We start from the raw sequence: 57,537 nt of genomic DNA, 5'->3' as shown, positions 1-57,537 counted from the left end.
TGGGGCTCACCGACCTCGCCGAGTCCGGCGAGACGGTCGACGGCCGGCCCGTCGCCGCCGTCGTCGACGAGGCGGACGCGGGCGTCACCGAGTTCGAGTGGGAGACGGGCGGGCCCCGCCAGCGACGCCGCCTGTCGCTTTCCGTCACGCGGACGACGATCGCGGACGAGGAGTGGCTGCTCGTCGGGCTGACCGACGTGACCGACCGGGTGACCGCCGAAGAACGGCTCCGGTCGCAGCGGCGCGTCGTCGACACGATGGCCTCGACGGTGCCGGCCGCGCTGTTCCAGTGTCGCGCTGACGGAACGGTCGCACGCTGGAACGCCCGCCTCGCCGACGACACCGGCCGCGACGGCGAGTCGCTGTCGGGGACCGACGTGACGGCGCTCTTCGACGACGAGACGCGCGACGCCGTCTCGGAGGCGCTCACCCGCGTGTACCGCGATCAGGTGCCCGCCGAGTGCGAGGCGACGCTGGTCACCCGGTCCGGCGAGCGCACCCCGTATCGCCTCGTCGTCGGACCGATCGTCGACGGCGGCGAGGTCGTGGGCGCGATCGGTGTCGGCGAGGACCTCACGGAGGCGTCGATCCGCGAGGAGCGGCTCGCCGTGCTGACGCGGGTGTTGCGCCACAACTTCCGGAACGATCTCAACGTGGTGACCGGGTTCACGGAGCGGGCGAGAGAGGCCGTCGACGACCCGGAGCTTGCGGCCGAGTTAGAGCGCGTCGTCCGCACCGCCGAGCGCCTGCTCCGCGTCGGCGAGACCTCGCGGCGCGTCGAGCGACTGCTCGCCGACCGACCGACTCCCGGCCGCGTCGACCTCGCCGAGGCGGTCGAGGAGGCGCTCTTCTCGCTCCCGGAGGACCTGTACGACGAGGCCGAAATCGAGGTCGACGTGCCCGACGGGATCACGGTGTCGGCAATCGGGTACCTCGCCGAGGCGATCGCAGAGCTCGTCGAGAACGCGATCCGGCACAGCGAGACGGAGACCCCGCACGTCGAGATCACGGCCGCCGAGCTGCCGAGCGAGTCGTGGACGTCGCTGGTCGTCACCGACGACGGGCCGGGAATTCCGCCGGCCGAGCGGTCGGTCCTCACCGGCGAGGAGACCCCGTTGGAACACGCGAGCGGGCTCGGCCTCTGGTACGTCAACTGGATCGTCACGGCGGGCGGCGGCTCGTTCGACATCAGCTCAGCGTCGACCGGCGGCACGCGGATCGAGATGGAGTTTCGAACCCCGGACGACGGGTGAGGCGGCCCGCCGCCCCGCGTCAGTCGACGAGTCGAATCTCGTCGCCGACGGCGACCGCGTCGGCAGCGCCGGCGGGGAGCTCGACCACCGTGTCGGCGCGGCCGCGGCCCAAGCCGACGAACGGGGCGAGCCGCTTCGTCCGCGTCACCTCGCCGTCGACGAGCCACAGCGCGTCGATCGCGAACGGGACGAACAGCATGTGGAGCCACTGGGTGTCCGGGGCGTCGAAGGGGAAGACGAGCGCGTAGTCGTCGGGGATCGACCGCCGGAACATCAGGCCGCGGCCCTGTTCGAGCGCCGACCGCGCCACGTCGACGTCGCTGGCGAGCGTCGTCGACGTGACGGCGGGCTCGCGGGCTGACGACGCGCCGTCGGCCGGTTCGTCGGCGGACGGAGCGCGTCGGTGGATGAGTCGCACGCTGGGAGCGTGGCAGCCGTCGGATAAATAGTCTCCCGATCGGCCGGCGGCGGGTCGGCCGCGGGATCGGGTCGTCGCGTTGCTGTGTTGCTTCGTTGCCGCGTTGCGCGCGAGCCGAGTTAACTCGCGTCGCCGTACGTCTCTTCGAGGTACTCGACGATGTCGTCGCTCTCGGCCATCCCCTCGATCCCGTTCGCCTCGTCGACGAGGACGGGGACGCCTGTCTGCCCGCTGATCGCTTCGACCTCGGTGCGCTCGCCGTGCGAGCGTGGGACCATCACCGACTCGTAGTCGAGGTCCAGGTCGCCGAGCACGGTCTTGACCTTCGCGCAGTACGGACAGCCTTCCAGTTCGTAGAGCGTCAGATCCGTCATCGGTGTGGAGTACGGGACAGACGGGTAAAGAAGTGCGGTGGGCCATGCGCGCGTCGCGCACGGGCGCTGTCTCTGGTTTATAAGCTCGTTCCGTCTTGGGTTAAAAGCCGATCCGCTCTGATTTCAATGACGTTCCGCCCCAGTTTAAACGGCGTTCCGGCGTCGCCCCCGATCAGAGGATGACGCCGCGCGTCTGCAGGACGTAGTAGACGACGAGCAGCGCCGCGATGACGTACTGACCGAGTGCGACGTCGTCGTACTCGCCGATGGCGAGTTTGATGAGAGGGTAGGCGATGATACCGGCGGCCAATCCGTCGGCGATGGAGTAGGCGAACGGCATCACGGTGACCGTCAGGCCCGCGGAGACCGCCCACGCCGGGTTCGACCAGTCGACCTCGACGAGGCCCTGCAGCATCATCACGCCGACGACGATCAGCGCGATGAAGGAGGCGTACTCGGGGATGGCGGCGACAACGGGGATCACCGCGAGCGAGGCGACGAACAGCAGCGCGACGACGAGCGCGGTCAGGCCTGTGCGCCCGCCCTCCTCGACGCCGGTCGACGACTCGATGTACGTCGTCACCGTGGAAGTGCCGAGCACCGCGCCGGCGGTCGTCCCCACCGCGTCGGCCATCAGCGGCTTGTCCATGTCGGGGAGGTCACCGTCCTCGTCGAGGAAGTCACCGAACTGCGAGACGCCGATGAGCGTGCCGGCGGTGTCGAAGAAGTCGACGAAGAAGAACGTGAACACGACTAAGACGAACGTGGTTGGCTCGATCTGTCCCAGTCCGTCGACGAACGCCCCGGCGAGCGGGGTGATGTCGTACTGCGCGCTCGGGAGCGTTTCGGGCGTGATGACGCCGCGCTGGAAGACGCCCGCGAGGGTGAGCCCCCAGCCGGCGACGGCGGTCGTCAGGATGCCGATCACGATCGAGCCCGTGATCCCGCGGGCCCACAGCGCGAACGTGAACACGAGACCGAGCAGGCCGAGGATCGCCCACGGGTTCGCGAAGACGCCGCCGAGCGTGACGAGCGTCGCGTCGTCGGGGACGACGATCTGGAGCTCTTGGAGGCCGATGAAAAGCAGGAACAGACCGATACCGGCGCCGACCGAGCGCTTCACCGGCTCGGGGAACAGTTGGATGACGTACTCGCGCGCGCCGACCGCGGTCAGGAGCATGAACAGGACCCCCTCAACGAACACCGCGGCGAGGGCCGTCTGCCACGGGATGCCGAGCCCGAGGACGACGGTGAACGCGAAGAAGGCGTTGAGCCCCAGTCCGGGCGCGAGCCCGAACGGTCGGTTGGCGTACAGCGCCATCACGGCCGTTCCGATGGCCGCGGAGAGGATGGTCGCGATGGCGATCATCTGGAACACCTCGCCCTGTCCGTACCCCTCGATCTGGATCGCGGCCGAGAGGATCGCGGGATTCACCACGATGATGTAGCTCATCGCGAGGAACGTGGTGAGCCCCGCGACCAGTTCCGTACGGACGTCGGAGCCGTGCTCGTCTACGTCGAACTGCGCCGACAGCGTGTCTGTGAGCCCCATTGAACAGGTGTGGCTACCCCGTGATCGGGTAATAAGCGTTGCTGAACGCGGGCGAGAAGTATACAAATTTGTGTATATAATTTCGATTTAAAACGTTAGTAGAGAGAAATAAATGCGCGAACGTGCGTATTTGAGCCCGCCGACCCCCGCCGCATGGCGCGGCAGCGCCTACTCGAAGGTCGTCAGCGCGCCCACGGGAGCGTCGGTTATCTCGCGCGCACGCTCCATCCCCTCGTCGCCGACGGCGATGAGCGTGAACACGCCGGTGACGTCGGCGTCGGCTTGGAGGGCGATGTCCAGGAGGAGTTCTTGGGTCTCGCCCGACCGGATCAGATCGTCGACGACCAGGACGGTGTCGCCGGCGTCGACCGCGCTCGCGGGGAGGTAGTAGGTGAGTTCGATACCGGAGGCGAGCCGCTGGCGCGACTCGATGAACTCCTCGACCGCCGTCTCCTTCGACTTCTTGGCGTACGCGAGCCGCGCGTCGAAGAAGGAGGCCATCGCCGCACCGACGGTGATCCCGTCCGTGGCGGCCGTGAGCACCACGTCCGGCGACTCGAACGCGAACGTCTCGGCGGCGACGGGCGCGACCAAATCGAGGAACGACTGGTCGAAGACGACCCCGGAGTTGTCGACGTACCCCTCGTCGTCGAACTCGACGCGGGCGAGGAGTTCGTCGGCGAGCGCGTCGCGGCCGACCGCCTCGACGACCTCGCTGGCGCGGTCGGTGCCGGGGAGGACGTGCCCGTTGACGTATCGATTTAAGTCGCCGGCGGGCAGTCCGGTCACGTCGGACAGCTCCTCGTAGGTGCGCGTCTCTTTTAACATCCGCAGCACGGCGACCGCCTGCAGTTGGAGGGCCGCCTTCTCTGCTCGGTTCATGCCGATGATCGTGATCGCACAAGTATGAATACGTCGAAGTCGTCGGCGAGATCGATACCCACGAACGTGACTGGGGCGCGAGCGCCGACGGCGGCCGCGAGCGGGCGGTCGCGCTGCGTGCGTCTCCCCCTACTCGCTCGGCGCCGCGAAGAAGAGTTCCGGGTCGTCGACGGCGACGTCGACGTGGTCGCGGTCGTCGAGGGGACGAAGGCGAACGACCAGTTCCCCCGCGTCGGTCGCGGCCGTCTCTATCGCCTCGCGGTCCGCGTCGCGCACGAACGTTGGAATGCAGACGGCGAGTTCGGGCGCTGTACACTCCGCGACGACGAGTCGGTAACTGGCGGTCTCGCCCGACGCCGCGTACACCTGGACCGAGTCGACCGTCACCCCGTCGAGGAGAGCGTTCGCCTCGTCGAACTCCGCGCCGGGGAGCAAGACGTGGAGCCGCGCCGCGTCGGGAACCGGGTTCACGTCACCGGGGTGGAGCGCGATCGCATCCCAGCCGCGGTCGCGGTACGCCGCCGCGGTCGCTTCGGTGTCGTCGAACACGCGCTGCCACTGCTCGCCGAGACCGGACCTGCTCATACGGGGACAGCGACGCCGCGCGGGATTAAACCTTCCTCGGCGCGGACGCGAGGGGCGGCGATTCGTGTCACCCATCGGGGAACCACCACAGTTCTTATGTCTCGTGGTGGTATCTGTGAGGATATGTCACAGGACGACGAAAATATGAACCGACGAACGTACCTCACGTACGTCGGCGGCACCGCAGCCGCCGTCGGCGTAGCCGGCTGCACCGGAAACGGCGGCGACGGGAGCGACGGAAGCGATGGCAGCGACGGGAGCGACGGAAGCGATGGCAGCGACGGGAGCGACGGCAGCGACGGAGAGGAACTCCCCGAGCCGGAGACGCGCGAGGAACACCTCCAGCGGGCGAACCTCCGGCTCAACCAGCGCGCCCCGTGGGTCTACCTCAACCGCCAGTACAGCGTGTACGGCATCGCGAGCCGCCTCGAATGGGACGCCCGCCGTGACGAGCGGATCGAGGCGCAGGCCATCTCGGTGGCGGAGGGCGACCCGTCCGTCACGATCACGCAGTCGTCGATGGACTCCGGGCTCGACCCCCACGACCACCGCGAGACGCCGACCGACAACATCGTGATCCAGTCGTACGACGGCGTCCTCGGCCGCAACGCCGACGGCGACGTCATCGACGCGCTCGCGACCGACTACGAGCGACTGGAGGAGGGCCGCGTCCGGTTCGAGATCCGCGACGGCGTCACCTTCCACAACGGCGACACCCTCCAGCCGTCGGACGTCTCGTACAGCATCAACCGCGTCGTCGACGAGAACGTCGGCGGGATCGCGAGCCCGCAGCGGGACCAACTCGCCGGCGTGACGGGCGCCGAGGTCGTCGACGGCGGCGTCGAAGTGATCTCGGACGGGATCAATCCGACCGTCTTCTCGCAGTTCGCCTCGTACTGTAAGGTCGTGCAGGAAGACTGGATCGAGTCGCGGGAGTCCTCGGCGATCAACTCCGACATGAACGGGACCGGCCCGTTCCGGGTCGTCGAGTACGAACAGGACGTGCAGGTGGTGTACGAGGCGTACGAGGACTACTGGGGCGGCACGCCGGAGGTCGAAGAGCTGACGATCCAGGCGGCGAGCGAGTCGAGTACGCGCGTCTCGGAACTTCTCGCCGGCGAGACCGACCTCATCGTCAACGTTCCGCCACAGGAGGTGAGTCGCGTCCGCGACGAGGACACCACGGCGGTCACGGCGGTGCCGAGTACCAGGGTCGTGTTCAACGCCATGCGGTACGACGTGGAGCCGTTCTCCAGTCCCGAGTTCCGACAGGCGATGAACTACGCCATCGACTTAGACAGCATCATCGAGAACATCCTACAGGGGTTCGCCGACGCGACCGGCCAGCCGACCCTCGAAGGGTTCGTCGGAGACAACGAAGACGTCAGCCCGTACCCGCAAGACGTCGAGGAGGCGGAACGGCTGGTCGAGGAGTCCGGCCACGCGGGCGCCGAGATCACCCTCGAAACGCCCGTCGGGCGCTACCTGCGCGACGTACAGATCGCCCAGGCGGTCGCCAGCCAGATCAACGAGCTCTCGAACGTCTCCTGTGACGTCGAGCAGCGCGACTTCGCCTCGCTCGCGGGCGAGGTGACGAGCGGCGAACTGGAGAACTTCCCGCACTTCTACCTGCTCGGCTGGGGGAACACGACCTTCGACGCCAGCCAGACGATCATTCCCCTCCTCACGTCCGACGGGGCGCTCTCCAGCTACCGGGAAGACGAGGAGGTCGACGAACTCATGGCCGAGTCCCAGAACCTGCCGGGCGGAAGCTAAGGCCCGATGGCGCTGGGACGGTTCCTCCTGAAACGCGGGATCCAAGGCGTGCTCGTCGTGTGGGGCGTCGTGACCGCGGTGTTCCTGCTGCGGTTCATCACGCCGGGGAACCCGGTGACGTTCGTCGCCCCGCTGGACGCGAGCGCCGAGCTTCGCGCACAGATAGCCGCGGAGTTGGGCCTCGATCAGCCGCTGTACGTCCAGTACGCCGAGTACATCCTCGGTCTCCTCCAAGGGAACATGGGATTCTCGTACCTCCGGGGGACGGAGGCGAGTACCGTCGTCTTCGCTCGGGTGCCGGCCACGGTCGAACTGGCGGTCGCGGCGACCGTCGTCGCCGTCGTCATCGCGATTCCGCTCGGCGTCATCAGCGCGACGCGTCGGCGCGAGCCGGCCGACTATGGAGCGACGCTGTTCTCGCTGGTCGGCATCTCGACGCCGAACTTCTGGCTCGGGATCATGCTCATCCTGGTGTTGTCGGTGCAGTTCGACCTGTTCCCGACGAGCCGCAGACCGATCGGCTTCGTCGAGACGTTCGGGTTCCTCGTGACCTTCGAGAACGGAATCTCGGTCCCGATGGACGTCGGCGCCTTCCTCGACGGCCTCCGAACGTGGCTGTGGCACATCGCGTTGCCGGCGGTGACGCTCGGGACGTATTTCACCGCCCTCATCACCCGACTCACTCGGAGCGGGATGATAGAGGAGCTCGGACAGCCGTACGTCCGGGCGGCGCGCGCGAAGGGGCTCCCGGAGTCGCTGATCCAGTACAAACACGCGCTACAGAACACGCTCATCCCGATCGTGACGGTTCTGGGGCTCCAGCTGGGGACGCTGATCGGCGGCGCGGTGATCACCGAGTCCGTGTTCTCGTGGCCGGGGCTCGGGACGCTCGTCATCAACTCGATCAACGTCCGCGACTGGCCGCTGATACAGGGGTCGCTGATCGTGATCGGGACGGGGTTCGTGTTGATCAACATCTTCGTCGACGCGCTGTACGCGTATCTCAACCCGCGGGTGGCGCGCTGATGGCGGACCGCCGTCGCTCGCGCCGTGAGACACACGGACTGTCCGGCGCGGTGTGGACAGCCGGGGTGGTCGACCGATGATCGCCCCCCGAACGCGCCGGAACCTCCGGAGCGAACTCTCTCGAAGCCTGCTCGCCAAACTCGGCATCGCAATCGTCGTCGTCATCATCGTGACCGCGCTCTTCGCGCCCCTGTTGGCGCCACACGACCCGGAAGACCAGAACCTCGATAACGCGAACATCCCGCCGATCGGATTCACGGCGACGGAGAACCAAACGAGTACCGAGATGGTCGACGGCGAGGTGCAGATCGTCGAAGAGCAGGTCGCCGTCAACACCACGGCGGAACACCCGCTCGGGACCGACTCGCTCGGCCGCGACGTGCTCTCGCGAACGATGTTCGGGGCGCGCACGTCCCTGCTGGTCGGGCTGTTCGGCACCGCGATCGCCGTCGTCCTCGGCGTCACCGTCGGGATCACGGCCGGCTACTACGGCGGGCGGATCGACGACGCGCTGATGCGGTTTGCCGACGTCATGTTGGCGTTCCCGTCGCTCGTCCTCGCGATCGCGCTCATCGGGCTGTGGGGGCAGGCGTCGCTGCGGATCCCCGACCCGCTGGTCGCCACCGGTATCGCGCCCGAGACGATGCCGGGGGACATCGTGTTGCCGGGGACCGTGATCGTCGTCGTCGCGCTCGTCAACTGGGTGTGGTTCGCCCGCGTCGCGCGGGGCGAGGCGCTCTCGGTCCGCGATCAGGAGTACGTCAAGGCCGCGCGCTCGATGGGCGGCAGCGACCTCCACATCATCCTCAGACACGTGTTGCCGAACAGCCTGACGCCGATCTTAGTGCTCGCGACGATACAGATCGCCGCGATCATCCTCCTCGAGTCGGCGCTGTCGTTCCTCGGCTTCTCCGGGGCACAGCTCTCGTGGGGCTTCGACATCGCGCAGGGGCGGCAGTACCTCTCCTCGTCGTGGTGGATCGCGACCGTCCCCGGCCTCGCCATCGTCGCCGCCGTCGTCGGCATTAATCTGATCGGCGACTGGCTGCGCGACGCCCTCGATCCGGACATCGAGGGGCAGGGGGGTGCGCCGTGACCGACCTGCTTCGCGTCCGCGACCTCTCGACGCGCTTTTTCACCGAGGAGGGGCAGATAAACGCGGTCGAGGGCGTCTCGTTCACCGTCGAGGCCGGCTCCGTCCTCGGCGTCGTCGGCGAGTCCGGCAGCGGGAAGTCCGTCACCGGGCTCTCGCTCATCGATCTGGTCGAGTCGCCGGGGGCGATCACGGGCGGCGAGATCTGGTACAACAACCCCGACCTCGCAGAGCGGGTCGGGGGCGACCAGCCTGAGGCGGTCGACGGCGACTTCGTCGACCTCCGCCGGCTCTCCGAGGCGGAGCGGCGGTCGCTCCGCGGGTCCGCCTTCAGCATGATCTTCCAAGACCCGATGAGCAGTTTCAACCCCGCGCTCACGGTCGGCGAGCAGATCGCCGAGGCGGCGGAGGTACAGCGGCGGGCGAGCGCGAACCCGCGCTCGACGCGAGCGCGGACCCAGGGGTACGGGCTGGGACGCCTGCTCCTCGACAGCGTCCTCCCCGACCGCTCGTACACCACCGAGGCGAGCTGGGACCGCGCGGTCGAGCTGCTCGAACGCGTCGGCATCCCGGACCCCGCCGAGCGCGCGGAGGAGTATCCACACCAGTTCTCCGGCGGGATGTTACAGCGGGCGATGATCGCACAGGCGCTCGCGGGCGATCCGGACCTGCTCGTCGCCGACGAGCCGACGACGGCGCTGGACGTGACCATCCAGGCGCAGATCCTCGACCTGCTGGCCGACCTCCAGGAGACGCTGGATATGAGCGTCGTCCTCATCACCCACAACTTGGGCGTCATCGCCCGCGTCGCCGACCGGGTGAGCGTGATGTACGCCGGCGAGGTGGTCGAGCGCGGGACGCTCGAAGACGTGTTCGACGACCCGGTCCACCCGTACACGAAGGGGTTGTTGGGGTCGGTGCCGGATATCGACCGGCCGGGCGACCGGCTCGAACCCATCGCGGGCAACGTGCCGGACCTCGTCGACGCGAACATGCCCGACCGGTGTTACTTCGCCGACCGCTGTCCGAAGGCCATGACGGACTGTCTCACCCGGCCGCCGGAGTACGAGGTGGGCGACGGCCACCGGGCTCGCTGCGTTCTCGCCGGGCGCGACTACAGCGAGGTCGACGCGGTCCCCGAGGGGCGCCTCGCGAGGCCGGCAGACGCCGCGAGGGGCGCGAGCGACGACCCCACCCCGACCACGGAGGAAAGCGATGACTGACCCGCTCGTCACCGTCGACGGTCTCGAGAAGTACTACTACGAGAACGACACGCTGTTAGACCGGCTGACCGGCGCGGAGCCGGAGGCGGTGCGGGCGGTCGACGGCGTCTCCTTCGAGGTCCGCGAAGGCGAGACGCTCGGCGTCGTCGGCGAGTCCGGGTGCGGGAAATCGACGCTCGCGGAGACGCTGATGCGGCTCCGCGAGCCGACGGGCGGGTCGGTGACGTTCGACGGCGACCCCGTGTTCGACCTCTCCGGCGCCGACATGGACGCGTTCAGGCGACGGGCGCAGGTGATGTTCCAGGACCCGTTCTCCAGTCTCGACCCGCGGATGACCGCCGGCGAGATAATCACGGAGCCGCTCGCGATCCACGGCGTGGGGACCGGGGACGAGCGCCGGCAGCGCGCCGAGTCGCTGCTCGAAGAGGTCGGGCTCTCCGCGGACCAGATCGACCGCTACCCCCACGAGTTCTCCGGCGGTCAGCGCCAGCGCATCGGGTTCGCCCGCGCGCTCGCCATCGATCCAGAGTTCATCGTCCTCGACGAGCCGGTCTCCGCGCTCGACGTGAGCGTGCAGGCGCAGGTGTTGAACCTGCTCGCGGACATGCAGGCGGAACGCGACCTGACGTACCTGTTCATCGCACACGACCTGTCCGTGGTCCGGCACATCTCCGACCGCGTCGCCGTCATGTACCTCGGGAAGGTCGTCGAAGTCGGACCCACGGAGGAGATATTCGAGGACCCGGATCACCCGTACACGAAGGCGCTCTTAGACTCCGTGCCGCGGGCGGAGACCGGCGAGCAGGACCGCACTATCGAGACGATACGCGGCGACGTGCCCTCGCCGCGGAACCCGCCCTCCGGGTGTTCGTTCCGGACCCGGTGCCCGGAGCTGATCCAGCCGCCGGGGCTTTCGATACCGCAGGAGACGTTCCGCGAAATCGGCGAACTGCGCACGCGGATCGAGAACGGCGACATCGACGTCGCCCTCCGGTGGGAACAGGTCGGCGACCCGACCCGCGAGGACCGGGCGGCGTTCGCCGACTCGATTTATACCGAAGCGTTCGACACGGCGCTGCCCGACGCGGACGAGGAGACGGTCCGCGAGGCGATTCGGGCGCTCGCCGAGGGAGAGCGCGAGACCGCGGCGGCGACGCTGCGGGAGCGCTACCAGTCGCCGTGCGAGGCGGTCGAGCCCGCGTTGCCGGCGGGCGACCACCCCGCGGCGTGCCTGCTGGGCGAACAGCCGGACGACGTGGAGGCGGCGCGCGAAGAATGGGAAGCCGACCGCGACGCGCCGGGCGTGGATTTATAAGCGAAGCGTCGGTTCCGACGCGTTAGACGACGGTCCCGACGACCGGCGCAACGATCATCATCCCGGCACCGAAGCCGCCGACGCGCGCCATCGCGCGCCGAGAACGGCGTTCGGTCCAGCCGGACCCGACGTCGAGATGCTCCTGTGCGGCCTCGATCGCTTCTCCGGACGCGACGGACCCGGCCCACCCGAGGAGCGCGAAGCCGAACCAGAAGCCGCCGAACGCGAACGCCAGCTCCGCGGCCGCGAGCGGGACGTACCCCGCGCCGGCGACGAGCCCGCCGACGAGGAGCGGCGTTGCGAGCGCACCGACGACGGCGCCGCCGCCGACGAGCCGCCCGCGCTCACGGACGGCCAGCGCCAGCGACACGGGTTAGTCGACCGCTTCCCGCATCCGGGGGTCGAGTGCGTCTCGCATCCCGTCCCCGAGCAGGTTGAACCCGAGGACGGTCAACGCGAGGAACAGGCCGGGGAAGAACGACCACCACCAGACGCCGGTGAGGAGGCCCTGATTCACGCCGTTCGAGAGCATGAGTCCCCACGAGGGCGTCCCGGCCGACGCGCCGAATCCGAGGAACGACAGCGCCGCCAGGTCGATGATCGCGAGCCCGAAGTTCAGCGTCGATTGGACGGTGATCGGCGCGAGACAGTTCGGCAGCACGTGCCGAACCAGCACTCGCGGGTCGGTGGCGCCGAGCGCGACCGTCGCGTCGATGTACTCGTTTTCTAACACCGTGAGCGCCGCTCCGCGGACGACGCGGGCGAACCGGGGCGTGTACACGAGCGTCAGCGCCGCGACCGCGCGCCACAGGCCGAGTTCGTCCGGGAAGATGGACACGAGCGCGAGCGCCAAGAGCAGCGAGGGGAACGCCAACAGCACGTCCATCGTCCGCATGATCACGTTGTCGGTGATGTCACCGTAGTAGGCGGCGATAATGCCGAGACCGACCCCTAACACGGTCGAGGCGCCGACGGTCACCGTTCCGAACAGCATCGCGTACCACGCGCCGTATCCGACGCGCGGGAGCAGGTCGCGGGCCTGCCCGTCGGTCCCGAACGGGTACCCCAGGCTCGGCGCGGCGCGGTTCGGGTTCGTCCCGAGCTGCGACCGAGAGATGACCTCGAGATCGAGCGTCAGGCGGGCGTACACCGCGATCACGATCATCGCGACGATGATCGCGATCCCGGTCAGCGCGAGGCGGTTCGACAGTAGCTGAGAGAGGAACGGCGAGGCGCGAACGCGGTCGACGATCCCGCGGCTCGTCGTCTCTCCCTCGCCGTCTCTGAGTGTTTCCGTGCTCATTGTTGGATCCTCGGATCGAGGTACGAGTAGGTGATGTCGACGACGAGGTTCACGAGGGTAAACAGGAACGCGAACGTGAGGACAGTCCCCTGCACGATCGGGTAGTCACCGACCTCGATCGCCTCGACGAGGAGCGTCCCGATCCCGCCGATCGCGAACACGGTCTCGGTCAGCACGGCGCCGCCGAGCAGCCCGCCGAACTGGATCCCGATGATCGTAACGACGGGGATCAACGCGTTGCGGAACCCGTGTTTCAGGACGGTTATTTTCGCCCCTTGCCCCTTCGCGCGGGCGGTTCGCATGTAGTCTTGCCTGACGACCTCCAGCATCGACGAGCGCATCATCCGCGAGATGAGCGCCATCGAGTAGACGCCGATGACGATCGACGGCAGGAACATGTGTCTGACCGCCGACCGGAACATCTCCCAGTTGCCGGCGATCAGCGTGTCGATAGTCACCATCCCGGTCACGCTGATCTCGGCGACGTTGTACACCGACGAGATCCGGCCGCTGGTCGGAAGGACGCCGAGGACCTGCGCGAAGAGCAGGATCAGCAGCGGCCCGCTCCAGAAGATCGGGACGCTGATGCCGGCGAGCGCGCCGACACGGGTGGCGTGGTCGGTGAAGGTGTCCTGTTTGACCGCGCTCAGAACGCCGAGCGGGATACCGAACAGGATACCGAACAGCTGCCCGTACAGCGCCAGTTCGAGCGTGACGGGGAGCGTGTTCGAGAGCACTTCCCGGACGGTCGTGTTCCGGTTGATGATGTACGACTCCCCGAAGTCGAACCGAACGACGTTCCCGAGGAAGTCGACGTACTGGACCCATATCGGGTCGTTGAGTCCGAGGTCGGACCGGATGCGCTCGACGAACTCCTGGCTCGCGCGCTCCCCGGCGATGGTGAGCGCCGGGTCTCCCGGCGAGAGGTGGAGCACGGAGAACACCAGCGTCGCCACTCCGATCAGGACCGGGACGAGTAACAGCAGCCGTTTGAGGACGAATCGCTTTGGAAACATCGAGGGTGACTGAAGTGACCGACTACTCCAGCGAGACCAGGTTCAGGTACGGACCGCTGATGGCGGAGACCTGGAACCCGTTGACCCGGCTAGCGACACCCCGAAGCTCTTCGGCGTAGTCCAGGTACACCCACGGCGCCTCGTCGTGAGCGACCTGCATCGCTTCGTTGTACAGCTCCGCGCGCTCGCTTTCCGCGGTCGTCTGCTGGCCCTCTTCGACGAGGTCCATGTACTCCTGGTTCGCCCACGCCGAGCGGTTGCTCGTGTTGTACCCCTCGGTGTCGAAGCTGACCCAGTCCTGTCCCTCGGTGAGTTCGCTGTCGTCGACCTGCGGGTGAAGCAGCACGTACGCGAAGTTGTCCGGGTCGGCGTTGTCGGTGTACCAGCCGAGGAAACACGCGTCGTGACGACCCTGCGCGGTGTACTCGAGGAACGGCGAGAACGACTGCTGGTTGATTTCGACTTCGATGCCGACCTCGCCGAGGTTGGACGCGACCGTCTCGGCCGTCTGGATCGGCGAGGGGTTGTAGCCGCGGGGGTTCTGGAACGTCGCCAGCTCGAAGGAGAAGCCGTCGCCGTAGCCCGCCTCCTCAAGCAGGCTCTGTGCCTTCTCAAGATCGTACGGGTACGGGTCGATGTCGTCGTTGTGTCCCATTACGTTCGGCGGGAGCGGCTGGCTGGCCTGCGTCGCGAACCCGGAGTAGATCTGGTTGACGATCGCTTCCGTGTTGATCGCGTGGCTGACGGCCTGGCGGACGCGACGATCCTGGAACGGCTCGACCGCCGCGATGTTGAACGCCATGTAGCCGATGTTGATCCCCTCGGTGCGGACGAGCTCGACGCCGTCGGCGCCATCGACCTGCTGGGACGACTGCGCGCCGATCCCGTCGATGATGTCGAGTTCGCCGCTCGCGAGCGACTGCGCGCGCGTGGAGTTTTCGCCGACCGTGACGAACACGGCCTCGTCGATCTCCGGGCCCTCGCCCCAGTAGTCGTCGTACGCGGAGAGACGGACCTGCTCGTTGGTGTCGTCGAGCGTGTCGAGCTGGAACGGGCCGGTCCCGACCGCGTTCTCGGAGAGGTCGGTACCGTACTCCTCGATGGCGGCCTCGGAGTGGACCGCGGCCGCGAACATCGCCAGGTTGCGCAGGAACGGCGCGTACGTCTGCGTGAGCTGGATCGTCAGTTCGTAGTCGCCCTCCGTCTGGATCTCGTCGATCCAGCTGCCGAGCGTGAAGGGACCGTACGCGGAGACGTAGTCGTCGCCGCCGTAGTACTCGTACTCCGAGTCGACGAAGCGGCGGTACGTCGCCACGAAGTCCTGCGCGGTGAACTCCTCGCCGTTGTGGAAGGTGACGCCCTCCTTCAGCGTGAGCGTCGCCGTCTGGCCGTCGAGCGAGTAGTCGGAGGCGAGCCCGTCCGTGAGCGTCGACGCGCCCGGCTCGAAGTTGATCAGCGTGTCGTAGATCTGCTCGGTCACCTTCGCGACCTCACCGCTCGTACTGTTCTGGAAGTCCAGCGTCGGCGAGTGGCTCCCCCGGCCGTACCGGAGCAGGGTGGTCTCGCCGCCGTCGGAGCCGTCAGATCCGTCCGAACCGTCCGAGCCATCGGACCCGTCCGAACCGTCAGACCCGTCCGAACCGTCGCCGCCGTTACCGGAACAGCCGGCGAGGCCGACCGTCACTGCGGCGCCACCGGCGGCGCCAAGGAATTTTCTCCGCGAAACGTTTGTGTCTCGGGATGACATGGGTGTATCCTATAGAGTATATAGTATAAACCTACCGAACGGACAGTCGAGACTGTTCTGATAACTGTAATGTCGAATAACGCGAACGCGATCTGCGGATGTCGGCTTCGACGGGGCCACGAAGTCGCTTCGGCCGCCGCTTTTTATGGGCTGTGCGTCGGATACGGTGTGATCAAAGGGGCCCTGCCGATCGGATCCATACGGGTTTGTGACACGTTCTCGCGGCACCCGTGGGCCCCACATATCAGAGCGTCGGAACTTACTCCACGAGGTGACACGCGGCCGGGTGGTCGTCGTCGGGCAGCGTGGGCTCTTCGCGCTCGCAGACGCTCGTGAACGTCTCGGCGAGGACGCTCGCGGCCTCCTCCCACTCGCCGTCGAGGACGAGTCGGATGGCGCGGTCGACGACCTCGCCGGCGCGCCCGTCCGGGTTTCGGTCGAACTGCGCGTCACGGACGGCCTCGACCGCGGCGCGGGAGGCCCCGTCGCCGCCGGCCGCAGCGGTCGCCGCGCCACCGTCGGCCGCGACCTGCCCGGCGTCCGTCCCGTCGAGGATGGTCTCGACGTCGATCCCTTCGCGCTCGACGCGCTGGCGGAAGTCCATGACCTCCCGGTACGTCTCCTGTTCGATGTCGAGGTCGTCCGGCGGGATGACCTTCGGGCACCTGGTGCGGAAGTGACACCCCGAGGGCGGGTCGATCGGCGAGGGGACGTCGCCTTCGAGGATGATTCGGTCGTCGGTGCTCGCGGTCGGGTCCGGTTCGGGAATCGCCGAGAGCAACGCCTGCGTGTACGGGTGTCGCGGGTCCGCGAAGAGTTCGTCCGTGGTCGCCACCTCGACGATTTCGCCGAGGTACATGACGGCGACGCGGTCGGAGATGTGCCGGACCACGGACAGGTCGTGCGCGATGAACAGGTACGTCAGGTCGAACCGGTCTTGCAGGTCCTCCATCAGGTTGAGGATCTGCGCCTGCACGCTCACGTCGAGCGCGGAAACCGGCTCGTCGGCGACGATGAACTCCGGATCGACCGCGAGCGCCCGCGCGATGCCGACGCGCTGGCGCTGGCCGCCGGACATCTCGTGCGGGTAGCGGTCGTACTGTCCGACTTCGAGGCCGACCGCCTCCAGCAGTTGGCGGACGCGGCGCCGGCGCCTGAGCCGGTCGGTGTCGCCCGCGGAGACCGTCACGGAGACCCGCTCTACGTCGCCCGCGTCGGTGCGTTCGACGGTCCCCTCGACGCCGAGGTGTTCGCGCACGTCCACGTCGACCTCGCCGTCAGCGACCGTCACGTCGACGTGGGCCGTCGCCACGCCGCTTCCCGATCCGACGACCGCGTCGATCTCGTCGCCGACGGTCACGTCGACGCGACTGCGGTCGATCCCCGAGACGGTAACCTCTGCCTCGGTCGTCACCGCCGGGTCGCTCTCGGGCAGGTCGTGGATCGACAGCGGCTCCCGGATCGTCTGGCCGACCGTCTGGCGGGGGTCGAGCGACGAGAGCGGGTCCTGGAAGATCATCTGGAGGTTCTTCCGCTGTTCGCGCAGCGCCGACCCGTCGAGGTCGGTGAGGTCGGTCCCGGCGAAGACGACCCGACCGTCCGTCGGCTCGGTGAGGTGCAACAGCGCTCGGCCGGCGGTCGACTTGCCACACCCGGACTCGCCGACGAGCCCCAGCGTCTCGCCGCGGTTGATCGTGAAGTCGATGCCGTCGACGGCTTTCACGCTGCGGTCGTCGGCCCCGAGGACGCGGTCGAGGACGCCGTCGGTCTGGTCGTAGTACTTCTGTAAGCCGTCGATCTCGACGAGCGGCTCGCCGATGGACCGGTCGCGGCCGGGCGCGACGGTGTCGTCGCCGTACTCGTCTTTGTCGAACGACTCCATGATGCATTTCGAGCGGTGGTCGACGTCTTGAGGGCCGTGTTGGAGGTACGGGATCTCGCCGCTCGTACACTCGTCGGTCGCCCACGGACACCGCGCCGCGAAGTGGCAGCCGGCGGGCATATCGATGAGGTCGGGGACGTTCCCCTCGATCGGAGTGAGGCGGTCCTTCTCCTCGCTCGGGAGCGACTCCAAGAGCGTGTACGTGTACGGGTGCGACGGGTTCCCGAATATCTCCTCGACCGGCCCCTCTTCGACGATCTCGCCGGCGTACATCACCGCGACGCGGTCGCACGTCTCGGCCACCACGCCGAGGTCGTGGGTGATCATCAGCACCGACATCCCCAAGTCGCTCTGGAGGTCGTCGATCAGGTCGAGGATCTGCGCTTGGATGGTCACGTCCAGCGCCGTCGTCGGCTCGTCGGCGACGAGCAGCCCCGGCTGACAGGCCAACGCGATCGCGATGAGCACCCGCTGGCGCATGCCGCCGGAGAACTCGTGCGGGTACTCGTCGACCCGCGAGCCGGGCTCCGGAATCCCGACTTCCTCTAACACCTCGATGGTCTCCTGTCGGACCTCCTCGTCCATGTCGCGGCTGATCTTCGGGAGGATCTCGCGGACGGCGTTGAACCACGAGTCCTTGCGACGCCCGCCGTACTGGTGGAGTCTGAGGCTCTCGGCGACCTGATCGCCGACGGTCACCGAGGGGTTGAGCGAGGTCATCGGGTCTTGGAAGATCATGCTCACTTCGCGGCCCCGAACGAACCGGAGCGCCTCCTCCGGCGCGGCGGTGAGGTCGATCGTGTCGCCGTCGACGAAGCGCGACGTGTCGTAGCGCTCGCGGAGTTCGTCGGCGAGGCGGGCGTCCGTGAGTTCGACGGACCCACCCGCAATTTCGCCGGGGTCGTCGACGAGCCCCATCGTCGACAGGGCGGTGACGCTTTTCCCGGAGCCGGACTCGCCGACGAGCCCGACGGTCTCGCCTTCGCGGATCTCCAGGTCAACGCCGTCGACGGCCTTCACCTGTCCCCGCTCCGTCGAGAACTGTGTTCTGAGGTCAGAGAGCGAAAGTAGAGGCGGCATGGGCCGTCATTCCGACCGTCTATCCATATACCTTTGGCTTGCGAGGGCAGCCGGGTCGAGCAAAGGGGAGCGAAGGTTTACCCGCCGCCGGCCGCCTACGGCGTGCATGGACGTCGAAGAGCATCCACTCGCCGACGACGACGACGCGTGGACGACCGTTATCGAAGAGTGTCGCGCGACCGCAGCGGAGTACCGCGAGCGCGGATGGACGGCGTTCGCGCCGGTCCCCGGCGACGTGGTTCCCGTCCCCGCGCCCGGCGACTCGACCGACGAGGCGGTCGGCCTCGACGTGTTGGTGTCGGGCGAGGAGTTCGAGCGGCTCACGGAGCTGGTCGAAGCAGACGGGTTCGACGAGTTCGAGGCGTTTCGCGCGCACGAAAACGGGATCGTCTATCTCACGCTGGTGTTCCGGTCGACGGCGACCGAGGCCGCGCTCTGTCTCCCGCTGTACTACCGGGTCACCGAGGCGGACCGGATGCTCAGCCGCGTTCGGGCCGGCGACGTGATGACGACGTACGTCCACCCGCTGTCCGGGGACGAGCGGATCGAGTTCGACCACGAAGACCCGGTTCCGCTGTTCCCCCCGCAGGACACCGGCGACGCCTAGCTGCGCCGGTTTTACCGCGCCCTCGCGATCACCGCTCGCGCACGACGACGAACTCGGCGAGGTCGCGGAGGTACTCGATCGCCTCCGTCTCCGGGGGGTCGGCCTCCTCCAGCGCGGCTAAGGCGAGGTCTGACTGCTCGCGGGCGCGCTCGTCTATCTCGTCGGGCGTGAGCGAGGTGACCTGTACCACCGAGGGGCGATCCATCTCCGCGTCCTGGCCGGTCGGCTTCCCGAGGTCGTCGGCGTCGGCGGTCGCGTCCAAGACGTCGTCGCGCATCTGGAAGGCGACGCCGACGCGCTCGGCGTACTCCCCGAAGGCGTCGACGGCGTGCGGGTCGGCGCCGCCGGCGATCGCCCCGAGTTCGGCGGCGGCCCGGAACAGGGCGCCGGTCTTCCGCCGCGCGAGCTCCATGTACTCGGCTTCGGTCGTCGGGCGGGCGGCGAGCTCCGTGGCCTCGCCCTCGCCGAGTTCCACCATCGCCTCGGCGACGGTCCGCATCGCGCGCGGCTCGGTCGAAAAGAGCGCGAACGCCTCGCCGAGGAGGCCGTCGCTGGCGATGATAGCCGGACCGTAGCCGTACTCGGACCACGCAGAGGGCGTGCCGCGTCGCACCTCGGAGCGGTCGATGATATCGTCGATCACGAGCGACGCGTTGTGGACGAACTCGATCCCGGCCGCGAAGTCGACGGCCGAATCGGGGTCGCCGTCGAACGCCTCGCAGGCGAGGATCGTCACGGCGGGGCGGACGCGCTTGCCGCCGGCGAGAACGACGTGGCCGACCTCATCGGACAGCTCGTCGGGCTCGATCTCGTCGATAACGGACTCCAGCCGTCCTTCGACCAGTGCGACCCGGCGCTCCAGGTACTCCATCTATTGCCCGGAGGAGCCGGTCGCGCAAAGGCCTAACGGAACGCCGGGGACGGCTCAGCGGAACTGGATGCCGAGGTCGTGGAGCCCGTCGTTGTTCTGAGCGACGTTTATCAGGAGCGGCGTCAGCCCCTCGATCTCGGGCGCGTTGGCGAGGCCGCCGGCGTCGAGGGCGCGTAACCCCTCGATCCCCTCGGCCACGTCGACGACGGTCCGTTTCGCGTCCGCGTCGTCGCCGATCACGAGCGTGTCGATCCCGAGGTCGGCGTCGAGGTTCGCGAGCCGGGCCGCCGCGAGGTTGTGGAACGCGCCGACGACGGCGACGCCCTCCGGCGCGGCGTCCGCGACGATCCGCGTCACGGAGCCCGCGCCGGGCTTGTGGTAGTGGAACCCCTCCTCGTCGCGTTTCATCCCGGTCGCCGGCGAGACGAGCACGTCGCCGGGGTCGAGCGCGTCGGCGACCGCCTCGACCGTGTCACCGACGTGATACGGCGGGACCGCTAACACGACGATCCGGGCCTCGGCGGCGGCAGCGTCGTTCGCGGCGCCGGTCACCTCGGCGTCGAGGCCGCGGGTCTCCAGTTCCGTGGTGTACTCTTCGGCTTTGTTCTCGGCCTTCTCCGCGTCGCGTGACCCGATCGAGACGTGGTGCGGCGTGTCGGCCGCCAGCCGGAGGGCCAACCCCTCGCCGATGTCGCCGGTGCCGCCGAGTATCGCTATCTTCATACGTTCAGTCCGGTCGCTCGCGTCTTAGGGGTTGCGTGACCGGCCGTCCTCGCCACCGTTCGGGCCGGGTTCGTGCCTCGCCGCCGTGCGGGTCGGATTCATATGCCTCGGTCGCCTACCGGACCCATGACAGACGCCCCGTCGCTCGCGCTCCGGTACGTCGCCTGCGACGCCTGCGAGACGGTGTTCGCGCTCCCCGAGGCCCCCGGAGATGCGGACGCCTGCGGTCGGTGTGGCGCCGCCGCGCTCCGAGAAATTCGGGGGATCCACGGACCGGACGCCTACTTCACGTCTTAAAAAGGACGGCTCGTCGAGAGAGACACCGCAGGGAGGGGCGACCCCTACGGGAGCGTACGCACCGACCGCCTACGGGAGCGTACGGACCGATCGGCTCACCGCAGGTCGTCCATCGTCAGCTCCCCGTCGGCGACGGCGCGCAACTGCTCGTCGGAGAGTTGGTCGATGACGAACTGCGGCATTCCGTCCGGAAGCCCCGCCGGAACCGACCGATCGCCGCGTCGGGGGGTCGAGACCCGCCCGCCGTCGGTGCGGGACACCGCGGTCGAGTCGGCCTCGTTCCGATCGCTCGTCGTCAGCCGGCGCACGGTCTGTTCGACCGATTCGACGGCGTCCGACTGTCGATCGCTCGCGGCCGCGAGCGCCTGCATCTCGTCGGTGATGCGGTTCGACTGCGCGACCACGTCGTCGATCGTGGCGGCGATCTCTTCGGCCGCGGCGGCCTGCTCGTCGGTCACGTCCGACACCTCGTCGATGCCGTTCGCCGTCTCCGTCACCGCCTCGGCGATGGCGGACAGGCTCTCCGTGGCGTCTTCGACGCGCTCGCTCCCCTCGTCGACCCGCTGGGTCGTCTCCGAGAGGCTCTCGACGGTGTCGTCGGTGTCGGTGCGGATCCCGCCGACCATCTCCTCGATGTCGCTCGCGTGCTGTTGGGACTCCTCCGCGAGGGATTTGATCTCGTCGGCGACGACGCCGAAGCCGGCGCCGGCGTCGCCCGCCCGCGCGGCCTCGATCGAGGCGTTCAACGCGAGCAGGTTCGTCTGGTCGGCGATCCCGTTGATCGCGTCGACGAACTCGTCTATCTCCTCGACGCGGTCCTGGAGCGCCTCCACGTCCTCCGCCACCTCGTCGACGGCGTCGCCGATGTCGTCCATGGCGGCCGCGGCGTCGTCGGCCGCCTCGCGGCCGTCGTCGGCCATCGACTCCGCCCGACTGCTCGTGCGCTCCACCTCGTCCGCGGTCGACGCCACCTCCTCGACGGTCGCGGAGAGGTTCGCCACCTCCGAGGAGATCTCCTCGACGCGCTGTGACTGGTCTTCGGACGCCTCGCCGACCTCGCCGGCGCTGTCGGCGACGTGAGTGGCCGACTCCCGCAGGTCGGCGATCGGCTCGCGGACCTCGTCTTCCACCTCGGCCATCAGGCGGTTGTTCCGCTCGACCTCCTCGGAGAGCTTCTCGCTGTACGATTGGATGTACGTGTCAGTGACGACCTGCATGTCGAGGTTGATGATCCGGAGGATAGAGAGCAGGTCCTCGACCGCGTCGTCGACCTCCGCTTCGACCGCCGCCTCGACCGCGTCGCCGACGCCCTCGCTGACGCCCTCGCCGACGCCCTCGTCGGCCAGCCGGTCCGTGAGCGAGTCGGTGAGCCTGTCGCCGATGATCGGGAGGATGAGGTCGTAGTAGACGCCGTACTGGCCGAGGTAGTGTTTCATCGGCATCTCCAGCATGTCGTGGATCTTCCCGATCCGCGCCCGGTCCTCGAAGTACTCCGACCCGTAGTCGCCGTCGGCGAGCGTCACGAGGTACGCCGACTGCGTCCGTTTGAGCTGTTCGAGCCCCTTCTCCGACCGGCTTATCACGTCGACGGTCTGCTGGTGGGCGGTCAGGTTCTCGTAGAAGTCGTCCGCGATCTGCTCTGCGTTCTCCGCGAACGCGTCCTCGTACCGAGCCAGTCGCCGCTCGTCTTCCTCGTCGAAGCCGATGAACTCCTTTCGCCACTGGATCTCCTCGGCGTCGAGTCCGATATCGTCGACCAGTCCGTCGACGTCGAGCTGGTCGTTCAGCCCGCCCTTCCCGAAGTCCTCGTGCCCGTACTCTCCCGATGTAGCCATGCTGGGGGCTCACCGGCTATCATATAAAAGCGATAGCACCAATATCTCACGCGTGATATTGGCCTGTGCACCCGCTCGGAGGCGACTCGCGGGCATCGACGCTCCAGACGCGACGAGCGTGTCCCGGACACGACGAGTCGTTGACCCACACGCGACACGGACGAGCCGCCGTGCGGGTCGCGGGGTCTGTTTAAATAGTCTATCTGTGGTCTAGCGTCTCGTTTATGATCGTCGGAACCACGACGCCGCCGCCGAGAAACAGCGCGAGCGGCGCCCAGCCCGGATACGAGACGCGCAGCGACTCGACGGCGAGGGCGATCGCGAAGGTGAGGGCGATACACGTCCCGATGACGGCGTTCTCGCGGGAGACCATAGCCGGCGACACGCCGCCGCGGCAAAAATAGGTACCGCTGGGCGGCGTGTGGCGGGGCCGGATCGGGACGGGGACGCGCCGGTCAGGCGGCGCGTTCGATGGCCGATTCGAGCGTCGCGCGGTCCTGTGCGCCCATGAACCGGTCCACCGCCTCGCCGCCGGCGTAGACGAGGAGGGTGGGGATGCTCCGCGCGCCGAGCTGCTGGGCGATGCCGGGGTTGGCGTCGACGTCGACCTTCGCCACGGCGGCGTCGGTGTCGCTCGCGAGCGCCTCGATCGTCGGCTCCATCATCTGACAGGGCCCGCACCAGTCGGCGTAGCAGTCGACCAACACCACGTCGTGCTCGTCGACGACCCGCCGGAACGCCTCGGGGCCGTCGACCTCGATCGGTTCGCTCGGCGTCGCCGCCGGCGTCCCGCCGTCCCCGTCAGACGAGTCGCTGCCGATCTCCCCGTCGCGTTCCAGCTCCTCGCGAAGCGCCCGGAGCTTGCGCTCGCGGATGCGTTCGCGCTCGCTTTTGCCCGCGTCGCCGCCGTCGGCCGCGTCTGCACTGTCGCTCATGCCCCAGTATTGGGTATTCAAAACAATATACCTTCCGGCGCCGGTGGCCGTCGGCCCGGAGCGCGGGCCGCGCGCTGGTATTTATAAACGTCTCGGGCGGCGTCAGGCGAGGTCGTCCAGCCCGGCGGCCGCGAGGTCGACGTTCTCGGCGAACAGGTCGGCGGCGCGGTCGTACGGCGACCGCCTGTCGCCGGACGCGCTCGCGTCCGACTCGGACCGGCGGGTCAGCCGCGGCCTGCCCGCCGCCTCGAAGACGGTCGTCAGGAACGCCTCGCGGACGGCCTCGTCCTCGAAGAGCCCGTGGAGGTACGTCCCGAGGACGCGGTCGGTGGCCGCGCTCTCCGGCCCCAACGGGCGGGCGACCGGGGCCGTCGCCGACGACCGACCCATGTGGATCTCGTAGCCGGTCACGGTCCCGGAGGCGCCGGACAGCGGGCCGACGCCGTCGACGGCGCGCGTCACGCGCTCGACGCGCTTGTCCGGCGAGAAGTGCGTTTCGACGGGGAGCAGGCCGATACCGTCGACCGCCGAGCGCGACCCGGTCCCCTCCGCATCGGCGCCGGTGAGCCGCTCGCCGAGCAGCTGGTAGCCGCCGCAGATCCCGACGACCGGCCCCTCGAAGCGGGCGAGCGCCTCGTCGACGCCCGCCTCGCGCAGCGCGAGCAGGTCGTCGACCGTGTTCTTCGATCCGGGGAGCACGACCGCGTCGGCGTCGCCGAACGGGTCGTCGATCGCCGGGTCGGCCGGGACGAGCGCCACCCGGACGCCGGGTTCGCGCGCGAGCGGCGCCAGGTCCGTGGCGTTCGAGAGGCGGTCGAGGCGCGGCACGGCGATCCGGACCGACGACTCCTCGGGGACCCCGTCGTCGCCGCCGAGAACGCCGCGGTCGCCGGCCGCCTCGTCCGGGAGCGAGAGGCTGTCCTCGGCCGGGAGCCCCGGATCGTCGTGGGGGACGACGCCGACGATGGGGACGCCCGTCCGGGCTTCTATCTCGTCGATGCCGGAGTTGAGCAGCGACGGGTCGCCGCGGAACTTGGTGATGACCGCGCCGGCGACCCGCTCGCGCACGTCGTCCGGGAGGAGTTCGAGGGTGCCGTAGAGGCTCGCGAAGGCGCCGCCGCGCTCGATGTCGACCGCAATCAGGACGGCGGCGTCGGCGAAGCGGGCACACTCCACGTTAGCGAGATCGCGGTCGTGGAGGTTGATCTCGGCGATACTCCCCGCGCCCTCGGCGACGACCACGTCGTGATCGGCCGCCAGCCGGCGGTGCGCCGCGACCGCCGCGTCCCGCGCCGCGTCCCAGTGGTCGTCGTAGTACGCGCCCGCCGCGAAGTGGCCGACGGCCTCGCCGTCTATCACCAGTTGGCTCTCGCCGTCGCCGCGGGGCTTGAGCAGGACGGGGTTCATGTCGGTCGTCGCCGGGACGCGGGCGGCCCGCGCCTGCGCGTACTGCGAGACGCCGATCTCGCCCCAGTCGCCGTCGGGGGTGAGCGCGACCTGCGCGTTGTTGCTCATGTTCTGCGCCTTGTACGGCGCGACCGAGACGCCCCGGCGGGCGAGGAGTCGGCAGAGACCGGCCGCGAGCGTGCTCTTCCCGGCGTGGCTCGCGGTGCCGGCGATCAGGACCGTCTCCGTCATCGGCGCCTCCGGGGGGACACGGGCGTCAGTACTCCGTTCCGCGCCGGGCGCGGTGGCCCGCGTCGAACGGGTGCGCCACCTTCCGGACGTTCGTTATCAGGTCGGCGACGCCCTCCAGGTACGCCGGCTCGGCGTGGCTCCCGGTGAGGACGAGTTCGAGGTCGTCGGGCTTCGACTCGGCGAGGTCGACCACGTCGGCGGGGTCGACGAGCCCCCGGTCGGCGGCGTACAGCACCTCGTCGAGGATCAGCAGGTGGACCCCGTCGTCCGGGTCGCCGTCGAGCGGGAGCGGCTCGCGTAGGGCCGCCTCGCCGGCCCCCGCGACGAGTTCGGTCGCGCGCTCGAACGCCGCGCCCGCCTTCGCCTCGTGTTCGTCGTCCGCGGAGCCGTCGAGCAGCCCGTGCCAGCCGTAGTGGCCCGCGTTCTCGTAGGTGAACCCCGGCATCGCGGCGATGGCGTTGTACTCGCCCCTGACGCCCTCCACGCTGTCCGCGCCGCCCTTCATGAACTGGAGCATGTGGACGCGGTAGCCGTGGCCCGCGGCCCGGAAGCCCATCCCCATCGCCGCCGTGGTCTTCCCCTTGCCGTCGCCCCACCAGGCCTGCACGAGCCCGAACTCGTCGGGCGCGGCCGGTTCGATCGGCGCCGGTTCGGGGGCGGCCCCGCCGCCGGGGGTCCGCGCCGCGGAAGTCTGGTCGTCGGTCGATGCGTCCGTCTCGTCGGAGTCTGTGGTGTCGTGTGTCATGGGTTAAATACCGCTGCTCGCTCGTCGGCGACGACGCCGTGGTCGGCGTCGGCCGCCGGGCCGGGCGTCTCGCCGTCCGGATACCGCGACCGCAGGCTCGCACGTACCGCGTCCCGGACGCAGACGCGGGCCGCCGCGCCGACGGGCGTGGCGCTGCCCGAGAACGCTGCCGGCTCCCCCTCCGGGTCGTCGCCGACGACGACCGCGTCGCTCGTGGTCCCCGGCACGCCAGCCGTCGCCAGCAGCGTCGCCGCCTTCGCCTCGGCCGCGACCGCGACGAGGTTCTCCGCGGCGCCGGGCGCGAGGCACCGGCTCGTCCCGACGATCAGGTTGACCGTGCCGGGCCGAGGAGAGCCGCCATCTGGGGGCCGTTCGTCCGGGGCCGCGGCGCCCGTCGGGTCGATCGCCGGGTCGTTCGTCGGGTGGTTCGCCGGGTCGTTCGTCGGATCGCTCGCCCCCTCGGGCGCTACCGGAAGCATCGCCGGGTTCGAGAGGCCGACCGTGGCGTAGGCGACGACCGGCCCGTATCGGGCGCCTCGGGCGTGGTCCATCGCGACGCCGGTGAAGAGGACCGGAGCGTCCCCGGAGGCGTCGAACCCGGCGCGCGCAAGCCGCTCGGCTCGGTACGCGCCGAGGTCGGTGCGGTCGAACCCCTCCGGGACCGAGACGTTGTCGGCGGCGTCGGCCCGCGAGCGACCCCCGTTCCAGCCGGTCGAGAGCCAGCGGGTCGCCGGCCGGGACACTCTGAGGACGCCGTCGCGGACGGTCGCGTCAAACATTCGGTCCCGCCTCCGTGTCGGCGTCGGTCGTGGAGTCGTCGCCGACGCCCAGCGCCGCGAGCAGTCGGTCGTTCTCGTCGGGCCGGCGGACCGCGACCCGAACGTGGGCGTCGAGGCCGCGGAAGGTGGTCGCGTCCCGGACCGCCACGCCGCGCTCGCGGGCGTCGGCGACGACCCGCTCGACCGGGCGGCCGTCGGGGCCGACATCGAGCAGGAGAAACGGCGCCTCGGAGGGGGCCACCTCGTACCGCTCTGCGAGTCGCGCCCGGAGCCGGGCGCGCTCCGCCTCGATCCGCTCGCGGGTGTCGTTTATAAACCCCGTCTGGCGCATGCAGTGCGCGCCGGTCGCCAGCGCCGGCCCGCTCACGTTCCAGGGGCGCCGGACGGCTCGCAGCCCCGCAGCGAGTTCGCCCGTCGCGACGGCGAACCCGGCCCGAACGCCGGGGAGCCCGAACAGCTTCGTCAGCGAGCGGGCGACGACGACGCCGTCGGCCCCCGCGAGCGAGGGGCGGTCGGTGAACCCGCGGAACGCCTCGTCGACGAGCAGGACGGTGTCGGCCGCGCGACACCGGGCCGCGAATCGCTCCAAATCCGCCCGCGCGTAGTCGGTTCCGGTCGGGTTGTTCGGCGCGCAGACGACCGCGAGCGCGTGGTCTGACGGGTCGGCGTCGAGGACCGCATCCGCGTCGACGAACGCCGGCTCGCCGCCCTCCAGCCTGACCTCGCGGGCGTATTCCCCGAAACTCGGCGCCGGAAGCAGTGCGGTGTCGCCCGGCCCGACGGCCAGCCCGACGGCGGCTCTGATTGCGGCGAGCCCGCCTGGCGTCGGCACGACCGCCTCCGGGTCGCAGTCGACGTACGCGGCCGCGGCCTCCCGGAACGCCTCGGGCGGTTCGGCCGGGTACGACCGGGCGTCCGCGAACGCCTCGCGGTAGACGGTCTCGACGCCGGGCGGGACCGCGGGGTTGGTGTTCGCCGAGAAGTCCAGCAGGTCGGGGTCGTCGCTGCTGCCGTGCGGTTCGCGGTCGACGCCGAGCGCGGTGTCGAGGTTCATGTGTCGGTGTCGCCTCCTGCCGTGTCGGCCCTCAGGAGTCGCTCTGCGGTACGCACGTCCGACGGGTAGTTGACGTTAACGGCGACGCGCGCGTCGTCGGTGAGGTGGACGGCGCCGCCGGCGTCTCGCTCGCCGTCGCCCTCGTCGCCGTCCGCCGCACTCCCACCGACGACGTTTATGCCGGCGGGGACGACCTCGCGGCCGCCCATCTCGGTCGTCGCGTCCGCGCTGACGCCCAGTTCGCGCTTCCTCGCGGCCGGCACGCACACCGTCAGCGAGTCGCCGTCGGCGGCGCGGGCGGCCGCGAGGACCGCGTTCACCGCCGCGCCGTCCAACAGCGGGAGGTCGGCGGCGACGGTGAGGACTGGCGCGCCGGCCGTGTCGATCGCGTCCAGCGCGTACCGCAGGTCGGCGACGTACCCGTTTCCGGGCGCGTCGACGACCGAGAGCGACGCGGCGTCCTCGGCCCGCTCCGCGAGGTGCGCTCGGGTTCGCGTCGCGTGCGGCGAGACGACGGCGTGGGTCGTCTCGGCCCGGCTCGCCGCGAGCGCGTCGAGGACCCGGTCGACCATCGGCCGCCCCGCGACGGTCCGGAGGGGTTTTTCCGTCGTTCCGTCGAGGCGAGTGCCGCGACCGCCGCACATCAGCAGCACGTCCATGCGATCACCCCCGCGTGGAGCGCGGCGACGCGAGCCAGCTCCGTCGTCGCGCCCAGCACGTCGCCGGAGACGCCCCCGAGCCGCCGGCGGGACCAGGCGGCGACGACCGCCGCCGTCGCCAGCGCGGCCCCGAGCGCCGCGACCCCCGGAAGGACCCGCGGCCACGGGAGGAGGACGGCCGGCGCCGCCAGCGCGGCGACCGCCGGGAGCGCCTTTAAGCCAGACTCGTCGGTCAGCGCGGAGCCGAGCCCCTCGTGCGGCGCGTCGCCGACGCAGACGAGCGTCGCGGTCGCCGCCTTCGCGCCGACCTCCGCGGTGACGACCAGCCCGAGGGCGGCGAGGGGGACGCGCCCGGCGTCGGCGGCGAGGCCGCGTTCGAGCAGCCCGAGCGCGCCGGTCGCCAGTCCGAGGACGACGAGCGCGAGCGCGACCGTCCCGCCGACGCCGAGCGCCGAGTCCTTCAACACCGCGCGGCGCGCCTCGCGGTCCCCGTGGACGACCGCCGCGTCTCCGAGGTCCGCGACGCCGTCGAGGTGGCCGATGCCGGTGATCGCGTACACCGCGACGACGAAGCCGAGCGCGACCGTCGGGGCGGGCACCGAGGCGGGCGGCCCGGCCAAGAGCAGCGGTGCCGCGGCCACGGCGCCGGTGAGGTACCCGACGACGGGGAACGTCCACGGCGACCGAGCGAACGCCGCCCACGCCTCCTCGTCGCGGCCGACCGGGAGCCGGGTGAGGAAGCCGAGCGCGCCGCGGAGCGCGGTCAGGACCATCCAGCCACCCCGATTAGTACGTCGGTCGCGAGCGCCCGGCCGGTCGGGGGGCGCCACCCGACCGCGACCAGCCACCCGACCGCGACCAGCCACCCGACCGCGACGACGACCGCGACCCCGCCGCCGACGCCCACGAGCCGGACCGCTCGCTCCCCGTCGGCGACCTCTGGGAAGTTCGCGGCCGGGTTGAGGACGTAGTGGCCGGGCTTGGCCAGCCGCACGTCGAGCGCGGCGGCCGCGGTCGCCATGGGCCACCCGGAGTTCGGCGACGACGGCGCCCGCGCCCACGCCGCGGCCCGGCGAGGAGCCCCGAACGACCCGGCGGCGACCGCGAGACAGCCGGCGGTCGCGCGGGCCGGGAGGAGCATCGCGGCGTCGTCGAGCCGGGCGCTCGCCCACCCGGTCGGCGTCGAGCGATAGCCGAGCATCGAGTCGAGCGTGTTCACGGCCTTGACCCACGCCGCGCCGGCGACCCCGGCGGCGAGCGGGAGGGACCCGCCGGAGCCGCCGAGAGCGACGCCGAGCGTCGCGCCGAGGACGAACCCGGCAAGCGGCGCGACGAAGCCGTCGGCGAGGTTCTCGGCCGCGCTCTCGACCGCCGCGCTCCGGACTTGCCCCGGCGAGAGGTCGGTCGCGTCTCGGCCGGCGAGCGCGCGCAGCGCCTCTCGGGCGGCGGCGAGGTCGGTCTCGCTCAGTTCGACGACCTCGGCCGTCGTCGAGAGGAGCAGCCGGAGGCTGACGGATATAAAAAGGATCGCGCCCGCGACGAGGGCGGCGAGCGCGGTGGAGCACAGCGCGGCGGCCGCGACGACCCCGCCCGCGAGCGCCGCGGCGGCGAGCGGGAGTCCGCCCGCGACCGCGACGCCGACGGCTCGCGGGTGCGCCCAGGGCCGGTCGAAGCGCCCGACGACCGACCCGAACAGGGCGACGGGGTGGACCCGCGTCGGCGGCTCCGCGAACGCGGCGTCGAGGGCGACGGCGAGCGCCAGCGCGACGAGCAGGGGTCCGGTCGCCATCGTCGTCACAGCCCGTCGAGGAACGCGTCGAACGCCCCGCTCTCCGGGTGGACGTGACAGTACGTTCCGAGCGTTCGGTGTTCGATCAGTCCCTCGCGGTCGCCGTCGATCCCGGTCCCCCGCTCCACGTCGAAGGCGAACCGCGCGTCGCTGGCGACATCCGTGGTCGAGTAGTGGAACTCGTGACCCCGCAGGGTCTCGCCCGTCACAGCAGTCGGGGCGTCCCGCCGCGCCCGCAGTTCGACGTGATCGAGCGCCTGGTACCGGTCGCGCATGCGCACGTCGGCCGGCAGGACGCCAGCCATCGCGTGCGTCTCGCCCTCGGCGGTCGTCAGCGACTCGGCGAGCGCCATCAGCCCGCCGCACTCGCCGAGGACCGGGACGCCCTCGGCGGCCGCGGCTGCGAGGTCGTCGAGCGCCGGGCCCCGAGCGAGGTCGGCGGCGTGGAGTTCCGGATAGCCGCCGGGGAGATAGACGCCGTCAGAGGGCGGGAGCGGGTCGCCCGCGGTCGGCGCGAACGGCTCGACGACCGCGCGCTCGCGCAGGCGCTCGACGGTCGCGGGATACAGGAACCGGAAGGCGTCGTCGCGGGCGACCGCGACGCGGGGGCGGTCGTCGCCGGTCGGCTCCGCCCGTTCGGTCGGCTCGGGGACGCCGGTCGGCTCGCGCGCGATGTCGAGCAGGCGCTCGGTTCGGAGCCCCTCGGCGGCCGCGTCGAGGGCGTCCTCGGGCACCGGCGACTCCGCGCCCATGTGGAGCCCGAGGTGGCGCTCGGGGACGGAGAGCTCGTCGTTCGGCGGGATCCGACCGACGTAGGCCAGTTCGTCCGGGAGCGCGTCGCGGATCCCGTCCTCGTGGCGGCCGCCGTGCGCGCGCTGAGCGATCACGCCGGCGACGTCGACGTCGCGGCCGGCGCGCTCCGCGTACGCCCGGAAGCCGAGCGCGGTCGCGGCGACGCTCTCCATGCCCGCGCTCGCGTCGACGACGAGCACGACCGGCAGATCGAGCGCCTCGGCGACCGCCGCCGTGCTCGACCCGTCGCCGTCGTACAGCCCCATCACGCCCTCGACGACGCAGACGTCGCCCTCGCCGCGGGCGTAGTTCCGGCGGAGCCCGTCCGCCCCCTGCAGCCACAGGTCGAGCGTTCGCGAGGGGCGCCCCGCGACGCGTTCGTGGTGGCTCGGGTCGATGAAGTCGGGCCCGGCCTTCGCGGGCTGAACTGCGCGCCCGGCGCCGTCGAGCGCGCGGATCGCCGCGAGCGTCGCGACGGTCTTGCCGACCCCGGAGCGCACCCCGCCGAGGACGACCCCCTTCACGGGGCGTCACCCCTCGCCGCGTCCGCCGCGGTTCGCTCGTCGCCGCGTTCGGCGAGCAGTCGGTCGGTGATCGCGGCGACGCGCTCGCGCAGGGCGGCGTTCGAGACCCCCGCGCGGTCGCCGAGCGCCAGCGCGCCGCCCATCCCGACGCCCTCCTTCGCCTCGCCGCGGGCGTACGCCCGCATCGCCGGGTGGTCGCTCGCGTCGAAGGCGGGATCGGTCGCGGTCAGCGCCAGGTCCAGGTCGTCGGCGAGGCGCGCGACGTCGGCGGTCGGATCGTCGGCGACGAACGTCGTCGTCGCCAGCGGGAGCCGCCGGTCGACGCCCGCGTGGCGCGCCAGCGCGGCGACCGTCGCCAGCTGGGTGCCCCCGGCGAGGGTCACGTCGACGCCGCGGTCGACGGCGCCGACGACGAGGCCCGCGGCCGCGGCGAGCACGGGGTCGCCCATCAGCCGGATCGCCTCGACCGGGTCGCCGGCCGCGTCGCCGGGCGCGAGCCCGCTCGCGGCCAGCCCCTCCTCGACGACCGCCCGCTTCCGCGCGACGGGGTTCGCCGCCAGCGACGAGGAGACGACCGGGCGCTCGCCGAGCGCGGTCAGGACGCCGAGCGCGGTCGTCGTCCCGCCGGGAATCGTCTCGCCGACGAGGAGTTCGCCGGGGGCGTCGCCGGCGGCCGAGTCGGCTCCGATTCGCCCGGCCAGTTCGCGGCCGCGCTCGAAGACGGTTTCCGCGTCGGGGACCGGCTCCGCCGTCCGGACGTCGCCGCCGGGGGTCGCGTTCGCGTCGAGCGTCGGCGCCGAGGCCGGTGCGGTCGGGACGGCGAGTCCGGCGGCGACGCCGACGAAGCGTATTTCGGAGAGTTCTCGGACCGCGCGGGTGACGACCGCCGGCGTCGGACAGCCGGACGGGCTGACCGGGACGGGCGAGTCGGCGCCGGGCCGGCCGTCGGCGACGATTTCGAGGTCCGCGCTCGGCGTGTGTCGGCGGAGCGTCGGATCGGCGCCCGCGGCGCTTATGCCCTCGATGGCGGCCGTCTCGGTCGCGCCGGCGACGACCGCGAGCGTCGCGTCGGTCACGCGACGCCCCCGGACCGCGGCGTCCGTCGAGCCCGTCTGTCGGCGTCCGCGTCGATGATAACCACTAGCGGTTGGTTAGCACAAGTTCACTTTAATCGATCGGCATCGGAGGCGAGGACGGCAACCGGATCTCGAAGCCGGACACGGCGTTGACGCCGGGAAGCCGGTACGTCGCGGCCGTCGAACCGGAGGTCGTCGACGAGGTACTCCGGCTGATGCGCGGGTGATCGGTCGCGAGGGGGTAGGGAGGTCGGTCGCGACTCGGAGAGCCCCGACGATCGTTTGCGAAGCCGATCAGAGCAGCCCGCCGGCCGTGAAGACGGCGTAACAGAGCGCGACGAGCAGGCCGGAGTGGAAGAGCGCCTGGTACCGCCCGCGAGAGGCGGTGCCGGCGAACCACCCGGAGGCGAGCATCGTGGCCTGCGTGACGACGTACAGGCGGAACCGCTCTAACTCCGGCAGCACCGTCTCCGGTTCGGCCACAAGGTCCGTCGCGCCGGCGAGCGCGGCGAGCCGCGCGGTGTCTATCACCTGCGTGTTGACGACGGCGACGACCCCCGCGACCAGCGCGGCCGCCGCCCAGCCGACCGCGACGTACGGGTGCATCGACGAGCGGAGCGCGCGCTGCTCGCTGTAGAGTCGCCCGACCTCGATCCGGAGCGTCTCGAACACCGCGTCCGCGTCGCTACCGGCGTCTAACGCGTCGGTGACGAGGTCGAGCGTCCCCTCGGCGAGCGGGGTGCCGACGCGCTCGACGAACCGGTCGATGGCGGCCGCGCGAACGTCGACCGAGCCCGTCGTCGCGGCGGCCTGCTCCGCTCGCGTCGCGTCTCCCGTCGCGGTCGTCGACCGGAGCGCGAACGCGAGGTCCGCCACGTCGTCGTCGAGCACGCCGAGGTCCGCGTCGCGCGCGACCGCCTCGACGGCGGCCGGGAAGGGACGGCCCTGCGCGACGTGACCCGAGACGGCGTGGACGAAGTCCGCCAGTTCGCGGTCCTTCGCGTCGTCGATCCGGGTGCGTCTCCCGGCGACCGCACCGACGGGGACCGCGAAGGCGGCGTACGATAAGAGCCCCACGTTGACGAGCGTGTAGCCGGCGAACGCGAGCGCGACGGCGAGCAGCGCGGCGGGCGGGAGCGAGACCACCGCCGCGCTCGCCGGGTTCCGCCCCGCGGAGGCGACGACAGCGCGGGGCGTCGCCGGCAGGTCGTAGCTCGCGCGCTGGCTCGGGGGACGGAGCGTGCCGACCGCGACCGCGCCGAGGAGCCCGATGACGACGAGGAAGCAGACGGCCCCGTAGAGGACGACCGCCCGCGTCGGCACCACCCCGACCGGCGTGTCGACCGGCGGGAGCAGCTCGGGGACGACGACGGTGAGCGCGGTGGCGGCGATGACGAGCAGCGCCGGCAACACCAACACGACGACGAACAGTTCGGTGAGGAGTTCGAGGAACCGGCGGGCGCGCTTGCGAGCGCGGTCCTGCCGGTGAGCCAGCATCCGCCGCTCCGTCCGGAGGTACTCCGCGAGCGCCGCGTCGCCGGTCGCCGCGTGCTTGCGGAACTTGAGCAGGAACGGCGCGAGCAGCTCTCGCGAGGGGGTGTCGCGGGCGACCCGGCGCAGCCCCTCGTCGAGGCTCCCGGCGAGCCGCGCGGCGTTGAGCGCCTTCCGGAGCGAGGTGGCGGTCGCGCCGTACGCGTCGGCGGCGGCCGCCTTCGCGACCATCTCTCGGGGGCCGTCGCTCCCGGCCGCGAGCAGTTCGAGGTACCGGACCGCGGGCGGGAGCGTCCGCTCGATGTCGGTCCGGCGCGTCACGGTGAGCCACCGGAGGTGGAGCCCGCCGAGCCGCACCGTCGCGCGCTTCGCGAGGAACCCGGCGACGCCGGCGACGACGACCGCCACGCGGTCGGCCGACAGCGACCCGAACGGGACCGGCACGCGCGCGCCGAGGCGGGCGTCGGCCGCCGCGAGCAGGCTCGGGGCGCTCGACGCGGCGACGAGGAGCGTCGGGAGGATGACGACGAGACAGACGAGCCACGAGAGCCCGTACACGCGCGACAGGTAGGTCTCGAACCCCGTGTCGAGGGCGGTGCCGCGGTAGCGCTTCCGGTCGGCGTCGTGCCGGCGGTCGCTCGCGTGCCGCGCGAACAGGGCGTACAGCACGCGGTCGACCACCGAGGCGTCGGCGGCACGGGTGAACCCGTCGGTCTCGGCGGCGTCGAGCGCGCGGCCGCGTCCCGGCGACTCGCCGGCGTCCGCGCGCCCGAGCGACGAGTCGGTCACGGGCGGTCCTCCCCGGTCGCGGGCTCGGTTTCGGGCGTCGGCTCTCGCGCCGTCGAACCGCCGGCGCCCCCGCCGCCCATCGTGCGGGCGGCGCGCTCGACCGTGGCGGCCTCGTCGGTCCGGAGGTCCGCAAGGAACTCGAACAGCGCGTCGAAGTCGTCGACCCCCTCGCGCGCGAGGTACTCGACGTACCGGCGCTTGGACGCGAACTCGGCCTCGACGGCGGCGCGGTCGCGGTCGGTGTGATCGGCGATACGGGCGAGGGCGTGGAGGCGGCGGTCGTCGCGCGACGCGCTCGAAGCGCTCGAAGCGCCGCGGGAGGGGGACCCGGCGCCGCCGGCGTCGGACCGGCCCGGTGCACCCGGAAACCGGAACGCGCCGTCGGGGTCGCGCCACGCGATGGTGTTGTAGTAGACGGGTTCCGCTCCCTTTTCAATGACGCCGGCGCCGCCGTGTCTGGGGTTCCCCGTCGGACTGCGCTTCGCCTCGGGGTCGAGGGCGTCGTACTCCGCCTCGGAGAGCAGTTCGACCGCCCGCGAGACGTAGCGCTCGCCGTCGACCTGCTGGGGGAAGACGACCACGTCGACCTCTCGCAAGAGGTACGCCGGGACCCCGCGCTCGATGACCCGGTTGACGAGCGCCTCCACGTCTTCGGCGTGAGTGGTCCCGATCACGCCGTGGCCGGTGTTGAGCGTCTCCGCAAAGGTCTCGAAGCTCGCGGGCGTGTTGATCTCGGCTATCACCTCCACGTCGGGGTTCAAGTAGTTCGCCTCGGCCATCAGTTCGGACATGCTCACGGCCTTGTACGCGTCCTCGTGGTCGCGCGTCGTGAGCGACACGCCGGTCTCGTGCGGGAGCCGGACCTCGCGGGACCCCTCGTCGATCGAGACGGGGCGGTCGTCGAACGGGATGAAGGGGGTGTGGGCGTTGAGCAGGGTCGTCTTCCCCACGCCGGTCGGCCCGGCGAAGAGGACGACGCCCCGGCGTTCGTACAGCAGCCACAGGAGCGTGACCAGGTCGGGACCGAGCGTCCCGCGGTCGATGAGGTCGACGGGCGTCAAGGCGTCCGCACTCTGCTTGCGGATCGAGACGTGTGGGCCGCCCTCCGAGATGACCGGGAGCGCGACCGCACACCGGATCGTCTCGTCGACGCCGTCGACGTCGAGGTTCACCTTCGCCGACGGCGTCGACGCGTTGAGTTCGGTGCCGTCGCGGGCCGCCAGCCCGGTGACGACGTTGACGAACGCGGTCTCGTCCTCGAACGCGAGGTTCGTCGGGACGCGGGTGCCCGCGTCCGGAGTCGGCGCGTCGCCGTCGCCGTGCGCCACGATGGACGGCCGAGGGACGACCTTCACGCGCTCGCCGACGCGGTTGGCCTCGACGTCCTCTAAGTTCGGGTCGCGGATCGGCACCGTCAGGATGCCCTCGCCGACGAAGTCGCGGAGGACGTAGTACGCCAGGTCGTCGAGCCGATCGCGGGCGTACCGCGAGTCGACCGGCGGGACGGCGAGGCCCCGGTCGGCCAGCGCGGAGCGGACGCGGTGGGCCGCCGCGCCGAGCCACGCGCGAGTGTTACGCGCCGTGAGCCGTCGAGAGAGGAACCGGCGGGCGTGTTCGGCGACGAACGCCTCGCGGTCGTCGACGACGCCGTTGACGGTCGTCTCCCAGATCCGCTCTTTACACTCCGCTATCAGCGCCTCGTCGCCGGGGAGGAGGTCCGGCTCCCGGACGGCGTACTTCGTCTCGAACGCGTCCGAGCCGAGGAGCCGCTCGCGAGCGACGACCACGTCGACGGACAGGCCCGCGAAGTCGACCGCGTACCGGGCGAGCCGCTCTGCGGCGACCCGCTCGACGTGCTCGGCGTCGGCGTCGATGCCGGTTTCGAGGGGCGCGAACGTCTCGGTGTGGACGACCAGTTCGCGCTCGTCGCCGACGTCGGCCACCTCGATCCGGTCGTCCAAGGCGAGCGGCGTCACGTCGCCGAGCAGTCTGAGGTCCCGCAGCGCGTGGTAGTCGATCCGGCGCCGCGCCGCCGCGCTCGCGTCGATCAGGCGGGTGAGCGCCCGCTCGTACTTCGGCTCGAACCCCGACTCGGCTCGCTCGACGACGCCGACGCGCGTGAGCGGTCGTCGGTGGCGAACGTCGGAGAAGTGGTCGCGAACGCGGTCGAGCGCGCGCTCGTCGGCCGTCGACAGCGGCGGCTCGCGCACGTCGTACCCGAAGCGGCCGCCGTCGCGCTCACGAATCGTCGCGACGACGCCCGGCTCGGACTCGTACTGGGCGCGGACCGCCGGCGCGTACCACGCCTCGGGGTCGTCGGGGGGCACCGGCGCGGGGACCGCGCCGCCCGGATCGTCTTCCGCGTCGTCGACGATCTGGAGGGTGGGTCCGTCGGTCACGGCTCGGCTCCCCGCGGCGGTCGGCCGCCGACGGCCGCCACTCGGTTCATAAGCGACACAGCGCCACGAATCGCTCGCCCCCGTCGCCTCATGGTCGTCGTTCGCGGGTCGCCGAGTGAGTGTGTTAAGCGTTTTCTTCTCGCCACTACACGTTATTTCAGAGTATATAAGCGAGGAAATTTCAGGTCCGCGAAACGACGCCGGCCGTGCCGATGGCGGGTCTGGAGGGTCGCCGGAGGCCACCCCCGGATATATTACGCCCGTCGCCGACCGTCGAGGTGATGCAGGAGCGCCCGACCGCGCCGGTGAGTGTTGTGTTACCGACCCGCGAGTGGACCGATGCCTGCGCGGAGGTGGCGGCGCAGACGGCGCCGGACGACGAGTTCGTGATCGCCTGTGACGGCCCACACGATCCGGTCGTCGAGGCGGCCGCGGAGACGGCCGCGACGGTCGTCGTGGCCGGCGAGCCGGCGGGCTGTTCGGCGAAGTGCAACGCGCTCGCGGCGGGCATCGAGCGCGCGACCCACGACCGGCTGGTGTGTACCGACGCCGACTTTCGGCACGGCGACGAGTGGCTCGCGACCGTCCGTCGACGGCTCGCCGCCCTCCCCGAGGGACACGTCCTCTCGACCGCACCGATCCTGGTGAGCGAGGGGGCGCTCGGGAAGCTGTTGGAGCCGCTGAGCGCCGTGGGCGTCGCGAGCAGCGTCCGCTTCAACACGGGCGTTTGGGGCGGGACGATGGCGTTCCGTCGCGGCGACATCGACGTGGACGGGTTCGTCGACGACCTCCGACGAACGGTCGGCGACGACGCCCTGCTGGCGGAGCGGGCGGAGGGAATCGAGACGGCGCGCTCGCTCGTGCGCGAGATGCCCGTCGACGGGACCCTCCGCGAGACGCTCTCTCGGCGGGTGCGCTGGACGCGGATGGGGCTGTACCTCGATCCGACCGGCATCGCGTCGCGGATGCTGACGGCGCTCGCGGTCCTCCTCGGGGCGCTTCTCGCGCCGTTCGTCACCGTGCCGCTGGTGACCGGCGTCACCGCGGCGGCGTACGCGGCGCTCGGTCACCGGCGGTGGACGTTCCTCCTCGCGGTGCCGGGGTACGCGCTCTCGCTCGCGTGTCTGTGTTACGGGCTCGCACACGACGAGTTCGAGTGGACCGGCCGGCGGTACCGGTGGACCGCGCTGTACGACGTGACCGTGTGTAACCGGACCGAACGTGAGCGACCCGCGGAGTGAGTCGAAGGCGACCGGCACTGCAGAGTGAGCCGAAAGCGACCGGCACCGCGGAGCGGGCAGAGAGCCGGGCAACCGCGGAGAACCCAAACAATCGTTCACGCGAATTAGCACGGATAAGAACCTATTTATATCGATCTCCGTAATTCGCGTTTCACCACTCAATGAGCAGTTCACTGTCCGGCGGCGTGCAGCGTACCTTTCTGCGGTACCAGCACGTCATCGTCTTCCTCGCGCCGCTCGCGTTCGTGGCAGGGGTGTACGGCTTCGCACCGACGCCAACCGACGCCGGAATCGACTACTGGACCGAGTACTGGTGGTTGTTCCTCGCGTTCGCGCTCGGAGCGATCATCGTCAACACCGTCGGCATCAGCGGGTCGGCGCTCTTCGTCCCCTTCCTCATCTTCGTCTTCCCGCTCGTCGCGTACCCGCTCGAACCGACGACGCTCGTGAAAATCGGCCTCATCAGCGAGTCGTTCGGGCTGTCGAGTTCGTCGCTCGCCTTTATCCAGTACGGACTCGTCGACCGCCGACTCTCGCTGTCGCTCGTGTTGGGCGGCGTCCCCTTCGTCGTCGGCGGGGCGCTGCTCTCCTTCGTCATCCCCGAGCCCCTGTTCCACGCGTTGTTAGGGATCGCGCTGATCGCGGCGTCGTACCTGCTCTTGCGCGCGGACCTGGGCCACGGTGAACCGACCAGCAGCGACGGCGACGAGGTCGCGACGGACGGCGGCTCGTCGGGCGACCTCCCCGACGACGAGAACAAACTGGGGCCGGCCGGCGTCGAGACGGACGACTCCGGCACGGTCACCCGCGTCGACCGCGACGGCGACGACTACGTCTACTCGCGGGGCGGCTACCTCGAACGGTTCGCCAACTACAGCATCGGCGGCGTGTTTCAGGGGCTCGCCGGCTTCGGCATCGGCGAACTCGGGATCATCTCGATGCTCCGCACCGAGGTCCCGGTTCGCGTGGCGATCGGCACGAACCACATCGTCGTCGCGACGACGGCCGTGTTGGCGTCCGTGGTCCACGTGTTCGGCGGCGGACTGGTGGGCGGTCACTCGATCGACCTGGCGACGACGCCGTGGAACATGGTCGTCTGGACCGTTCCGGCGACCACGCTCGGCGGGCAGATCGCGCCGTACGTCTCGACGGCGCTGAACACGGAGACTATCAAAATGGGTGTTGGTGGGCTGTTCGCGATTATCTCGGTCGCGCTGTTCGCGATGGCCGCCGGGATCTGAGGCGGAGTGGCCGTGAGTTCGGTGGCACAACCGGACCCGCCGTGATTTCTCCTCGAAACAGTCGGCGATTCCCCTCGTTGAGACGCGTCTACGCCCGGATCGGCGTGAGATTTTTATTTGATTAATACTTGTTACGTGTTGTCATGTGCCATCACACCATCGAGGCGCGCTCGGTCGAGGAACTCCGAGAGCGTCACCGGCCCGAGGAGGCGACCGACGAACCCGACGAGACAGCCGACGCGGAACTCGTGGACGACCCCGAGCCACCGGCCGAACCGCGACCGACCGCCGACGACTGACGCGGGCAGCGTCGGAGTCACCTCGAACCCCGACGATTTCTTCGCACGGACCACCGTCTGAGAAGTGAATTCTGTATCCGGATAAGAGCGCCTGAAACGTCATTTCAGGGACAGCCTGAAGATGTTTCAACAGACGGAAACAACGATTCTGGCGGCGTGATACTAGGTGGATGCAACCAATACGGTTGACACATCTCCGCGGTGGAGTGTTGCGATTATGCACATGCTAACCGACGCTTCACGGATGCAGAAGTACCGAATGGTGATCAAGACATGACGCGCGAACGGCTCCGCGCGATAGCGCTCGCTGCGATTATGCTGGTTTCCATGGTCGCGGTAGGCGTTGGCGGGTTGGCCGGGAGTGCGGTGGCACAGGAAGCCGGACAGGGCGAAGTTGTTGTTCTGGATCAGGACGGAAACCAGATCGAGAACGGGCCGTATGATACCGTGCAAACTGCCGTCAACAACGCAAAAGACGGTTACACTGTCGCCGTAGGTAGCGGGACATACGAAGAGACGGTCGTGATCACTGGCGTGAACGATGTCACGATCACCGCAGCTGATGGCGCTGAGCCGGTGATCGAAGGTGTGGTACGCATCGGCGATCCATCGGACCCGGTGGGTGCTGATGGGACCATTCTCCGCGGTCTCACGATTGTCGATCCAGACGACTCCGAGAACTTCGACGACAACAACCGCGGCGTGGGCCTCACGTCAAGTGACGACGTGGTGATCAATGATGTCACGTTCGAGGGCTTCAAGACGCAGGTTTCACTCGACTTCGCGGGCAAAACGCCCACGAACGTCACGCTTACCGAGAATACGTTCCGTGACGGGTTCGCCGCAATCGGCAGCACTGAAAATGTTGGTGAACTCACCATCGAAAACAATACGTTCGACAACGTGGTCGAGGGTGTTGGTTTAGGTAGTGGCGTTGAATTAACCGCTGATAATATCAGCTCACTCATTAATGCGAACAGCTTCCAGAATATAGACATAGAGACCCAATACGCAGTCGGCGACTACACGGGGGGACTTAGTCCAGCTAAGTATACCGCGCAGGGTAACCTTATCGTACAATCCGGCGATTCAATTGAGAGTGCTATTAAACACTCAGGTGACGTGGGTGTCGTTCAGGTCGCTCCTGGCCACTACGACGAATCAGTCACAGTTGAAGTTGAAGGCATAAGCGTGGTATCGATTAAGGGGCCGCAACAGACCATCGTAGATGGTGGCAATCAAAACGGTTTCACGGTGTTTAGTGATAATGTAACCATCGATGGGTTCACAGTCACAACAGATTCCGAAGATCGAACTCAAAATGGTGCAATATCGATAGGAAAGACAAGCGATCGGCAGAAAACAAGTGTTGGAAATACAACCATAATTAATAATTTCCTCAACGACTCCGTTGTTGGTGTTCTTGATTATGGCGGAGAAGGCGAACATCAAATAGTAGGCAACAACTTCACGAACACTGGACAAGGGACTGGGTTCGCGATCCACGGTACAGCGGCAGCAGGAGATAATGTCTCTATTTCAGATAATAACTTCAATACCGGTGATAATTACGGTATATACATCGGTACAAACAGCAATAATTGGACGGTCCATAACAACACTGTTTCCGGGTTTGGTTACGCTGGTCTTGGTCTCTCAGGGACTACTGAGACTGTCTCACAAAATACATTCTCGGATAACGGAAAAGCAATAGAAGTGTTCGGTGGCGAAAGCGTTCAGATCAATCAAAATACGTTCGTTGATAATAACGAGGCTATCGTCTATGACAACGCGGGACAAACAGTCGATGCGACGCTGAATTACTGGGATAGTGTATCCGGACCCGAGGCTGGTGACGTATCTGGTAACGTGGATGTGAACCCGTGGCTCGATGCACCGATAACAGAGGGGGGTGACAGAGTCGTTGCCGCTACAGTTGTTGAAGAACAGTTCTCCACCATTCAGTCAGCAGTCGACGCTGCCGAAGACGGTGATACAATTAACGTTCACTCTGGGCAGTATTCGGAGAATGTCGCGATCGAAACCGCAAATGTCACACTCACCGGGGAGAGCAATCCCGATATTAACGGACGGATCGACATCAGATCTGATGAGGTAACTGTTCAAGATCTCACCGTCCAGAACGGTGCTCCGAGCGGTTCCAGCGAGGTTGAAGGAATCTTCGTTGGCAACTCGTCTGGATTCGACGACAAAGACGGCAAAGTGACCATCCAGAATGTCACTGTCGAAGATATCCACCCACAAGGTACCTCGAAAACGGTTGAAGGCATCCACGTTAAGCACTACGACAGTGGCGAGAACATTGATGGCCTAGAGATGATTAACGTGACAATCCAGAACGTTACTGGCCCATCAGATGCGTTCCCAAAAAAGGGTGCAAACGGCGTAAAACTCCAAGCAGGAATTCGTGATATTACGATTGAGGGTTCCACGATCGATGATGTCGAAGGGAACTACGCGTTCGGAGTGACTTCGACATGGTCCAGTAGAGAATCAGGTTCACCGACTGATGTGTCTGTGTCGGAAACGAGAATTTCGAACATAACCCCCGGCATTGGTTTCCACGTTGCTGCTAATGGCGAGGATGACAATGCTGATCAGTTTGCAGATCCCACAGACATCACCGTTGAACAGAACGAATTTGTCGACAACACATTCGACATTTATAACGGGAACACGAGTGGGACGCTCCAAGCGCCGCTTAATTACTACGGTGAGGACGCGGACCCACTCGTGGGTGGAAATGTCATCTACGATCCGTTACTCACCACCTCGATCGAGCAAGTAAACACCGAGGAGAGAGGAGAAATCCGCAACTACGGTTCATACATTGAGCTCAACAGCAGCGGAGACGCGGTCGCAGTCGGCTTCTCCGCAGCGCCCGACGGGAACGCAAGCGAGATATTCAGCGATCTGGACATCGAAGGGAACGCGTTCACCTACGACAACGACGACGGCTACGTCGAAGTCGAACCCGACGACACGTTCTCCGCTGGCGACGTGGTCGTGGTCACGAACAACGGCGTCGACGAAGACATGATCGTCCCGATCGATACGTCGGTCGAAAGCGAAGCCGCCCAGCCCACGTCGGTAGAGGTCGAGAACGGCTGGAACCTCGTTGCGACCGGCGCAGCGAACGACGTGAGCGGGATCACCGCCGCGCTCGGTGGAACCGGCTCGATCGCCGACTCCGCAGTCCTGCAAACGCAGGCCAAACAGCCCGGTGCACCGCCCGCACGCTTCGGCGCGTACGGAGGCACTTGGATCTTCGTCGACGGATCCGGCGAGATATCCACCGGCTACGCGGAGGACCAGTCGCCCACGGAGTACTACACGGAGTTGTTGCTGACCGATCAGACGAGGATTGACAGCGACGACGAAGACGGCGACAGCTAAACCAATGAACCGACAACGCATTGGAACGGTGCTGGTTGCGCTCCTGATGGTCACCGCTGTGGTGGCCGTTCCGGGAGCCGTAGCGGCACAAGAAGGACCTGAGAGCCCTCCAGCGTCCTACTACGGGACAGTCACGTTCGACGGCGAGCAGCCGTCCACAGACATCGTCATCGAAGCGGAGGTCGACGGTGACATCGTGGACTCGGTCGCGGTCGAGGAAGGAGAGTACGGTGGCCCCGGCGTGCTCGATGAGAAACTCCTCGTCGGCAGTGACAGTTCGGTCGACTCCGGCACTGAGGTTCGGTTCCTCGTAAGCGGTGACGGGATAGCACGGACGGAGGCAGCGAACACCGACCCGTCACCCGTCGAGTACGAATCGGGTGCCGTACAGCAGGTCAATCTGACGTTCGGCGACGTTCCCGAGGTCGACGACGGAAACGACGAAGGCACTGATGGCGTCGGTTCAACTCCCGGCGGCGACGGCGGTGACAGCACCCCCGGCGGTGACGGTAGCGATGGCGCTTCAGGCGGCGACGGCGGCGACGCCCCTGAGACGTCACCGACGGACGAGCCATCGGTCGACGACGTGATCCAAGTGCCCGCGGGCGCGAACGCGGTCGCGAGCGAGGCCGCGACCGCACAGCCGAGCGCCGACGGCGAGTCGAGTCGCGTCGAGTTCACGGGCGAGACCGGCGTCGAGGGCATCGAGTTCGGCGGCGCCGTCGAGGGCGACGTGGGCGTTGCCGGACTCGACGGACCGCCCGAATCGGCGGGCCAACCGCCGGGCACCGGCGTCTCCGTGGTCGAGATCACGGTGCCCGAGCAAGCGCAGGACACGCCGGCCACGATCCGGACTCGGGTCAGCGCCGATCGGCTCGCCGAGACCGACGCCGACGCCGAGGACCTCCGGCTCTCGCGTTACTCGGACGGCGAGTGGCAGGCCTTGGAGACGACGGTCGCCGAGCGCGACGGCGACGACGTCGTGTTAGCCGCCGAGACGCCCGGCTTCTCGGTGTTCGCGGTGTCGGCCGTGAGCCAGCCGGAGGCGGCGATCACGGTCGGATCGGACGAGGTCGCACCCGGCGAGACCGTCTCGCTCTCCGGCGAGCGCTCCTCCGACAAGTACGGGGAGATCACCGCCTACGACTGGACGATCGACGGCGAGGCCGCCACCGGGAGCGTCACCGAGACGGCGTTCGCTGAGTCGGGCGAGTACGACGTCGAACTCACGGTCACCAACGATGCCGGCGAGACGGACACGACGACGGCGACGGTCGCCGTCGAGTCGGCCGAGACGGGCGACTCCGACGGCGAAGGGGAGGCAGAGCCGGTCGAAGAGCCCGGCCTGTTCTCGCTGGGGACGCTTGGTGCGGTGGTCGGCGCGCTCGTGCTCGCGCTGCTCGTCGTGGCCGCGGTCCGGCGCGCGGACCGCTAACGCGGCGCGGCCGACACGCCGCTCGTCGGGGCGTACGACGCGCCCCGCGGGCCAATCGACAGCAAATAGTTACTCGGTTTCGACTCTATGAAAATACCTCCGCGTAACATATCTTTATTTTCATGGACGAGCGTGATAGATTCGCCAGAATGACGGACGTTACTCTTCGACGGACGCAGCTAGCAACGCCTGCGAGCGACGTGAAAATGATGCACTCGGCGGCGGATAGCGACGCCGACGAGGTGTTTCTCGATCTCGAAGACTCTGTGGCGCCGAGCGCGAAGCCGGACGCGCGCGAACCGCTCATCGAGGCCGCCCGCGAGGAGGACTGGAGCGACAAGGTCCTCAGTTTCCGGATGAACGGCATCGACACGAAGTGGTGGTACGACGACCTCATCACGGTCGTCGGCGAGGCGGGCGAGTTCATCGACGACATCATCGTCCCGAAAGTCAAGTCCGCGAGCGACATCCACACCGTCGAGAACCTGCTCGAACAGATCGAGGTGAACAACGGGCTGGAGGTCGGCGGTATCGGCCTCGAACCGCAGATCGAAGACGGCGAAGGGATCCACAACGTCCACGACATCGCACACGCTTCCGACCGGCTCTCCTCGATCATCTTCGGACCCGGCGACTACTCCGCGGCGATGGGGACGCCCGGACTCGACATCGGCCAGTTCCCGGAGTATCCGGGCCACTACTGGCACCACGCGCTGTCGGAGTGTAACTCCGCGGCGAAGTCGGCCGGGCTCCCGTGTCTCGACGGGCCGTACGCCGACATCGAGGACGCAGACGGGTTCCGCGAGTCCGCCGAGAACGCCAACATGATCGGCTGTGACGGGAAGTGGGCGATCCACCCCTCGCAGATCGAGATCGGCAACGAAGTGTTCGCGCCGGACCCGGAGGTCGCGGACCGCGCAAAGCGCATCGCCGACGCCTACGCCGAAGCGATGGAGGAGGGCAAAGGCGCCGTGAGCGTCGACGGGCAGATGGTCGACGAGGCGACCAACAAGATGGCTCAGGACATCGTCGAGACGGCCGAGGCCGCGGACATCCTGTAATCGGTCGCCGTCGCGGACTCGCGGCCCGCCGCCCGCCGATACACCGATTTTTTCGCGTCGTTCGCGTCTCGCAGCGACAGCGATCGGTGGCGAGAGCGGGTGACGTAGAGCGCTGTCGCTGATACGGTACCTGAACAGCGGTGGCAATGGCGACACTCACTACTAAATGCCGTGCGGTGGCGCGTGCCGACGAGCGCCCGAAGGGCGCGCTGTCGCACGCGCGAGGGACGCGGCGACCGAAGCGGAGGGAGCCGCGAGGCTGGAGAGGCGTGAGGTGCGGTTGCTGTGCTGTGCGGCCGGGTGGGATCCAAAGGGGCAGTCGCGAGGGCGACGCACGGCGACGTAAGGACCGCAGGGCGCGAACGAAGTGAGCGACCGAGGACCGCAGCGAGCCGCGCGAGTCCTCGCGACTGGGGCTTTGGGGGTGGTCGCCGTCGGTGTAGTATCAACTATTTATCAGCGAGCGACTGGGGCTTTGGGGGTGGTCGCCGTCGGTGTAGTATCAACTATTTATCAGCGAGCGACTGGGGCTTTGGGGGTGGTCGCCGTCGGTGTAGTATCAACTATTTATCAGCGAGCGACTGGGGCTTTGGGGGTGGTCGCCGTCGGTGTAGTATCAACTATTTATCAGCGAGCGACTGGGGCTTCGAGAGAGTTCGCCGCGCCGTCGACGACGTACAGACGGCCGCCACAACACTCCGGGTCCAGGTAGAGACTCGCTCCCCTGTCACCGACTCAATTTATAAAGGCTCGATCAGTTCGACCGCGTGCCCGTCGGGGTCCTTCACGAACGCGGTGCGCGCGCCGGCCGCCGGCTGGTCGCCCGGCTCCTGCACCACGCCGTGGTGGTCGATCGATTCGAACGTCGCGTCGACGTCGTCGACGCCGACGGCGACGTGGTCGTATCGGTCGCCGTCCGCGCTCGGCGCCTCGCCGTCGGTGTCCGAGAGCTGGAACTCGACGCCGGCGTCGTCGGACACGTACACGTTCCGCGTGTCGCCGTCGGGCGTCGTGAACTCCCACGAGCGCTCGAAACCGAGCTGTTCGACGTACCAGTCGGCGGTGCGGTCGGCGTCGGCCACGTTGAGACACGTGTGGAGAATCTCCATGGATCGGGGGTCTCGGGGCGACGAAATAAATCCCGGTGCGGGGGCGAATCGTGGCCGCTACCGGAACTGTCATGAACAAAGGTTTTATTCGGCTTTCGCCCCCGGTCAGTAGCATGGCAAGCGAGCCCGCGCAGGGGAGTGACACGCCCGCCGACACGTCGGCGGCCGCGCTCGGTCACGAGCGACCGGACGTGCCCGCGTATCGGGCGCTCGCGGGGGCCCTCCGCGAGCGCGTCGACGGCGAGGTGCAGTTCGACGAGTACGCACAGGTGCTGTACGCCACCGACGGGAGCATCTATCAGGCGCGCCCGGCCGGCGTCGTCACGCCGGAGTCGGTCGCGGACGTACAGGCGACGATGCGCGTCGCCGCCGACCACGGCGTGCCGGTCATCCCGCGGGGGGCGGGCTCCTCGCTGGCCGGCCAGAGCGTCGGGCCGGGCTGTATCGTCCTCGACTTCTCGACGCACATGGACGACATCGTCGACGTACGGCCCGACGAGCGCCGGGCGGTCGTCCAGCCCGGCGTCGTTCAAGATCACCTCGACGACCGACTGGCCGAGGACGGGTTGAAGTTCGCCCCCGACCCGGCCTCCTCGGCGCGCGCGACCGTCGTGGGCGGGATCGGCAACAACTCGACCGGCGCGCACTCGGTGCGGTACGGGATCACCGACGCCTACACCGAAGAGTTGCGGGTCGTCCTCGCGGACGGCTCGCTCATCCATACCCGCGAGGTCGTCCTCGACTCGCCGGAGTACGAGGAGATCGTCGCGAAAGGCGATCGCGAGGCCGCGCTGTACGAGACGACCCGCGCGCTCGTCGCGGAGAACGAGGCCGAGATCGACGAGAAGTACCCGAACCTCAAACGCTCCGTCTCCGGGTACAACCTCCACAAGGTGATCTACGAGAACGACGCGGGCGAGGCGGTGATCAACCTCTCGAAGCTGTTCGTCGGCGCCGAGGGGACGCTCGGGACCATCGTCGAGGCCGAGGTGTCGCTCGTCACCCGCCCCGAGGAGACCGCGCTCGCGCTGTACACCTTCGACTCGCTGGTCGACGCGATGAAGGCGGTGCCCGAGGCGCTGGAGTTCCCCGTCAGCGCGGTCGAGCTGATGGACGACGAGGTGTTCTCGCTCGCGGCCGGCTCACAGGAGTTCGCGCAGTACGCCGAGCCGATCCCGGACCGCGCGGCCGCCGCGCTCATGCTGGAGTGGGACGACGAACTCGTCGACGACTTCGAGGCGGCCGTCGCCGACACGACCGCCCACTTCGTCGACGAGGGCGACGCGTTCGACGTGCTGGAGGCGTACACGGACGCCGATCAGAGCGACCTCTGGAAGCTCCGGAAGGCGGCCATCCCCCTCCTTATGAGCATGCAGGGCGATCCGAAGCCGTACCCGTTCATCGAGGACGCGACGGTGCCGCCGGCGGAGCTCGCCGAGTACGTCGGGCAGTTCGAGGCGGTGTTAGAGAACCACGGCACCTCGGCCGCCTACTTCGCGCACGCCGGGTCCGGCACCTTACACATCCGACCGATTCTCTCCTTAAAAGAGGAGGAGGGCGTCGAGACGATGCACTCCATCTCGGAGGACATCACGGACCTCGTCGTGGAACACCACGGCGCGTTCTCCGGCGAGCACGGCGACGGGCTCGCGCGCACCGAGTTCAACCCGAAGATGTACGGCGAGTCGCTCTGGTCGGCGTTCCAGGAGCTCAAATCGACGTTCGACCCCGAGTGGCGGATGAACCCCGGCAAGGTGGTGTACGTCGACGGCGACACCGCTTCCGAGCGCGGCTATCCCGACACCGCCGCCGACACCGACATGCGCGAGAACCTCCGGTACGGCCCGGCGTACCAGTCTATCGAGCCGCAGACCGATCTGGACTTCTCCGAGGAGGGCGGCTTCTCGCACCTCGTCGAACTCTGTAACGGCTGTGGCACCTGCCGGGAGACCGACTCGGGCGTGATGTGCCCGACGTACCGCGCCTCCGAGGAGGAGATCCAGTCGACCCGCGGCCGGGCGAACATGCTCCGCGCGGCCATCAGCGGCGAACTCGACGACGACGAGATCCACTCCGACCGGTTCCAGGAGGAAGTGTTGGGCCTCTGTGTCGGCTGTAAGGGGTGTAAAAGCGACTGTCCCACGGGCGTCGACCTCGCGAAGCTGAAAGCCGAGGTGAAACACGAACACCACGAGGAGGAGGGGTCGGGCCTCCGCGAACGGATCTTCCGCGACATCGACCGCTTTTCGGCGCTCGGGAGCGCGCTCGCGCCGGTGTCGAACGCGGCGGCGAAGCTCCCCGGCGCCCGCGCGGTGATGGACGCCGTCGCCGGCATCGCCCCGGACCGCGAACTGCCGACCTTCCGCTCCGAGAGCTTCGAGGAGTGGTTCGCCTCCCGCGGCGGGTCGAGCGTCGCGCCCGAAGAGGCGGTCGACACGGTCGCGCTGTTCCCCGACACCTACACCAACTACAGCTACCCGGCCGCCGGCAAGGCCGCCGTCGCGGTGTTGGAGGCGGCCGACATCCGCGTGGAGGTGCCGGACGACCTCGCGCCCTCTGGCCGGGCGGCGTTCTCGACCGGCTTCCTCGACGAGGCCCGCGAGCGCGCCGAGGCGAACGTCGCGGCGCTCGCGCCTCGGGTTCGCGACGGGCAGTCCGTCGTCTTCGTCGAGCCCTCCGACGCCGTGATGTTCCAGGACGAGTACCGCGACCTGCTCGACGGCGACGACGTGGCCGCGGTGTCGGCTGCCGCCTACGGCGTCTTGGAGTACCTCGACGCCGGTCGCGTCGACGAGCGGCTGGCGTTCGACGCGCCCGCGGAGTCGCTCACGTACCACGGCCACTGCAACCAGAAGGCGACGAACAAGGACCACCACGCGGTCGGCGTGCTCCGGCGCGCCGGCTACGACGTGGACCCGCTGGACTCCTCGTGTTGCGGGATGGCGGGCTCGTTCGGCTACGAGTCGGAGCACTACGACCTCTCGAAGGCGATCGGTCGCATCCTCTTCGATCAGGTCGACGAAAGCGACGGCGAGACGGTGACGGCGCCGGGCGCGTCGTGCCGCTCCCAGCTGGGCGACCGCGACGGGGCCGAGAACCCGCCGCATCCGATCGAGAAGGTCGCCGAGGCGGTGACCGGCCGGGCGGCAGACGCCGCCGTCGTGAGCGCGACTGGAGCGCCGAACCCGTCGCCGGCCGACGACTGAGCCGACGGCAGGGGTGAGGGTGTCCCTCCCGGCGCGGGTGTGGGACTCGGTAACAATATGATTGTAAGCATTTTTTCAGTAGATTTAATTAGTGAGATTCAAACACACCGTTCATGCCACACAGTGGCAAATTCAACGGAGGGGCCTGCGGGCGAACAGGGCCTCGGGGGACCGCGGACGAACCAAGCACGAACCCGCTGAAATCGGGAGGTGGTATCCGTGGCTGACCCGATGCTTATTCTGCTGGCGCTGTTGCCGCTTGCCGCGATCGCGGTCATCATGGTCCTGCTCTACCAGCCGGCGACGATCACGATGCCGATCGCGTGGGGCATCGCGGCGGTCGCCGCGTACATCGGGTGGGAGATGTCTCCGACGTTGATCGCGGCGGCCTCGATACGGGGCGCGCTGACGGCGACGCGCATCCTCGTCATCGTCTTCGGCGCGATACTACTGCTGTACACGCTCAAGCAGTCGGGCGCGTTCGAGGTCATCAACGCGGGCTTCTCGTCGATCAGCGACGACAGGCGCGTACAGGTCATCCTGCTTGTGTTCCTCATGGGCTCGTTCATCGAGGGCGCGGCCGGGTTCGGGACGCCGGCCGCGATCGTCGGCCCGCTTCTGGTCGGACTCGGCTTCCCGCCGCTGGCCGCGGTGGTGGTCGCCCTGACCGGTAACATTCTCGCGATTACGTTCGGCGCGGTCGGGACGCCGCTTATCATCGGGTTCGAAGACGTCGTCTTCGGGCAGGACCCGACGGAGGCCGGCACGGCAGCGTACGCCGTCGTCCAGAACGGCGGCTTCGAGAGCGTCAGCGCGTACGTCGCACAGATCGGGTTCTGGGCGGCCGTCATCCACGCCGTCGTGGGCATCGCGATCCCGTTCATCGGCGTGGCGATGATGACGCGGTTCTTCGGCGAGGAGCGCTCGCTGAAGCCCGCCATCGAAGTGATTCCGCTCACGCTGTTCGCGTGGGCGTCGTTCGTGGTGCCGTACCTCCTGACGGCGTACTTCCTCGGCCCGACGTTCCCCGGCCTGTTGGGTGCGATGATCGGGCTGCTCGTCGTCGGCTCGACGCTGCGCGCGGGCTACTTCCTCCCCGAGGAGGAGTGGGACTTCGGCCCCCAAGAGCAGTGGCCGGACCACTGGATCGGCAAGATCGAGCCCGGAACCGGGATGGGCGATTCGAGCGGCGGGCAGCGGGTCGCGGCCGACGGCGGCACGAGGACGTTCAAGGACATGCACAACCAGGACATGTCGCTGGGCATGGCGTGGACGCCCTACATCCTCGTGGCGGCCCTGCTCATCGTGACTCGGGTCGTCGGGCCCGTCCAGCAGTTCCTGGCGTCGACCGGCGTCGTCGCGTGGAACAACATCCTCGGCACGCCGTTCTCTGAGGGCGTCGAACTGCTCTACCTCCCCGGATCGCTGTTCGTGCTGGTCGCGGTCGTGACGTACGGCCTGCACGGCATGGACGCGTCGGGGATCAAGAAGTCGTGGAGCGAGGCCGTCAGGAACATCATCCCGGCGGTCATCGCGCTCTGGTTCGCCGTCGCGACCGTGATGGTCATGCAGAAGACCGGCGCGCCGGTCGTGATCGAGAACGTCGAAACGGTCAACTTGGGGATGCTCCAGCTGCTGTCCGACGCCACGGCCGACCTCACCGGGCAGCTGTTCCCGTTCTTCTCCGGCTTCATCGGCGCGTTCGGCGCGTTCATCGCCGGGTCGAACACGGTCAGCGACATCCTGTTCGGCCTCTTCCAGTTCGAGGCCGCCCAGCAGATCGGCGCCCCGACCCAGATCGTGGTCGCCGCGCAGGCGGTCGGCGGGGCGATCGGGAACCTGATCGCCATCCACAACGTCGTCGCCGCGCTCACCGTCGTCGGCCTCATCGGCGAGGAGGGGCGCGTCATCCGGCTCGAACTGATACCGGTGCTGTACTACGGCGTTGCGACCGGTATCCTCACCCTGATCCTCGCGTACGCGGTGGTTCCGGGGACGTTCTGAACGCAACGCGACGCGCTTTTTTTGCCGCCGTAGCCGCACCGACCGCGTACTGACCGAGGAGTCATGTCGCTCGCGCCCCACGCGTAGGGTATGGATCGCAACGAGGTCCGCCGCGCGTGGGACGACGTGGCGGCGACATACGCGGCCCGACGCGACCCCGACGGCTCGGACGCCGCGCTGATCGACGACCTGCTCGCCGACCTGCCGGACGACCCGGCCGTCCTCGACGTGGGCTGTGGCGACGGCGCGCGGACGCTCGCGAACCTGCCGTCAGCGAGCGTCGGCATCGACGTGTCACGGGAGGGGCTCGAACTCGCTCGGGAGACGGTGCCGACGGCTCGGCTCGTTCACGGCGAGATGTCCGCGCTGCCGGTCGGCGACGAGCGGTTCGACGCGGTCACGGCGTACCACGCGGTCTTCCACGTCGCCCGCGAGCGCCACCCCGCCGTCTACGCCGAGTTCGCGCGCGTCCTCCGACCGGGCGGGCGGCTCCTCATGACGCTGCCGGGCGGCCGGTTCGAGACGGTGCGCCGCGGCTGGATGGGCGGCCGGATGTTCTTCTCCGCGCCCGGACGCGAACGGACCCTGACGCAGCTGCGCGAGGCGGGGTTCGGCGAGGTGGAGACGACGACCGCGACGGACCCCCTCGGGAGCAGCACGGAGTTCGTGCTCGCGACGCGACTGGAGTAGCCGTGGGCGACGACTGCGGCGGCGACCCGGACGAGATTCCCCACGACGTGCGCGCCGGCCTCGAACAGCTGCTCGCGGCGGCCGCGGACGCGGCCGCCGACGGCGACGCGGCCACCGCGCGGGCGGCGCTCGACACGGCCGAGACGGTGGCGACGAACAAGCTCCCGCCCGGCGAGCGGCGCGACCGGATCCGGTGGGGCTGTGCGGCGGCGCTCGACGCGCTTCCGAACGGCGACCTCGCGGCCGCGTACGCCGACGCCACGGCCGCTCAGATGCCCGAGAAGTAACGCCCGGTCCGCTCGTCTCGCCGGTCGCGCCCGGTCCGCCCGTTTTTCTGGTCGCGCTCGGTCCGCCCGTGGCCGATTCAGCCGCCCGCGCCGGCGCGGTCGCGCAGCCCCGAGAGCGTCGCCGCCTCGCGGAGGTCCGCGACCGTGCAGTACCACGCGCCGCGCACGCCGTGCAGGTCGTTCTCGACCGGTCTGTCGAGCGGGACGAGGGTCGCGAACTCGAAGACGACGACGACGCGTTCCTCGGAGAAGGGGTCGATGAGCGCCGCCCAGTCCGCCTCGTCCATCGGGCCGCGCTCGCCGCGCGTCTGCTCCGTGCGGGCCGTGACGCGGGCGTAGTGGGTGACCGCCGACACCGGCGCGGTCCGGTAGAAGGCCACGTACTCGAAGTCGGCGCGGGTCCGGTCGTACGACCGCGGCGCGGGGTAGAACCCCTCGCGACAGCGCTCGAAGGTGTCTGGCCGCGTCGCCACGACGCAGACCCGCGCGTCGCCGGGCGCGTCGTCGGCCGGTACGTCCGCGGCGAACCGGTCCAGATCCATGGCGATCGTACCCGCCGGACGCGGATATATCCGCGCTCGGCTCGTAGCGTGGGCGATGGCAGAGAGCGCGGCGAGCGAACGCGGCGACCCCCACGAGCGCGACGGCGACGAGCGCGACGCGTCCCGACGAGACGGACGCCGACCCGGAGGCTCCCGGAGCGAGGGCGCCGGGGACGGCGAGCCGAGCGGTTCGTCGCCGCCGGCGCTGGCGGTATCGGGCGTCACGAAGCGGTTCGGCGCGGGCGACGGCGGCGTGCTGGCGGTCGACGATGTGAGCCTGAGCGTCGAGCAGGGCGCTATCGTCGGGCTGCTCGGCCCGAACGGGGCCGGCAAGACCACCCTTATTAAATGCGCACTCGGTATCGTCCTCCCCGACGCCGGCTCGGTCCGGGTGTTCGGCAGGGACGTGAGCGACGGCCGCCGAGCGGCGTACGCCGACGTGGACGCGATGTTGGAGGGCGCGCGCAACGACTACTGGCGGCTCACCGTCCGCGAGAACCTGCGGTACTTCGCGACCATCGCCGGCGTCGACCCGGACTCGGTGCGGGCGAGACACGACCGCCTGCTCGACCGGCTCGAACTCACCGAGAAGGCCGACACGCCGGTTCGAGAGCTCTCGCGGGGGATGAAACAGAAGGTGTCGTTAGCGAGCGTGCTCGCGGGCGGCGCGTCGCTCGTCTTCCTCGACGAGCCGACGCTCGGGCTCGACGTCGAGAGCTCCCGGACGCTCCGCCGCGAACTCCGGCGGCTCGCCCGCGAGGAGGGGCTCACCATCGTGCTCAGCAGCCACGACATGGCCGTCATCGAAGACGTCTGTGACCGCGTCGTGATGATGGCCGGCGGTCGGATCGTCGCCGACGACACCGTCGGGGCGCTCCTCGCCGGGACCGAGCGGGACACGCTCCGGATCGCGAGCGCCGACATCGACGAGGCGGTGATCGCGACCCTCCGCGAGCGGTTCGACGTGCGGGCGGTCGACTCCGGCCCCGACGCGGGCGATCCCACCAGTGTGGAGGTCGCCGCCGCGGGCGAGGCCCTGTACGACCTGATGGACGCCCTCCGCGAGGCGGGCGTCACGGTGGAGGACATCGAGACGGTGCGCCCCGAGCTGGAGGACGTGTTCGTCGACCTCACGGGCATGGAGCCGGGCGGGGAGTCGGCCGTGGGGCTGAACGGAGAGTCGGGCGGAGAGCCGGGAGGGCGGTCCCCGTGACGGGTGAGACGGAGCGCGCGCCGGTCGGGACCGGCGACGACGACGAGCCGCGGCCGGCGACCTACTACCACCTCGCGCGGGCCGTCCTCTACCGGGAGTACCTGATCTTCGTCCGGTATCCCGCGAACGCGATCGGGGGGATCGTCATCGCGCTGTTCTTCTTCGGCGTGCTCTTTTACGGCGGGCGGCTGCTGGCCGGGCAGGCGCTCACGGACTCGCTCGAGGGGATCATCGCCGGCTACTTCCTGTGGACGCTGTCTGTCGGCGCCTACTCGTCGGTGTCGAGCGACATCGGCAGCGAGGTGCAGTGGGGGACCTTAGAGCGGCACATCACCACGCCGTTCGGGTTCGCGCCGGTCGCCCTTTTAAAAGGCGTCGCGAAGGTCGTCCGGACGTTCCTCACCTCGGCGGTCGTGCTCGCCGTCATGCTGCTTCTCACCGGAACCCGGCTGAGTCTCGACCCGATCACGGTGGTCGCCGTCGCCGGCCTCGCGATCACGTCGGTGCTCGGCCTCGGCTTCGCGGCCGGCGGCGTGACCGTGCTTTATAAGCGGATCGGCAACTGGCTGAACCTGTTGCAGTTCGGGTTCGTCGCGCTGATTTCGGCGCCCGTCCTCGACGCGCCGTGGACGCGGTTCCTCCCCTTAGCCCACGGGAGCGCGATGCTCCAGCGCGCGATGGTCGACGGCGTCCGGCTGTGGGAGTTCCCCCTCGCAGACCTCGGGCTGCTCGTCGCCGTCGCGGTCGGGTACCTCCTCGGCGGCTACGTCGTCTTCCAGTACGCGACGCGGCGGGCGCGTCGGCTCGGCGTCCTCGGCGACTACTGAGCGCCGGGGAGTCGCTGGCGGCGCTCAGCGCTCCGCGTCCGGTTCGGCCGCGAGCGCCTCCTCGCGCAGTTCGCGACAGCGGTCGCCGGCGACCTCAAGCGAGGGGACCGGCGTCGGCTTCCCGTCGGCGTCGACGGCGACGAACACGAAGTACGACTCCGTCGTCAGCTCCCGCTCGCCCGTGCGGGGCGACTCGCGGTACGCCCGGATCCGCGTCCGGAGGCTGGTCCGCCCGACCGCGTACACGTACGACTCGACGATGCAGGTGTCGCCCTGTGGCACCGGCCGTTTGAAGTCGAGCGCGTTGATCTTGGCCGTGACACAGGTCTCGCCCGCGGCGCGCATCGCCGACATCGCGCCGATTTCGTCCATCCACTTGACGACGTTACCCCCGTGCGCCGACTCGTAGTTGTTGGTGTGGGTCGGCTGGACGCGCTGGCGGTTCTCGATGTAGGTGTCGCTGACGGACGGCATACCGACCGGTGGGGCGGACGGCGGAAAAACGGCGGTACTCGGGGGGCGGCGAGAAACGACGGCGCGTCGCCGCGAATCCGGTCGCTCGAACTCGACGCAAATTATCGAACCGGATAATTTCGTCTTCATTCATAAGTAGGGCGTCCGGGTCTCTCCGCGTAGCACCAATGTTGAACCTCATCGCTGCGCGGTACGGTCGCCGGGTGGGGGTGGCCGTCCTCGCGACGCTCGCCGCGACGCTCGGATTCATCGCCCTCTTCGCGGCGCACGTGGCGACCGTCGGAACTCCGGCTGCCGCGACGGCGGCGCTGACCGCCACGGGCGTCGTCGTCACGCTCAATCTCGGCCTGTTAGGAATCGTCTTGATCGGGAACGTCGCGGTCGAGTTGCGGCGGCTGACGGAGACGGCCGAGGCGGTCGGCCGCGGCGAGTTCGACGCCCGAGCGACCTCCGACCGGCGCGACGAGATCGGCCGGCTGTTCGCCGCCTTCGACGAGACGCGGCGGTCCCTTCGCGACGCGGTCGCGGAGTCCGACCGGGCGCAGGCGGACGCGGAGGCGGCCCGCGAGGAGGCCGAGGCGCTGTCCGACACCCTCTTAGAGCGCGCCGAGGACATCGGCGGCGCCATGGAGCGGGCGGCCGAGGGCGACTTCACGCACCGGCTGCCGGCGGAGACGGACGTCGATGCGATAGAACGGATCACGGCGGCGTACAACGAGATGACCGACGGGCTCTCGACGACGGTCGACGACATCCAGTCGTTCGCGGCCGACGTGGAGTCGACGAGCGAGGAGATGGCGACCCGCGCCGACGACGTCGCCGAGATGAACCAGGAAGTCGCCGACGAGATGCGGGCGTTGGCCGACGAGTTGGACGAACAGACGGACCGTCTGCGGGAGACGGCCGCCGACACCGACGACTTCTCGGCGACCATCGAGGAGATCGCCTCCACGACCGACGAGG

At 69.1% G+C, this 57,537-nt stretch carries 50 protein-coding genes (2 of these 50 running past the window's edge); 20 read left to right on the top strand and 30 right to left on the bottom strand.

All coding sequences use genetic code 11. The features are described 5' to 3' along the window. Positions 1-1,253: the 3' portion of an ATP-binding protein gene (locus DOS48_RS15065; protein ID WP_127116539.1), read on the top strand. It extends 160 nt beyond the left edge of the window; the window shows 1,253 of its 1,413 coding nt (coding positions 161-1,413); the start codon falls outside the window, past its left edge; the stop codon is at positions 1,251-1,253. Positions 1,254-1,272: 19 nt separating this feature from the next. On the opposite strand, the gene DOS48_RS15060 is transcribed toward DOS48_RS15065, so the two are convergent. The 5 genes from DOS48_RS15060 to DOS48_RS15040 all read right to left on the bottom strand — a co-directional run bounded on the left by DOS48_RS15060 (position 1,273) and on the right by DOS48_RS15040 (position 5,064). Then, positions 1,273-1,671, bottom strand: coding sequence for a DUF192 domain-containing protein (locus tag DOS48_RS15060; RefSeq protein ID WP_127116538.1), 399 nt, complete (start codon positions 1,669-1,671; stop codon positions 1,273-1,275). A 119-nt stretch (positions 1,672-1,790) separates the two neighbouring features. Beyond that, positions 1,791-2,045, bottom strand: a complete 255-nt coding sequence (locus DOS48_RS15055; RefSeq protein WP_127116537.1) for a glutathione S-transferase N-terminal domain-containing protein — start codon at positions 2,043-2,045, stop codon at positions 1,791-1,793. A gap of 172 nt (positions 2,046-2,217) precedes the next feature. After that, entirely contained in the window at positions 2,218-3,597 is a 1,380-nt protein-coding gene (locus DOS48_RS15050; RefSeq protein WP_127116536.1) for an NCS2 family permease, read from the bottom strand. Positions 3,598-3,765: 168 nt separating this feature from the next. After that, on the bottom strand, positions 3,766-4,479 hold the full coding sequence (locus DOS48_RS15045; protein WP_127116535.1) for a phosphoribosyltransferase family protein: 714 nt from the start codon (positions 4,477-4,479) through the stop codon (positions 3,766-3,768). Between the two features lie 129 nt (positions 4,480-4,608). Beyond that, complete coding sequence (locus tag DOS48_RS15040) at positions 4,609-5,064, bottom strand: hypothetical protein (protein ID WP_127116534.1); 456 nt, start codon at positions 5,062-5,064, stop codon at positions 4,609-4,611. 123 nt (positions 5,065-5,187) lie between these two features. Between DOS48_RS15040 and DOS48_RS15030 the strand changes: the two genes are divergently transcribed. The 5 genes from DOS48_RS15030 to DOS48_RS15010 all read left to right on the top strand — a co-directional run bounded on the left by DOS48_RS15030 (position 5,188) and on the right by DOS48_RS15010 (position 11,497). Then, a complete protein-coding gene (locus DOS48_RS15030) occupies positions 5,188-6,840 on the top strand; it encodes an ABC transporter substrate-binding protein (protein ID WP_210755391.1) in 1,653 nt (550 codons plus the stop codon). A 6-nt stretch (positions 6,841-6,846) separates the two neighbouring features. Further along, entirely contained in the window at positions 6,847-7,866 is a 1,020-nt protein-coding gene (locus tag DOS48_RS15025) for an ABC transporter permease (protein WP_127116533.1), read from the top strand. A gap of 76 nt (positions 7,867-7,942) precedes the next feature. Next, the gene (locus DOS48_RS15020; RefSeq protein WP_127116532.1) at positions 7,943-8,962 is read left to right on the top strand and encodes an ABC transporter permease; all 1,020 of its coding nucleotides are present in this window, start codon (positions 7,943-7,945) and stop codon (positions 8,960-8,962) included. After that, entirely contained in the window at positions 8,959-10,182 is a 1,224-nt protein-coding gene (locus tag DOS48_RS15015; protein ID WP_127116531.1) for an ABC transporter ATP-binding protein, read from the top strand. The genes DOS48_RS15020 and DOS48_RS15015 overlap by 4 nt, the downstream gene beginning before the upstream one ends. Continuing rightward, complete coding sequence (locus DOS48_RS15010; RefSeq protein WP_127116530.1) at positions 10,175-11,497, top strand: ABC transporter ATP-binding protein; 1,323 nt, start codon at positions 10,175-10,177, stop codon at positions 11,495-11,497. The genes DOS48_RS15015 and DOS48_RS15010 overlap by 8 nt, the downstream gene beginning before the upstream one ends. 22 nt (positions 11,498-11,519) lie before the next feature. On the opposite strand, the gene DOS48_RS15005 is transcribed toward DOS48_RS15010, so the two are convergent. The 5 genes from DOS48_RS15005 to DOS48_RS14985 form a co-directional block, all read right to left on the bottom strand. Then, a complete protein-coding gene (locus DOS48_RS15005; RefSeq protein WP_127116529.1) occupies positions 11,520-11,867 on the bottom strand; it encodes a hypothetical protein in 348 nt (115 codons plus the stop codon). A 3-nt stretch (positions 11,868-11,870) separates the two neighbouring features. Further along, positions 11,871-12,800, bottom strand: coding sequence for an ABC transporter permease (locus tag DOS48_RS15000; RefSeq protein ID WP_127116528.1), 930 nt, complete (start codon positions 12,798-12,800; stop codon positions 11,871-11,873). After that, positions 12,797-13,816, bottom strand: coding sequence for an ABC transporter permease (locus DOS48_RS14995; protein WP_127116527.1), 1,020 nt, complete (start codon positions 13,814-13,816; stop codon positions 12,797-12,799). The genes DOS48_RS15000 and DOS48_RS14995 overlap by 4 nt, the downstream gene beginning before the upstream one ends. Before the next feature lie 22 nt (positions 13,817-13,838). Continuing rightward, on the bottom strand, positions 13,839-15,563 hold the full coding sequence (locus DOS48_RS14990; protein ID WP_127116526.1) for an ABC transporter substrate-binding protein: 1,725 nt from the start codon (positions 15,561-15,563) through the stop codon (positions 13,839-13,841). Positions 15,564-15,822: 259 nt separating this feature from the next. Further along, a complete protein-coding gene (locus DOS48_RS14985) occupies positions 15,823-18,525 on the bottom strand; it encodes a dipeptide ABC transporter ATP-binding protein (RefSeq protein ID WP_127116525.1) in 2,703 nt (900 codons plus the stop codon). Positions 18,526-18,631: 106 nt separating this feature from the next. On the opposite strand from DOS48_RS14985, the gene DOS48_RS14980 reads away from it, so the two are divergent. Further along, positions 18,632-19,132, top strand: a complete 501-nt coding sequence (locus tag DOS48_RS14980) for a hypothetical protein (RefSeq protein WP_127116524.1) — start codon at positions 18,632-18,634, stop codon at positions 19,130-19,132. Positions 19,133-19,160: 28 nt separating this feature from the next. Here DOS48_RS14980 and DOS48_RS14975 read toward each other — a convergent pair whose 3' ends face one another. Both DOS48_RS14975 and npdG read right to left on the bottom strand, forming a co-directional pair. Beyond that, on the bottom strand, positions 19,161-20,003 hold the full coding sequence (locus DOS48_RS14975; RefSeq protein WP_127116523.1) for a polyprenyl synthetase family protein: 843 nt from the start codon (positions 20,001-20,003) through the stop codon (positions 19,161-19,163). Between the two features lie 54 nt (positions 20,004-20,057). Further along, on the bottom strand, positions 20,058-20,726 hold the full coding sequence (npdG, locus tag DOS48_RS14970) for an NADPH-dependent F420 reductase (RefSeq protein WP_127116522.1): 669 nt from the start codon (positions 20,724-20,726) through the stop codon (positions 20,058-20,060). 126 nt (positions 20,727-20,852) lie between these two features. Between npdG and DOS48_RS14965 the strand changes: the two genes are divergently transcribed. Then, positions 20,853-21,023, top strand: a complete 171-nt coding sequence (locus DOS48_RS14965; protein WP_158283829.1) for a hypothetical protein — start codon at positions 20,853-20,855, stop codon at positions 21,021-21,023. Positions 21,024-21,118: 95 nt separating this feature from the next. Here DOS48_RS14965 and DOS48_RS14960 read toward each other — a convergent pair whose 3' ends face one another. The 14 genes from DOS48_RS14960 to DOS48_RS14895 form a co-directional block, all read right to left on the bottom strand. Beyond that, positions 21,119-22,858, bottom strand: coding sequence for a globin-coupled sensor protein (locus tag DOS48_RS14960; RefSeq protein WP_244629353.1), 1,740 nt, complete (start codon positions 22,856-22,858; stop codon positions 21,119-21,121). Between the two features lie 199 nt (positions 22,859-23,057). Then, positions 23,058-23,231 (bottom strand): hypothetical protein, encoded by a 174-nt coding sequence (locus DOS48_RS14955; protein WP_158283828.1) that lies wholly within the window; start codon positions 23,229-23,231, stop codon positions 23,058-23,060. 82 nt (positions 23,232-23,313) lie between these two features. After that, positions 23,314-23,793: a co-chaperone YbbN gene (locus DOS48_RS14950; protein WP_127116521.1), complete on the bottom strand. Its 480-nt coding sequence runs from the start codon at positions 23,791-23,793 to the stop codon at positions 23,314-23,316. A 102-nt stretch (positions 23,794-23,895) separates the two neighbouring features. Further along, on the bottom strand, positions 23,896-25,431 hold the full coding sequence (locus DOS48_RS14945) for a cobyric acid synthase (RefSeq protein WP_127116520.1): 1,536 nt from the start codon (positions 25,429-25,431) through the stop codon (positions 23,896-23,898). Positions 25,432-25,456: 25 nt separating this feature from the next. Beyond that, on the bottom strand, positions 25,457-26,176 hold the full coding sequence (locus DOS48_RS14940; protein WP_127116519.1) for a cob(I)yrinic acid a,c-diamide adenosyltransferase: 720 nt from the start codon (positions 26,174-26,176) through the stop codon (positions 25,457-25,459). Beyond that, entirely contained in the window at positions 26,173-26,955 is a 783-nt protein-coding gene (locus tag DOS48_RS14935; RefSeq protein ID WP_127116518.1) for an adenosylcobinamide amidohydrolase, read from the bottom strand. The genes DOS48_RS14940 and DOS48_RS14935 overlap by 4 nt, the downstream gene beginning before the upstream one ends. Beyond that, on the bottom strand, positions 26,948-28,009 hold the full coding sequence (locus DOS48_RS14930; protein WP_127116517.1) for a histidinol-phosphate transaminase: 1,062 nt from the start codon (positions 28,007-28,009) through the stop codon (positions 26,948-26,950). The genes DOS48_RS14935 and DOS48_RS14930 overlap by 8 nt, the downstream gene beginning before the upstream one ends. Beyond that, complete coding sequence (locus tag DOS48_RS14925; RefSeq protein WP_127118811.1) at positions 28,006-28,653, bottom strand: NTP transferase domain-containing protein; 648 nt, start codon at positions 28,651-28,653, stop codon at positions 28,006-28,008. The genes DOS48_RS14930 and DOS48_RS14925 overlap by 4 nt, the downstream gene beginning before the upstream one ends. Continuing rightward, positions 28,653-29,441, bottom strand: coding sequence for an adenosylcobinamide-GDP ribazoletransferase (gene cobS, locus DOS48_RS14920; RefSeq protein WP_127116516.1), 789 nt, complete (start codon positions 29,439-29,441; stop codon positions 28,653-28,655). The genes DOS48_RS14925 and cobS overlap by 1 nt, the downstream gene beginning before the upstream one ends. After that, the gene (locus DOS48_RS14915) at positions 29,432-30,457 is read right to left on the bottom strand and encodes a CobD/CbiB family cobalamin biosynthesis protein (protein ID WP_127116515.1); all 1,026 of its coding nucleotides are present in this window, start codon (positions 30,455-30,457) and stop codon (positions 29,432-29,434) included. Before DOS48_RS14915 ends, cobS begins: the two co-directional genes overlap by 10 nt. Before the next feature lie 5 nt (positions 30,458-30,462). Continuing rightward, the gene (locus tag DOS48_RS14910; protein WP_127116514.1) at positions 30,463-31,773 is read right to left on the bottom strand and encodes a cobyrinic acid a,c-diamide synthase; all 1,311 of its coding nucleotides are present in this window, start codon (positions 31,771-31,773) and stop codon (positions 30,463-30,465) included. Continuing rightward, the gene (locus tag DOS48_RS14905) at positions 31,770-32,849 is read right to left on the bottom strand and encodes a nicotinate-nucleotide--dimethylbenzimidazole phosphoribosyltransferase (RefSeq protein WP_127116513.1); all 1,080 of its coding nucleotides are present in this window, start codon (positions 32,847-32,849) and stop codon (positions 31,770-31,772) included. The genes DOS48_RS14910 and DOS48_RS14905 overlap by 4 nt, the downstream gene beginning before the upstream one ends. 294 nt (positions 32,850-33,143) lie before the next feature. Further along, a complete protein-coding gene (locus DOS48_RS14900) occupies positions 33,144-35,129 on the bottom strand; it encodes a type II secretion system F family protein (protein ID WP_127116512.1) in 1,986 nt (661 codons plus the stop codon). Beyond that, positions 35,126-37,528 carry a type II/IV secretion system ATPase subunit gene (locus DOS48_RS14895; protein ID WP_244629352.1) on the bottom strand — a complete coding sequence of 801 codons (2,403 nt, stop codon included), beginning with the start codon at positions 37,526-37,528 and terminating at the stop codon, positions 35,126-35,128. The genes DOS48_RS14900 and DOS48_RS14895 overlap by 4 nt, the downstream gene beginning before the upstream one ends. Before the next feature lie 281 nt (positions 37,529-37,809). Here DOS48_RS14895 and DOS48_RS14890 point away from each other — a divergent pair, with 281 nt between their 5' ends. Further along, a complete protein-coding gene (locus DOS48_RS14890; protein ID WP_127116511.1) occupies positions 37,810-38,769 on the top strand; it encodes a glycosyltransferase family 2 protein in 960 nt (319 codons plus the stop codon). Positions 38,770-38,930: 161 nt separating this feature from the next. Continuing rightward, the gene (locus DOS48_RS14885; protein WP_127116510.1) at positions 38,931-40,010 is read left to right on the top strand and encodes a sulfite exporter TauE/SafE family protein; all 1,080 of its coding nucleotides are present in this window, start codon (positions 38,931-38,933) and stop codon (positions 40,008-40,010) included. 131 nt (positions 40,011-40,141) lie between these two features. Here DOS48_RS14885 and DOS48_RS14880 read toward each other — a convergent pair whose 3' ends face one another. After that, positions 40,142-40,363, bottom strand: a complete 222-nt coding sequence (locus tag DOS48_RS14880) for a hypothetical protein (RefSeq protein ID WP_168654236.1) — start codon at positions 40,361-40,363, stop codon at positions 40,142-40,144. Positions 40,364-40,582: 219 nt separating this feature from the next. Here DOS48_RS14880 and DOS48_RS14875 point away from each other — a divergent pair, with 219 nt between their 5' ends. The 3 genes from DOS48_RS14875 to DOS48_RS14865 all read left to right on the top strand — a co-directional run bounded on the left by DOS48_RS14875 (position 40,583) and on the right by DOS48_RS14865 (position 46,222). Next, on the top strand, positions 40,583-43,726 hold the full coding sequence (locus DOS48_RS14875) for a right-handed parallel beta-helix repeat-containing protein (RefSeq protein ID WP_127116509.1): 3,144 nt from the start codon (positions 40,583-40,585) through the stop codon (positions 43,724-43,726). A gap of 4 nt (positions 43,727-43,730) precedes the next feature. Then, entirely contained in the window at positions 43,731-45,161 is a 1,431-nt protein-coding gene (locus tag DOS48_RS14870; protein WP_127116508.1) for a PGF-pre-PGF domain-containing protein, read from the top strand. Between the two features lie 149 nt (positions 45,162-45,310). Continuing rightward, a complete protein-coding gene (locus tag DOS48_RS14865) occupies positions 45,311-46,222 on the top strand; it encodes a CoA ester lyase (protein ID WP_127116507.1) in 912 nt (303 codons plus the stop codon). A 740-nt stretch (positions 46,223-46,962) separates the two neighbouring features. Here the strand turns inward: DOS48_RS14865 and DOS48_RS14860 are convergent. After that, positions 46,963-47,331, bottom strand: a complete 369-nt coding sequence (locus DOS48_RS14860) for a VOC family protein (RefSeq protein ID WP_127116505.1) — start codon at positions 47,329-47,331, stop codon at positions 46,963-46,965. Positions 47,332-47,444: 113 nt separating this feature from the next. On the opposite strand from DOS48_RS14860, the gene DOS48_RS14855 reads away from it, so the two are divergent. From DOS48_RS14855 to DOS48_RS14840, 4 genes are all read left to right on the top strand, one after another. Then, the gene (locus DOS48_RS14855) at positions 47,445-50,537 is read left to right on the top strand and encodes an FAD-binding and (Fe-S)-binding domain-containing protein (protein ID WP_127116504.1); all 3,093 of its coding nucleotides are present in this window, start codon (positions 47,445-47,447) and stop codon (positions 50,535-50,537) included. A gap of 231 nt (positions 50,538-50,768) precedes the next feature. Next, the gene (locus DOS48_RS14850) at positions 50,769-52,541 is read left to right on the top strand and encodes an L-lactate permease (protein ID WP_210755412.1); all 1,773 of its coding nucleotides are present in this window, start codon (positions 50,769-50,771) and stop codon (positions 52,539-52,541) included. A 90-nt stretch (positions 52,542-52,631) separates the two neighbouring features. Next, positions 52,632-53,231 (top strand): class I SAM-dependent methyltransferase, encoded by a 600-nt coding sequence (locus DOS48_RS14845; protein ID WP_127116502.1) that lies wholly within the window; start codon positions 52,632-52,634, stop codon positions 53,229-53,231. 2 nt (positions 53,232-53,233) lie between these two features. Continuing rightward, entirely contained in the window at positions 53,234-53,518 is a 285-nt protein-coding gene (locus DOS48_RS14840; RefSeq protein ID WP_127116501.1) for a hypothetical protein, read from the top strand. A 77-nt stretch (positions 53,519-53,595) separates the two neighbouring features. On the opposite strand, the gene DOS48_RS14835 is transcribed toward DOS48_RS14840, so the two are convergent. After that, the gene (locus DOS48_RS14835) at positions 53,596-54,060 is read right to left on the bottom strand and encodes a hypothetical protein (protein WP_127116500.1); all 465 of its coding nucleotides are present in this window, start codon (positions 54,058-54,060) and stop codon (positions 53,596-53,598) included. 55 nt (positions 54,061-54,115) lie between these two features. Between DOS48_RS14835 and DOS48_RS14830 the strand changes: the two genes are divergently transcribed. Next, entirely contained in the window at positions 54,116-55,273 is a 1,158-nt protein-coding gene (locus tag DOS48_RS14830; RefSeq protein ID WP_127116499.1) for an ABC transporter ATP-binding protein, read from the top strand. Further along, positions 55,270-56,100 (top strand): ABC transporter permease, encoded by an 831-nt coding sequence (locus DOS48_RS14825; protein WP_127116498.1) that lies wholly within the window; start codon positions 55,270-55,272, stop codon positions 56,098-56,100. Before DOS48_RS14830 ends, DOS48_RS14825 begins: the two co-directional genes overlap by 4 nt. 24 nt (positions 56,101-56,124) lie before the next feature. Here the strand turns inward: DOS48_RS14825 and DOS48_RS14820 are convergent, their stop codons facing one another. Beyond that, positions 56,125-56,574, bottom strand: a complete 450-nt coding sequence (locus DOS48_RS14820; RefSeq protein ID WP_127116497.1) for an acyl-CoA thioesterase — start codon at positions 56,572-56,574, stop codon at positions 56,125-56,127. 167 nt (positions 56,575-56,741) lie between these two features. On the opposite strand from DOS48_RS14820, the gene DOS48_RS14815 reads away from it, so the two are divergent. Further along, on the top strand, positions 56,742-57,537 hold the start of the coding sequence (locus DOS48_RS14815; RefSeq protein WP_127116496.1) for a methyl-accepting chemotaxis protein. 809 nt of this gene lie beyond the right edge of the window; only the first 796 of its 1,605 coding nucleotides appear in the window; its start codon is at positions 56,742-56,744; the stop codon falls past the right edge of the window.

Origin of the sequence: Halorubrum sp. PV6 (assembly GCF_003990725.2) — an archaeon.
GTDB lineage: Archaea > Halobacteriota > Halobacteria > Halobacteriales > Haloferacaceae > Halorubrum.
Note: the sequence above shows the minus strand (reverse complement) of the source record. Positions and strands in the feature narration are given on the sequence as shown.

What these genes read in the sequence shown, in the direction of transcription:
- DOS48_RS15055 (WP_127116537.1), bottom strand. Translation starts at nt 2,045, where the DNA reads ATGACGGATCTGACGCTCTACGAACTGGAAGGCTGTCCGTACTGCGCG.
- DOS48_RS15050 (WP_127116536.1), bottom strand. Translation starts at nt 3,597, where the DNA reads ATGGGGCTCACAGACACGCTGTCGGCGCAGTTCGACGTAGACGAGCAC.
- DOS48_RS15045 (WP_127116535.1), bottom strand. Translation starts at nt 4,479, where the DNA reads ATGAACCGAGCAGAGAAGGCGGCCCTCCAACTGCAGGCGGTCGCCGTG.
- DOS48_RS15040 (WP_127116534.1), bottom strand. Translation starts at nt 5,064, where the DNA reads ATGAGCAGGTCCGGTCTCGGCGAGCAGTGGCAGCGCGTGTTCGACGAC.
- DOS48_RS15030 (WP_210755391.1), top strand. Translation starts at nt 5,188, where the DNA reads ATGTCACAGGACGACGAAAATATGAACCGACGAACGTACCTCACGTAC.
- DOS48_RS15025 (WP_127116533.1), top strand. Translation starts at nt 6,847, where the DNA reads ATGGCGCTGGGACGGTTCCTCCTGAAACGCGGGATCCAAGGCGTGCTC.
- DOS48_RS15020 (WP_127116532.1), top strand. Translation starts at nt 7,943, where the DNA reads ATGATCGCCCCCCGAACGCGCCGGAACCTCCGGAGCGAACTCTCTCGA.
- DOS48_RS15010 (WP_127116530.1), top strand. Translation starts at nt 10,175, where the DNA reads ATGACTGACCCGCTCGTCACCGTCGACGGTCTCGAGAAGTACTACTAC.
- DOS48_RS15000 (WP_127116528.1), bottom strand. Translation starts at nt 12,800, where the DNA reads ATGAGCACGGAAACACTCAGAGACGGCGAGGGAGAGACGACGAGCCGC.
- DOS48_RS14995 (WP_127116527.1), bottom strand. Translation starts at nt 13,816, where the DNA reads ATGTTTCCAAAGCGATTCGTCCTCAAACGGCTGCTGTTACTCGTCCCG.
- DOS48_RS14990 (WP_127116526.1), bottom strand. Translation starts at nt 15,563, where the DNA reads ATGTCATCCCGAGACACAAACGTTTCGCGGAGAAAATTCCTTGGCGCC.
- DOS48_RS14985 (WP_127116525.1), bottom strand. Translation starts at nt 18,525, where the DNA reads ATGCCGCCTCTACTTTCGCTCTCTGACCTCAGAACACAGTTCTCGACG.
- DOS48_RS14980 (WP_127116524.1), top strand. Translation starts at nt 18,632, where the DNA reads ATGGACGTCGAAGAGCATCCACTCGCCGACGACGACGACGCGTGGACG.
- DOS48_RS14975 (WP_127116523.1), bottom strand. Translation starts at nt 20,003, where the DNA reads ATGGAGTACCTGGAGCGCCGGGTCGCACTGGTCGAAGGACGGCTGGAG.
- npdG (WP_127116522.1), bottom strand. Translation starts at nt 20,726, where the DNA reads ATGAAGATAGCGATACTCGGCGGCACCGGCGACATCGGCGAGGGGTTG.
- DOS48_RS14965 (WP_158283829.1), top strand. Translation starts at nt 20,853, where the DNA reads ATGACAGACGCCCCGTCGCTCGCGCTCCGGTACGTCGCCTGCGACGCC.
- DOS48_RS14960 (WP_244629353.1), bottom strand. Translation starts at nt 22,858, where the DNA reads ATGGCTACATCGGGAGAGTACGGGCACGAGGACTTCGGGAAGGGCGGG.
- DOS48_RS14955 (WP_158283828.1), bottom strand. Translation starts at nt 23,231, where the DNA reads ATGGTCTCCCGCGAGAACGCCGTCATCGGGACGTGTATCGCCCTCACC.
- DOS48_RS14950 (WP_127116521.1), bottom strand. Translation starts at nt 23,793, where the DNA reads ATGAGCGACAGTGCAGACGCGGCCGACGGCGGCGACGCGGGCAAAAGC.
- DOS48_RS14945 (WP_127116520.1), bottom strand. Translation starts at nt 25,431, where the DNA reads ATGACGGAGACGGTCCTGATCGCCGGCACCGCGAGCCACGCCGGGAAG.
- DOS48_RS14940 (WP_127116519.1), bottom strand. Translation starts at nt 26,176, where the DNA reads ATGACACACGACACCACAGACTCCGACGAGACGGACGCATCGACCGAC.
- DOS48_RS14935 (WP_127116518.1), bottom strand. Translation starts at nt 26,955, where the DNA reads ATGTTTGACGCGACCGTCCGCGACGGCGTCCTCAGAGTGTCCCGGCCG.
- DOS48_RS14930 (WP_127116517.1), bottom strand. Translation starts at nt 28,009, where the DNA reads ATGAACCTCGACACCGCGCTCGGCGTCGACCGCGAACCGCACGGCAGC.
- DOS48_RS14925 (WP_127118811.1), bottom strand. Translation starts at nt 28,653, where the DNA reads ATGTGCGGCGGTCGCGGCACTCGCCTCGACGGAACGACGGAAAAACCC.
- cobS (WP_127116516.1), bottom strand. Translation starts at nt 29,441, where the DNA reads ATGGTCCTGACCGCGCTCCGCGGCGCGCTCGGCTTCCTCACCCGGCTC.
- DOS48_RS14915 (WP_127116515.1), bottom strand. Translation starts at nt 30,457, where the DNA reads ATGGCGACCGGACCCCTGCTCGTCGCGCTGGCGCTCGCCGTCGCCCTC.
- DOS48_RS14890 (WP_127116511.1), top strand. Translation starts at nt 37,810, where the DNA reads ATGCAGGAGCGCCCGACCGCGCCGGTGAGTGTTGTGTTACCGACCCGC.
- DOS48_RS14885 (WP_127116510.1), top strand. Translation starts at nt 38,931, where the DNA reads ATGAGCAGTTCACTGTCCGGCGGCGTGCAGCGTACCTTTCTGCGGTAC.
- DOS48_RS14875 (WP_127116509.1), top strand. Translation starts at nt 40,583, where the DNA reads ATGACGCGCGAACGGCTCCGCGCGATAGCGCTCGCTGCGATTATGCTG.
- DOS48_RS14870 (WP_127116508.1), top strand. Translation starts at nt 43,731, where the DNA reads ATGAACCGACAACGCATTGGAACGGTGCTGGTTGCGCTCCTGATGGTC.
- DOS48_RS14865 (WP_127116507.1), top strand. Translation starts at nt 45,311, where the DNA reads ATGACGGACGTTACTCTTCGACGGACGCAGCTAGCAACGCCTGCGAGC.
- DOS48_RS14860 (WP_127116505.1), bottom strand. Translation starts at nt 47,331, where the DNA reads ATGGAGATTCTCCACACGTGTCTCAACGTGGCCGACGCCGACCGCACC.
- DOS48_RS14855 (WP_127116504.1), top strand. Translation starts at nt 47,445, where the DNA reads ATGGCAAGCGAGCCCGCGCAGGGGAGTGACACGCCCGCCGACACGTCG.
- DOS48_RS14850 (WP_210755412.1), top strand. Translation starts at nt 50,769, where the DNA reads ATGCTTATTCTGCTGGCGCTGTTGCCGCTTGCCGCGATCGCGGTCATC.
- DOS48_RS14845 (WP_127116502.1), top strand. Translation starts at nt 52,632, where the DNA reads ATGGATCGCAACGAGGTCCGCCGCGCGTGGGACGACGTGGCGGCGACA.
- DOS48_RS14835 (WP_127116500.1), bottom strand. Translation starts at nt 54,060, where the DNA reads ATGGATCTGGACCGGTTCGCCGCGGACGTACCGGCCGACGACGCGCCC.
- DOS48_RS14830 (WP_127116499.1), top strand. Translation starts at nt 54,116, where the DNA reads ATGGCAGAGAGCGCGGCGAGCGAACGCGGCGACCCCCACGAGCGCGAC.
- DOS48_RS14820 (WP_127116497.1), bottom strand. Translation starts at nt 56,574, where the DNA reads ATGCCGTCCGTCAGCGACACCTACATCGAGAACCGCCAGCGCGTCCAG.